Annotated in this window: 54 protein-coding genes (2 of these 54 cut by a window edge); 17 read left to right on the forward strand and 37 right to left on the reverse strand. The window is 41.2% G+C overall.

What is annotated here, in order from left to right; translation table 11 throughout:
• Both AB8M93_RS13385 and AB8M93_RS13390 read left to right on the forward strand, forming a co-directional pair.
• On the forward strand, positions 1–545 hold the final stretch of the coding sequence (locus AB8M93_RS13385; protein WP_373058500.1) for a M16 family metallopeptidase. Its footprint begins 778 nt before the window's first position; only the last 545 of its 1,323 coding nucleotides appear in the window; the start codon falls outside the window, past its left edge; its stop codon occupies positions 543–545.
• A gap of 41 nt (positions 546–586) precedes the next feature.
• Positions 587–2,656: a M16 family metallopeptidase gene (locus tag AB8M93_RS13390; RefSeq protein WP_373058502.1), complete on the forward strand. Its 2,070-nt coding sequence runs from the start codon at positions 587–589 to the stop codon at positions 2,654–2,656.
• A 55-nt stretch (positions 2,657–2,711) separates the two neighbouring features.
• Here AB8M93_RS13390 and AB8M93_RS13395 read toward each other — a convergent pair whose 3' ends face one another.
• From AB8M93_RS13395 to mutY, 5 genes are all read right to left on the reverse strand, one after another.
• Positions 2,712–3,617, reverse strand: coding sequence for a DMT family transporter (locus AB8M93_RS13395; protein ID WP_373058504.1), 906 nt, complete (start codon positions 3,615–3,617; stop codon positions 2,712–2,714).
• Between the two features lie 105 nt (positions 3,618–3,722).
• Positions 3,723–4,283 carry a gliding motility lipoprotein GldD gene (gene gldD, locus AB8M93_RS13400; protein WP_373058506.1) on the reverse strand — a complete coding sequence of 187 codons (561 nt, stop codon included), beginning with the start codon at positions 4,281–4,283 and terminating at the stop codon, positions 3,723–3,725.
• On the reverse strand, positions 4,280–5,602 hold the full coding sequence (locus tag AB8M93_RS13405) for a gliding motility-associated protein GldE (protein WP_373058508.1): 1,323 nt from the start codon (positions 5,600–5,602) through the stop codon (positions 4,280–4,282). The genes gldD and AB8M93_RS13405 overlap by 4 nt, the downstream gene beginning before the upstream one ends.
• Positions 5,603–5,624: 22 nt before the next feature.
• Positions 5,625–6,095 carry a single-stranded DNA-binding protein gene (locus AB8M93_RS13410; protein ID WP_373058510.1) on the reverse strand — a complete coding sequence of 157 codons (471 nt, stop codon included), beginning with the start codon at positions 6,093–6,095 and terminating at the stop codon, positions 5,625–5,627.
• Positions 6,096–6,261: 166 nt separating this feature from the next.
• The gene (gene mutY, locus AB8M93_RS13415) at positions 6,262–7,308 is read right to left on the reverse strand and encodes an A/G-specific adenine glycosylase (protein ID WP_373058512.1); all 1,047 of its coding nucleotides are present in this window, start codon (positions 7,306–7,308) and stop codon (positions 6,262–6,264) included.
• A 138-nt stretch (positions 7,309–7,446) separates the two neighbouring features.
• Between mutY and AB8M93_RS13420 the strand changes: the two genes are divergently transcribed.
• From AB8M93_RS13420 to AB8M93_RS13430, 3 genes are all read left to right on the forward strand, one after another.
• Positions 7,447–7,740, forward strand: coding sequence for an HU family DNA-binding protein (locus tag AB8M93_RS13420; RefSeq protein WP_311483323.1), 294 nt, complete (start codon positions 7,447–7,449; stop codon positions 7,738–7,740).
• Between the two features lie 303 nt (positions 7,741–8,043).
• Positions 8,044–9,582 (forward strand): Rne/Rng family ribonuclease, encoded by a 1,539-nt coding sequence (locus tag AB8M93_RS13425; protein ID WP_373058514.1) that lies wholly within the window; start codon positions 8,044–8,046, stop codon positions 9,580–9,582.
• A 159-nt stretch (positions 9,583–9,741) separates the two neighbouring features.
• On the forward strand, positions 9,742–10,218 hold the full coding sequence (locus tag AB8M93_RS13430; RefSeq protein ID WP_373058516.1) for a regulatory protein RecX: 477 nt from the start codon (positions 9,742–9,744) through the stop codon (positions 10,216–10,218).
• Positions 10,219–10,225: 7 nt separating this feature from the next.
• Here the strand turns inward: AB8M93_RS13430 and AB8M93_RS13435 are convergent, their stop codons facing one another.
• The 15 genes from AB8M93_RS13435 to AB8M93_RS13505 all read right to left on the reverse strand — a co-directional run bounded on the left by AB8M93_RS13435 (position 10,226) and on the right by AB8M93_RS13505 (position 23,976).
• Entirely contained in the window at positions 10,226–10,639 is a 414-nt protein-coding gene (locus AB8M93_RS13435) for an ester cyclase (protein WP_373058518.1), read from the reverse strand.
• A gap of 146 nt (positions 10,640–10,785) precedes the next feature.
• Entirely contained in the window at positions 10,786–11,667 is an 882-nt protein-coding gene (locus AB8M93_RS13440; protein WP_373058636.1) for a cupin-like domain-containing protein, read from the reverse strand.
• Positions 11,668–11,822: 155 nt separating this feature from the next.
• Positions 11,823–12,914, reverse strand: coding sequence for a biotin synthase BioB (gene bioB / locus AB8M93_RS13445; RefSeq protein ID WP_373058520.1), 1,092 nt, complete (start codon positions 12,912–12,914; stop codon positions 11,823–11,825).
• 65 nt (positions 12,915–12,979) lie between these two features.
• On the reverse strand, positions 12,980–14,137 hold the full coding sequence (locus AB8M93_RS13450) for a beta-ketoacyl synthase N-terminal-like domain-containing protein (protein ID WP_373058522.1): 1,158 nt from the start codon (positions 14,135–14,137) through the stop codon (positions 12,980–12,982).
• A gap of 88 nt (positions 14,138–14,225) precedes the next feature.
• Positions 14,226–14,813 (reverse strand): SET domain-containing protein, encoded by a 588-nt coding sequence (locus AB8M93_RS13455; RefSeq protein ID WP_373058524.1) that lies wholly within the window; start codon positions 14,811–14,813, stop codon positions 14,226–14,228.
• Positions 14,814–14,896: 83 nt separating this feature from the next.
• Positions 14,897–16,192 carry an adenosylmethionine--8-amino-7-oxononanoate transaminase gene (bioA, locus tag AB8M93_RS13460; RefSeq protein WP_373058526.1) on the reverse strand — a complete coding sequence of 432 codons (1,296 nt, stop codon included), beginning with the start codon at positions 16,190–16,192 and terminating at the stop codon, positions 14,897–14,899.
• A 74-nt stretch (positions 16,193–16,266) separates the two neighbouring features.
• Complete coding sequence (bioD, locus tag AB8M93_RS13465; RefSeq protein WP_373058528.1) at positions 16,267–16,890, reverse strand: dethiobiotin synthase; 624 nt, start codon at positions 16,888–16,890, stop codon at positions 16,267–16,269.
• A 2-nt stretch (positions 16,891–16,892) separates the two neighbouring features.
• Entirely contained in the window at positions 16,893–18,035 is a 1,143-nt protein-coding gene (locus AB8M93_RS13470) for an aminotransferase class I/II-fold pyridoxal phosphate-dependent enzyme (RefSeq protein WP_373058530.1), read from the reverse strand.
• Between the two features lie 175 nt (positions 18,036–18,210).
• Positions 18,211–18,615: a monovalent cation/H(+) antiporter subunit G gene (gene mnhG, locus AB8M93_RS13475; protein WP_373058532.1), complete on the reverse strand. Its 405-nt coding sequence runs from the start codon at positions 18,613–18,615 to the stop codon at positions 18,211–18,213.
• Positions 18,612–18,884 (reverse strand): cation:proton antiporter, encoded by a 273-nt coding sequence (locus tag AB8M93_RS13480; RefSeq protein ID WP_311534749.1) that lies wholly within the window; start codon positions 18,882–18,884, stop codon positions 18,612–18,614. Before AB8M93_RS13480 ends, mnhG begins: the two co-directional genes overlap by 4 nt.
• The gene (locus tag AB8M93_RS13485; protein ID WP_373058534.1) at positions 18,881–19,357 is read right to left on the reverse strand and encodes a Na+/H+ antiporter subunit E; all 477 of its coding nucleotides are present in this window, start codon (positions 19,355–19,357) and stop codon (positions 18,881–18,883) included. The genes AB8M93_RS13480 and AB8M93_RS13485 overlap by 4 nt, the downstream gene beginning before the upstream one ends.
• An 11-nt stretch (positions 19,358–19,368) precedes the next feature.
• Positions 19,369–20,883, reverse strand: coding sequence for a proton-conducting transporter transmembrane domain-containing protein (locus AB8M93_RS13490; RefSeq protein WP_373058536.1), 1,515 nt, complete (start codon positions 20,881–20,883; stop codon positions 19,369–19,371).
• Positions 20,880–21,233, reverse strand: a complete 354-nt coding sequence (locus AB8M93_RS13495) for a Na+/H+ antiporter subunit C (RefSeq protein WP_373058538.1) — start codon at positions 21,231–21,233, stop codon at positions 20,880–20,882. The genes AB8M93_RS13490 and AB8M93_RS13495 overlap by 4 nt, the downstream gene beginning before the upstream one ends.
• A gap of 3 nt (positions 21,234–21,236) precedes the next feature.
• Entirely contained in the window at positions 21,237–21,650 is a 414-nt protein-coding gene (locus AB8M93_RS13500; protein WP_373058540.1) for a Na+/H+ antiporter subunit B, read from the reverse strand.
• 16 nt (positions 21,651–21,666) lie between these two features.
• Positions 21,667–23,976, reverse strand: a complete 2,310-nt coding sequence (locus tag AB8M93_RS13505; RefSeq protein ID WP_373058542.1) for a putative monovalent cation/H+ antiporter subunit A — start codon at positions 23,974–23,976, stop codon at positions 21,667–21,669.
• A 274-nt stretch (positions 23,977–24,250) separates the two neighbouring features.
• Here AB8M93_RS13505 and AB8M93_RS13510 point away from each other — a divergent pair, with 274 nt between their 5' ends.
• Genes AB8M93_RS13510 through AB8M93_RS13520 form a run of 3 tightly spaced genes read left to right on the forward strand, consistent with a single transcriptional unit; the run spans position 24,251 to position 26,798 of the window.
• Positions 24,251–24,766, forward strand: a complete 516-nt coding sequence (locus tag AB8M93_RS13510) for a DUF2975 domain-containing protein (protein WP_373058544.1) — start codon at positions 24,251–24,253, stop codon at positions 24,764–24,766.
• Between the two features lie 3 nt (positions 24,767–24,769).
• Complete coding sequence (locus AB8M93_RS13515) at positions 24,770–24,979, forward strand: helix-turn-helix domain-containing protein (RefSeq protein WP_373058546.1); 210 nt, start codon at positions 24,770–24,772, stop codon at positions 24,977–24,979.
• Between the two features lie 46 nt (positions 24,980–25,025).
• Positions 25,026–26,798 (forward strand): M61 family metallopeptidase, encoded by a 1,773-nt coding sequence (locus tag AB8M93_RS13520; protein WP_373058548.1) that lies wholly within the window; start codon positions 25,026–25,028, stop codon positions 26,796–26,798.
• A gap of 269 nt (positions 26,799–27,067) precedes the next feature.
• Here the strand turns inward: AB8M93_RS13520 and AB8M93_RS13525 are convergent, their stop codons facing one another.
• From AB8M93_RS13525 to AB8M93_RS13545, 5 genes are all read right to left on the reverse strand, one after another.
• Positions 27,068–27,355, reverse strand: coding sequence for a hypothetical protein (locus AB8M93_RS13525; protein WP_373058550.1), 288 nt, complete (start codon positions 27,353–27,355; stop codon positions 27,068–27,070).
• A gap of 81 nt (positions 27,356–27,436) precedes the next feature.
• Positions 27,437–28,948, reverse strand: coding sequence for a F0F1 ATP synthase subunit beta (gene atpD / locus AB8M93_RS13530; protein WP_373058552.1), 1,512 nt, complete (start codon positions 28,946–28,948; stop codon positions 27,437–27,439).
• A 267-nt stretch (positions 28,949–29,215) separates the two neighbouring features.
• Positions 29,216–31,063 (reverse strand): glutamine--fructose-6-phosphate transaminase (isomerizing), encoded by a 1,848-nt coding sequence (gene glmS, locus AB8M93_RS13535; RefSeq protein ID WP_373058554.1) that lies wholly within the window; start codon positions 31,061–31,063, stop codon positions 29,216–29,218.
• Between the two features lie 5 nt (positions 31,064–31,068).
• Positions 31,069–32,649, reverse strand: a complete 1,581-nt coding sequence (gene bamH / locus AB8M93_RS13540) for a BamH family beta-barrel-assembly machinery protein (RefSeq protein ID WP_373058556.1) — start codon at positions 32,647–32,649, stop codon at positions 31,069–31,071.
• A 10-nt stretch (positions 32,650–32,659) separates the two neighbouring features.
• Positions 32,660–33,472 (reverse strand): glycogen/starch synthase, encoded by an 813-nt coding sequence (locus AB8M93_RS13545; protein ID WP_373058558.1) that lies wholly within the window; start codon positions 33,470–33,472, stop codon positions 32,660–32,662.
• 110 nt (positions 33,473–33,582) lie between these two features.
• Here AB8M93_RS13545 and panC point away from each other — a divergent pair, with 110 nt between their 5' ends.
• From panC to AB8M93_RS13575, 6 genes are all read left to right on the forward strand, one after another.
• Entirely contained in the window at positions 33,583–34,434 is an 852-nt protein-coding gene (gene panC / locus AB8M93_RS13550) for a pantoate--beta-alanine ligase (protein ID WP_373058560.1), read from the forward strand.
• A 9-nt stretch (positions 34,435–34,443) separates the two neighbouring features.
• Positions 34,444–34,794: an aspartate 1-decarboxylase gene (gene panD, locus AB8M93_RS13555; protein WP_373058562.1), complete on the forward strand. Its 351-nt coding sequence runs from the start codon at positions 34,444–34,446 to the stop codon at positions 34,792–34,794.
• Positions 34,795–34,824: 30 nt separating this feature from the next.
• Positions 34,825–35,766 (forward strand): lysylphosphatidylglycerol synthase transmembrane domain-containing protein, encoded by a 942-nt coding sequence (locus AB8M93_RS13560; protein WP_373058564.1) that lies wholly within the window; start codon positions 34,825–34,827, stop codon positions 35,764–35,766.
• Between the two features lie 39 nt (positions 35,767–35,805).
• Positions 35,806–36,954, forward strand: a complete 1,149-nt coding sequence (locus AB8M93_RS13565; RefSeq protein ID WP_373058566.1) for an alpha/beta hydrolase — start codon at positions 35,806–35,808, stop codon at positions 36,952–36,954.
• 111 nt (positions 36,955–37,065) lie between these two features.
• On the forward strand, positions 37,066–38,430 hold the full coding sequence (radA, locus tag AB8M93_RS13570; RefSeq protein ID WP_373058568.1) for a DNA repair protein RadA: 1,365 nt from the start codon (positions 37,066–37,068) through the stop codon (positions 38,428–38,430).
• 44 nt (positions 38,431–38,474) lie between these two features.
• Positions 38,475–39,608, forward strand: a complete 1,134-nt coding sequence (locus AB8M93_RS13575) for a peptidoglycan DD-metalloendopeptidase family protein (protein WP_373058570.1) — start codon at positions 38,475–38,477, stop codon at positions 39,606–39,608.
• A gap of 1 nt (position 39,609) precedes the next feature.
• On the opposite strand, the gene AB8M93_RS13580 is transcribed toward AB8M93_RS13575, so the two are convergent.
• The 6 genes from AB8M93_RS13580 to AB8M93_RS13605 form a co-directional block, all read right to left on the reverse strand.
• Positions 39,610–40,644 carry an NADP(H)-dependent aldo-keto reductase gene (locus AB8M93_RS13580; protein WP_373058572.1) on the reverse strand — a complete coding sequence of 345 codons (1,035 nt, stop codon included), beginning with the start codon at positions 40,642–40,644 and terminating at the stop codon, positions 39,610–39,612.
• Between the two features lie 147 nt (positions 40,645–40,791).
• Complete coding sequence (locus AB8M93_RS13585; RefSeq protein WP_373058638.1) at positions 40,792–41,745, reverse strand: OmpA/MotB family protein; 954 nt, start codon at positions 41,743–41,745, stop codon at positions 40,792–40,794.
• A 13-nt stretch (positions 41,746–41,758) separates the two neighbouring features.
• Complete coding sequence (locus AB8M93_RS13590) at positions 41,759–42,520, reverse strand: exodeoxyribonuclease III (RefSeq protein ID WP_373058574.1); 762 nt, start codon at positions 42,518–42,520, stop codon at positions 41,759–41,761.
• An 87-nt stretch (positions 42,521–42,607) separates the two neighbouring features.
• Positions 42,608–45,589, reverse strand: a complete 2,982-nt coding sequence (locus tag AB8M93_RS13595; RefSeq protein WP_373058576.1) for a GEVED domain-containing protein — start codon at positions 45,587–45,589, stop codon at positions 42,608–42,610.
• Positions 45,590–45,707: 118 nt separating this feature from the next.
• Positions 45,708–47,246: a glycine--tRNA ligase gene (locus tag AB8M93_RS13600; RefSeq protein ID WP_373058578.1), complete on the reverse strand. Its 1,539-nt coding sequence runs from the start codon at positions 47,244–47,246 to the stop codon at positions 45,708–45,710.
• A gap of 63 nt (positions 47,247–47,309) precedes the next feature.
• Entirely contained in the window at positions 47,310–48,194 is an 885-nt protein-coding gene (locus tag AB8M93_RS13605) for a hypothetical protein (protein WP_373058580.1), read from the reverse strand.
• A 60-nt stretch (positions 48,195–48,254) separates the two neighbouring features.
• Between AB8M93_RS13605 and AB8M93_RS13610 the strand changes: the two genes are divergently transcribed.
• Positions 48,255–48,935, forward strand: a complete 681-nt coding sequence (locus AB8M93_RS13610) for a ComF family protein (RefSeq protein ID WP_373058582.1) — start codon at positions 48,255–48,257, stop codon at positions 48,933–48,935.
• Positions 48,936–48,988: 53 nt separating this feature from the next.
• Positions 48,989–50,602, forward strand: coding sequence for an Ig-like domain-containing domain (locus AB8M93_RS13615; RefSeq protein ID WP_373058584.1), 1,614 nt, complete (start codon positions 48,989–48,991; stop codon positions 50,600–50,602).
• Here the strand turns inward: AB8M93_RS13615 and AB8M93_RS13620 are convergent.
• Positions 50,589–51,368 (reverse strand): amidohydrolase, encoded by a 780-nt coding sequence (locus tag AB8M93_RS13620; protein WP_373058640.1) that lies wholly within the window; start codon positions 51,366–51,368, stop codon positions 50,589–50,591. The two genes, AB8M93_RS13615 and AB8M93_RS13620, sit on opposite strands and share 14 nt — an antisense overlap.
• Before the next feature lie 99 nt (positions 51,369–51,467).
• Here AB8M93_RS13620 and AB8M93_RS13625 point away from each other — a divergent pair, with 99 nt between their 5' ends.
• Entirely contained in the window at positions 51,468–51,971 is a 504-nt protein-coding gene (locus AB8M93_RS13625) for a DUF1440 domain-containing protein (protein WP_373058586.1), read from the forward strand.
• Here AB8M93_RS13625 and AB8M93_RS13630 read toward each other — a convergent pair whose 3' ends face one another.
• From AB8M93_RS13630 to AB8M93_RS13650, 5 genes are all read right to left on the reverse strand, one after another.
• Entirely contained in the window at positions 51,972–54,440 is a 2,469-nt protein-coding gene (locus AB8M93_RS13630) for a ligase-associated DNA damage response DEXH box helicase (RefSeq protein ID WP_373058588.1), read from the reverse strand.
• Positions 54,441–54,708: 268 nt separating this feature from the next.
• Entirely contained in the window at positions 54,709–55,110 is a 402-nt protein-coding gene (locus AB8M93_RS13635) for an endonuclease domain-containing protein (protein ID WP_373058590.1), read from the reverse strand.
• Between the two features lie 264 nt (positions 55,111–55,374).
• Positions 55,375–55,776: an endonuclease domain-containing protein gene (locus AB8M93_RS13640; RefSeq protein WP_373058592.1), complete on the reverse strand. Its 402-nt coding sequence runs from the start codon at positions 55,774–55,776 to the stop codon at positions 55,375–55,377.
• 170 nt (positions 55,777–55,946) lie between these two features.
• Positions 55,947–56,465: a hypothetical protein gene (locus tag AB8M93_RS13645; protein ID WP_373058594.1), complete on the reverse strand. Its 519-nt coding sequence runs from the start codon at positions 56,463–56,465 to the stop codon at positions 55,947–55,949.
• Between the two features lie 118 nt (positions 56,466–56,583).
• On the reverse strand, positions 56,584–57,671 hold the 3' portion of the coding sequence (locus AB8M93_RS13650; RefSeq protein WP_373058642.1) for an ATP-dependent DNA ligase. Its footprint extends 505 nt past the window's final position; the window shows 1,088 of its 1,593 coding nt (coding positions 506–1,593); the start codon falls outside the window, past its right edge — the gene reads right to left on this strand; the stop codon is at positions 56,584–56,586.

Consider the following 57,671-nt stretch of genomic DNA (forward strand, 5'->3'; position numbering starts at 1 on the left):
ACATCCAGATTCCCGCAACTGTTCTTGCTTACAGAACTCCGGAATTTACCGATAAGGATTCTTATGTCCTGAATATGATTTCTGACTACCTAAGCGGCGGTAACAGTTCAAAACTTTACAAAAAGCTGGTAGACGATCAAAAACAGGCACTGCAGGTAGCCGCCTTTAATCTTGAACAGGAAGATTACGGTATGTATCTTATTTTTGCCCTTCCATTGGGAGACACTTCTTTAGACACGCTTAACCAGGAAATGGAAGAAGAGATCGCCAAGCTTAGAAACGAACTCATTTCAGAAAAAGACTTTCAGAAACTACAGAACAAAGCCGAAAGCAACTATGTTAATTCCAATTCCAGCGTTGCCGGAATAGCTAACTCTCTGGCCCGAGATTACCTGTTATACGGAGATACTGATCTTATAAATGATGAAATTGAAATTTACAGATCCATTACCAGAGAAGATATAAAAAGAGTAGCTAACGAATATCTTAAGCCAAACCAGAGAGTGGTTCTTGAGTATTTACCAGAAAGCAGCAACGTAGAATAAATCTATAAAAATGTAGAATAAATCTATAAAAATAAAGAATAATGAAAAACAATATATTAGCTTTTGCACTCCTCCTTTTTATTTCTGTTGGAGCCAGTGCACAAATAGATCGCAGCACACAACCAGAACCCGGGCCCGCCCCTAAGGTTAATGTGGAAAAACCTAAAACCTTCACCCTGGACAACGGCTTGAAAGTAATGGTTGTAGAAAATCATAAGCTTCCAAGAGTTTCCATGGCCCTAAGGCTGGACAATCCTCCTTTTACCGAAGGGGATAAAGCAGGTGTTTCCGGACTGGCCGGAGATTTGCTGGGAACAGGAACTCAAAATATTTCCAAAGATAAGTTTAATGAAGAAGTAGATTTTCTTGGCGCCAGGCTTAATTTTTATGCCAGCGGCGCCAATGCCAACGCGCTTTCAAAATATTTCCCAAGAATCCTGGAGCTTATGGCAGACGGGGCTTTGAATCCAAAATTCACTCAGGAAGAATTTGAAAAAGCCAAGGACAGGCTAATTGAGAGTTTAAAGGCAAACCAAAAAGATGTAAGCTTTAACGCCTCAAGGGTAAGAGCTGCGCTTGCTTACGGCAAAGATCATCCTTACGGGGAATTTGCCACTCAAAAAACCGTGGAAGGAATTACTCTGGCCGACACTAAAGAGTTTTACAACAATTACTTTGTTCCGCAAAATGCTTACCTGGTGATTGTGGGGGATGTAGATTACAACAACGTAAAAAAGCTGGTAAAGAAAAACTTCAGTAGCTGGAAAAAAAGCAACCTTCCTCAAAACAATATTCCTGCAGTATCTAACGTAGATAATACTCAAATTGATTTTGTGGATATGCCCAACGCGGTACAAAGCGAAATTGCCGTGGTAAACACCATAGACCTAAAAATGAAGGACGAGGATTATTTCCCTGTACTTTTGGCCAATAAAATTCTTGGAGGTGGCGGGGAAGCACGCCTGTTTTTAAACCTGCGCGAAGATAAGGGCTATACTTACGGCGCCTATTCCAGGACGGGAAATGACAAATATGGAGCCGCTACTTTTGTTGCCAGTGCCAGTGTAAGAAATGCCGTAACAGATAGCGCTGTTGTTGCATTCCTTGATGAAATCTACAGGATGAGAAATGAGCCTGTTAGCAAAACTGAACTGGAAAATGCCAAGGCCAAATATACCGGGGACTTTGTATTGTCTCTTGAGCAGCCTTCTACCCTGGCAAGCCTTGCCTTAGATGTGGAGACAGAAGATCTTCCGGAAGATTTTTATGAAAATTACCTGGAAAGGATAAATGATGTTACAGTGGAAGATGTACAGCGAGTTGCCAAAAAATATTTTATGGCAGATAATGCACGGATTGTGGTAGTTGGAAAAGGAAGCGATGTTTTGGAAAATCTTGAAAAAGTCGCTTATAACGGAAAAGAAATCCCGGTGAAGTATTATGATAAATATGCTGAACCAGCAGATAAGCCAGATTATAATAAAAACATGGATCCTTCCATGACTGCTGAAAAGGTATATGAAAAATATATTGATGCCATTGGGGGCCGCGATGCTGTAGATGATGTGGAAAGTGTTGTAATGTTAGCTGAAGCAGAAGTACAGGGGATGAAGCTGAACCTTGAAATGAAGAGGACCAAAGAAGGAAAACTTGCCCAGGAAATTTCTATGGGAGGAAATACCATGAATAAGCAGGTATTTAATGGTGAAACAGGCTTTGTTCTGGCCCAGGGGCAAAAAATCCCTTATTCTGATGAACAGATAGCAGCTGCCAAGGCCGATGCTTCTCCCTTCCCGGAGCTTGATGCCACTGGGGCAGAGTTAAAAGGAATGGAACAGGTAGATGGAAAAGACGCTTATGCGGTGGCTGCCAGTGAAAACCAGGTTGATTATTATGATGCCGAAACCGGACTTAAAGTACAATCTGTAAAAACGGTAAGCCAGGGAGGCCAAACCATGACTATTCCTACCGGCTACAGCAACTATAAGGAAGTAAGCGGGGTAAAATTCCCTTACACCATCACCCAGTCTGCAGGGCCACAAACCTTTAAATTTAACGTTACCAATATTATGGTAAACGAAGGAGTAGATGCTTCAGATTTCCAGGAGTAGAAATTTTTTATTAATGTTAGAAAAGCCGGTTTTCAATAAAGATGCCGGCTTTTTTTTATACCGCCTGTTTCTTCTTTTTCGTATAAAGATTCCTTGAGCGGTTCACAATAAACACTCCTAAAAATATTACTGCTGCAGAAACCAGTTGCCAGAGACTAAAAATCTCGCCATCGAGGATGCCCCATCCCAGAGCTACCACAGGAATGGTGTAAGTAACTGAAGTGGTAAAAACAGGATCTGAAATTTGCACCAGCCTGTTAAAGATAATCATGGCTACCCCGGTGCCAATTATTCCCAATATCGCTACAAAACCTATTGAAGATATTACTTCAGGGCGTGTGAATTCTGAAGAGAAAAACCCGGAGAACCAGAGCATGCCGAGAGCAGGAAAGAGCAAAATGAAAAAATTCCCTGCGGCTATTCCTAATGCAGAGATATCACCCATATAAGTTTTCAGGATGTTTACATTAATGGCATAAAAGCCTGCCGCCAAAACCACCAATCCGGAATAAAAATAATTCTGATCGGGATTTACGCTTGCGCCGCTAAGGATTAATCCCGCTGTTCCCAAAAGGCCAATTACCACCCCAGTTAATTTATTTTGGGTGAAAACAGCTTTAAAGAATAACCCGCCAAAAACAAGGGTAAGCAAAGGCGTGGTGGCATTCAGGATAGAAGCCACGGCGCTGTCTATTTCAGTTTCAGCAAAAGAAAAGAGGTAAACGGGAAAGAAGGAACCCAGAAAGCCTGATATAATGATCCACTTCCATTGCCGCTTGGTCAACTTCAGTATAGCCCTAAAACCAACGAGCATAAGGAACAGCGCGGCAAAAATAATTCTGAAAGAACCCACCTGCAGTGCCGATAAGCCTACAAGACCTTTTTTTATAAGAATAAAAGAACTTCCCCATACCAGGGAAAGCAAGATCAGGTAAATCCATTTTAAGTTTTTCGCAGGCATTGCAAATATTTAGAGCGCAAAAATCGCAATTCCTGCAAAGCTTTAAAGAATTAATTGGAATTTATATCTCCAGAACGATTTTTCTTCCGCAGAAATATTTATGGCTTATTCCCATTTTAGGCTTTCCATGAGATGGCGCATATCCTTTTTTAAATAGTCCGCCGCGGGAATTATAGAGTCATAATTTGGCAGACTATTGAAATAAACCGAACCGGTAAGAAAATGCTCCGTACTATCGGTGAGATAGAACTGCGCCTGGGAAGCGGCATCTCCAGAGATTTCATAGAACATCCCGTAGGTGTTGCGCACATCATTGGTATAAATATCCCCCTCAATCGCATCGGCCTTAATGGTGTGCTGCAATGGCAATTTTTGGGCGTCCCGCAGCAAAGAATCCAGATTATTATGCACCTGCTGATAGGTTAAATAAATAGACCCGTTCAATAAATCGTAATCCAGGTTTATCCAGCAGGGCGTTTTGGTTAAAGAAGGGGAAATAGTGGCGAGCTCATTTTTATCAAAAGAATAAGGGCAGCCAATATCTACACGGGAATAATCTGCTTCAGGATATTTTAAAGCCAGAAAAGCTTTAGGTTTTGGCTGGGGATTATCTGCACAGGCAAAAAATAAAAAGGAAAGGACAAAAAATACAATTTTCAGCTTCATACCGGCGCGATGCTCAATTTAATTTGTTTAATACGGCGATCATCAATCACCTCCACTTTAAAACTATAGTTTAGAAAATTGATGATGTCATTTCTTTTCGGAAATCCGCCTGAAATCTCCAGCAGGAATCCTGCCAGGGTTTCGGCTTCTCCTTTTTGCTCTTCAAAAGAAGAAGGATCTTCCAGTTTTATGATTTTATAGAAATCTTTCAGCGGAGTTTTGCCTTCAAAAATAAAGTTGTTTTCATCCAGTTTTGAGAAAATAAGGTCTTCATCATCAAACTCATCACTAATATCCCCTACTATTTCTTCAATGATATCCTCGAGTGAAATAAGCCCGCTGGTCCCTCCGTATTCATCTACCACAATGGCCAGGTGATTTCTTTTGCTCTGGAAATCGTTAAGCAAATCGTCCAGTTTTTTATTTTCTGGAACAAAATACGGCTCGCGTAAAAGGCTGGTCCACTCAAATGTTTTTTCTTCCAGGTAAGGCAGCAAATCTTTTACATACAGGATGCCCGAAACATTGTCTATGTTCTCTTTATAAACAGGAATTCTTGAATATCCGTTTTCTATGATGGCAGGAATAATTTCCTGATAGGCATCGGCTTCATTGAGGGCAAAAATATCCATTCTAGGGCGCATTACCTGCTTGGTATCGGTATTGCCAAAGGAGACAATGCCCTGGAGGATCTTCTGTTCTTCTTTAGAAGTATCTTCTTCGCTGGTTAGTTCCAGTGCCTGGGACAAATGATCTATACTAATATAGGATTTCTTTTTTCCAAATTTCTCCTGAATGTACAGCGTGGCTTCACGCATGGGAGTGCTTAAGGGCGATAAAACAGTATCCAGCACGTTTAGTGGATAAGCCATAAAATTAGAAAACCGGACGTTGTTCCTGCTTGCATAAACTTTAGGAAGAATTTCACCAAATAGCAGGATAAGAAAAGTAGCCACCCCAACTTCCAGTACGAAGCGAAAATCGATGCCCCAAATTACGGTATCCATCCCACCAAAAAGCGCATCGGCCAGGGAATCGAAAAGCAGGACAATGGCAATATTGATGAAGTTATTGGCCACAAGTATCGTGGCCAGCAGCTTTTTGGGTTTGTCCAAAAGCCTGATGACTATTTCCTGGGTTTTTGTTCTTTTCCCGTCCTCGGTTATAAAATTTGCAGGGGTAAGAGAAAAGAAAGCAACCTCAGCTCCCGAGATGAGTGCAGAGCAAAACAGGAGGAGCAACAAGATAATAAGACTTATTACCTGGGTGAAATTGAAAGCGGCCCAAAATAAAAACAAACTGGGAGGTTCCGGATCCAAAGGCGAAAATTTTAGTTAAACTCTAGAATGGCAAATCGTCTTCTTCTTCGTTTTGTCCAATCGGTTGATTTTGATTTGCAAAGGTATCATTTTTTGACTGGCTTCCCGCACCATAAGCCTGTGTATTCTGAGAAGAAGAATCAGAACCACTTTCTCCTTTAGGGGTAAGAAAAGTAAATTCGGTACATTGCACTTCAGTCGAGTACCTTTCATTTCCCTGGTCGTCCTGCCATTTGCGGGTTTTAATGCGGCCTTCAATGTAAACTTTATCCCCTTTTTTGAGGTACTTCTCACAAACTTCAGCAGCTTTATTTCTCACTACTATATTGTGCCATTCGGTATTATTTACCCTTTCCCCGGTGGTACGGTTGGTATAGCTCTCATTGGTAGCCAGTGGAAAACGGCCAATTACGCCGCCACCTTCAAAATAATGCAGTTTTACATCATCTCCCGTGTGCCCAATGAGCATTACTTTGTTAAGTGTTCCTGTCATCTTTCTATGTGTTTTCTTTGCCTGTTTTACTGAATTTATTTCGCAAAGCTAAAAATTATTCACTTCAGGAAAATTACATTCTTGTAAAACCTAAACATTATCATGTAAAATACTGAAAATTTAGTCGCCTTAATAATCTTATCAACATAAATTTCAATAGTAATAGCTAATAATCTGAAGGTTCGTATTCATTTAAAAAATTCTGGATAAGCACCGGCACGGGATAATCTTCAATTTTTTCCATGGGAACCGCTTCCTGCGGCAGTTCCTGCGTTTCTACCAACCAAAAGCGGGCGTAGATGTGTTGATGGGATAATTTATGCACTACAGGTTTTTCATTATAGAGCTGAACTTTACTGTTCTTTCCCACAATTTCATCTACTTCCTTTGAGGATAAAAATTCTGCTGCAGATAATTGCTTTTGAGTTTCAATAAGCGGAAATTCATACAAGCCATTCCATATTCCGCTGCCCGTTCGCTGGTTGAGCAGCGTTGAGTTATCTTCAGCCTGAAAAACAAGATAGTTGAAAAAGCGCTTCTTTATTTTCCCCTTTTTCAGCTTAACCGGCAATTCTGAAACCTTTTTTTGCTGAAGTGCAAGGCATCCATCATTCAATGGGCAACTTTCACATAGCGGATTTTTTGGTTTACATTGGAGGGCACCAAATTCCATTAACGCCTGATTATAGGTAGAAGGATCCTGATGATCTAACAATTTTGCAGCCAGATTTTTAAATTCTTTAATTCCCTCAGGAGTATTAATGGGAGTATCTATATCAAAATAACGCGACAGTACTCTGTAAACATTTCCATCTACAACCGCTACCGGTTCATTAAAACAAATAGAAGAAATTGCACTGGCCGTGTAATCGCCAATTCCCTTAAGCTTTAATAAAGCTTTATAATTTTCAGGAAAAACACCCTTTAACTCTCCTGCCACGTACCTTGCCGTTTCATGCAGGTTCCGGGCGCGGGAATAGTATCCTAATCCCTGCCATAGCTTAAGAACCTGCTGCTGCGAAGCTTCCGCAAGATGAAAAACAGTGGGAAATGTTTCAACAAAACGGTAATAATAAGGCATGCCCTGTGCTACCCGGGTTTGCTGCAACATGATCTCGCTTAGCCATATTTTATAAGGATCACTGGTTTGCCTCCAGGGCAATTCTCTCCTGTTATTAATATACCAGTTCACCAGCTTTTTCGAGAAATTCATAGGCTTAATTATGGAATTGCAATTATAAATGTTTATTCCTTTATTATTTAATGAATTAGGCTTGAAATATTGAAGATATAATTCTTATATTTGCACCCTTGAAAATTTAAACCCCATTTATAATTAAATAGATCGAAAATGACGAAAGCAGATATCGTAGCAAACATTTCAGAAAAACTAGGAATGGAAAAAGGTGATGTTCAGGCTACTATTGAATCCTTTATGGAAGAAGTTAAAACTTCATTGGAAAGTGGAGACAATGTATATTTGAGAGGTTTTGGAAGCTTTGTAGTAAAAACCAGGGCTGAGAAAACCGGAAGAAATATTTCCAAAAACACTACTATTAAGATCCCGGCTCATAATATTCCTGCCTTTAAGCCTGCAAAAATCTTTGTAGAAGGGGTTAAGAGTAATGTTGAAGTAAAAGAATAACAGCGCTGTTTTTAAACAGTTCCTTATAAGAAAAAGTACTAATTAAAAAAACAACACTATGCCAAGTGGTAAAAAAAGAAAAAGACATAAGGTAGCCACGCACAAGCGTAAAAAAAGAAGAAGAGCTAACCGTCACAAGAAAAAGTAGTCTCGCACTACTTTTTTTAGTTAAAAACGTTCATTGAAATCGAAACTTAAACCTTTTAAAGGTTAGAGTTTCTTCAGGATTGAAAACCCTGTGAGAAAATAATGTTTAATCCATCTGTGTCTGCCATAGGCAGATATAGATTAAAATCTAAAAGAGTGGACAAAGAATTAATTATTAGGTCCGAATCCTCTGCTGTAGATTTTGCCTTAACAAAAGATGGAAAACTTATTGAGCTCAACAAGGAAGAAGATGACAACAAATTTAATGTTGGCGATATATTTATCGCTAAAATTAGAAAGTCTGTCCCCGGGTTAAATGCCGCATTTGTAAATGTAGGTTATGAAAAAGATGGTTTTTTACATTATCATGACCTGGGTCCTCAAATTTCTTCTTTGCTGAAGTTCATAAAACGTGTAAGCACAGGTAAATTAAAAGATTATTCTCTAAAGAATTTTACTTTTGAAAAAGATATAGACAAAAACGGCAGTATTGCCGATGTTTTAAAATCTAATCAATCGATACTGGTTCAGGTTGTAAAAGAACCAATCTCTACAAAAGGACCCCGGATAAGCTCTGAGCTGTCCCTCCCCGGCCGGTACATTGTACTGGTCCCATTTTCCAACCGCATTTCGGTCTCTCAGAAGATTGAGAGCAAGGAAGAAAAGGAACGTCTTAAGAGATTAGTAAAAAGCATAAAACCCAAAGGTTTTGGGATTATTGTAAGAACCGTAGCCGAAGGCAAAAAAGTAGCAGAACTGGACAGAGACCTCCAAAATTTAATGGGTCGCTGGACGGCAATGTGTAAAAAATTGTATAAGCCCCATCACCCTTCCAAGGTATTGGGTGAGCTTAACAGGGCATCTTCCCTGTTAAGAGATATTTTTAACGACACCTTTACTTCTATAGTGGTAGATGAAGAGGCATTATACACACAAATTAAAGACTATGTGGGCGAGATCGCCCCAGAAAAAGAATCAATAGTAAAATTGTACCAATCCAATGTACCAATCTTTGAAAAATACGGTATCGAAAGACAAATAAAAACTTCTTTTGGGCGCACCGTCTCCATGAGTAAAGGCGCCTATCTGGTAATAGAACATACCGAAGCCATGCATGTTATAGACGTAAACAGTGGCAACCGGTCCAACAAATCCAAAAACCAGGAAGATACCGCACTCGAGGTGAATATGATTAGTGCCACTGAAATAGCCCGCCAGTTAAGACTTCGCGATATGGGTGGCATTATTGTTATTGACTTTATCGATATGGGTAAAGCCGAGAACAGAAAAAAACTCTTTGACCACCTGCGAAAAGAAATGAGTGATGACAGGGCAAAACATAAAATATTGCCACCAAGTAAATTTGGATTGATACAAATTACAAGACAGCGCGTAAGGCCTGAAATGAATATTAAAACCCGTGAGATTAACCCGAACGGAAGCGGTGAAATTGAGGCACCAATTATTTTAATAAACAAGATCAAGGCCGACTTTGAGAAGTTACTTAAGAAAAATCATAAAAAAATTACTCTTAGTGCGCACCCCTTTATTGCAGCCTTTTTAACTAAAGGTTTTCCATCTCCCCGATCGCAATGGTTTATGGACCATAAACGTTGGGTGAAAATATTACCTAGAGACGCTTACACGTATTTAGAATACCACTTTCACGATAAAGACGGGAAAGTAATTATATAAAATTGAAAAACGCCTTTCGTTAATTCGGGAGGCGTTTTTTTGTTTTATATCATTTGCCACACCAGTTTATTTCCTTCTGAAATTTTTTGCTGAAAGACATAAAGGTAAAAAACACAATTCTTTTACCTTTAAACTTTCAAACTTTGCAACCTTAAAACTTTGAACAACAACACCCATAAATCCTACACCGTAAAGGAAGCTACCATGAAGCTGATGCAGTTTTGCGCCTACCGCGACCGTTCCCATAAAGAAGTGGAAGAAAAGCTAAAAGAAATGAATATGATTCCCGCGGCGCAGGAGCAGATTATCTTTAAGCTAATGCAGGAGGACTTTTTAAATGAAGAACGCTTTGCCAGGGCTTATGTGCGCGGGAAATTCAGAATAAAAAAATGGGGCAGGATTAAAATTAAGCAGGAACTTAAGCTAAGGGAAATTTCTTCCCCTATAATAAAAATCGCCCTCACCGAAATTGATGAGGACGAATATTATCAAACTCTGCAGGAAATCGCAGAGAAAAAATTAAACCTTATTCATGAAGCTGATGTTTACAAAAAGAAGAAAAAATTAGCAGATTATCTTCTCCGCCGGGGCTATGAAGCTCAGCTGGTATACGAGGTCTCCAACAGTTTTTTTTAAAAGGCTACTAGACGGGCTTTACTCCTATTTGTTTCAGAATTCCCAACTCATCACTGCTGCCCCATCTTTCCACCATTTTTCCATCCTCAAAACGGCTAATTTGCATTCCCCTGGCCTTTATAGGTTTTCCTGTTGCGGCCACTCCCATGAAATCGCCTTTATGTGTTCCCGTAAGTGTATAAGCAAAAGCCACATTATCTTCATCGGCCACCAGTTGTTCCACTTCTACTTTCATATCTGGAAAAGCATTTCTCATCATGCTAAAAAAATCTATGTACCCCTGTGGTCCCGGACCCTGGTTAGGAGCCGGATCATGTTCTTTTACATCATCAGCCACTAAATCCCTTATTTTTTCAAGATTTCCGGTATTTATGGCCTCACCAAATTTTTGTTGAACTTCTTTATTCTTCTCTTTGCTCATAACTTTTATTTTTTAAGTTTATCTATTCCTTAAGTTCTTAAAAGATTAAGCGCAAAAAAAATTCTTTTGGAAGAATTGGCAATGATTAACAATGCTTAACAGGCGTTTAGGAGGTAAATAGCATATAACCCTGCATGAAATCCTATTTAGCCTTCTATGTTATTTTTACGGTGAGTTCTTTTTACCGCCTGCTCATTTTTATAATCTATCCATTTTTGCCCCCTCCATTTTCTCATATAATTGTCAAAATTCCTCATAAAAATAAGATTATAGACAGCTTTGGAAAAATTAGTCACCGTTCTGGGGGTGGCGCGTAGACTCATGGAGAAACCGGCTGTTAGGTAAGTCATTTGATGCCAGTAACCTTCAGGCATATATAGTGTTTCTCCATGATTTAATTCGGTTACGTAACCCTGTGCCTTTTTAAGGGCCGGGAATTTATCAAGATCTGGGTTTGTATAATCTATATCTTCTCTTGAAATTAAAGCGTGAGGCACCTTGTAGAGGTACCGGCTTTCTGAAGGTGGATATAAAATGCACTGTTTTTTTCCGTGGAAATGAAAATGAAGGATATTGGCAAAATCAATATCATAGTGCATAAAAACCTTTGAATTTTCGCCTCCAAAAAAAAGGGTGGGCAACTGCTTTAAAAACCGCAGCCCTAGATCTGGAAAATCAAAATCCTGCTGAAGTTTTGGCACCTCTTTAAGCATATGGTATAAAAAAATACGATAATTGGTGGGACGGGTTATTAAAAGCGCTATATACTCAGACATCTTCATCTTAGTATGGGGCTCGTTAAATTTAAATTTTGAAGAAATGGGGCGGTCATCATATAAAGGTACCACCTTTTCTCCTGCAACTTCTTCAATGTAATCGAGGTTCCACCTCTTATATGCCGGCCAGTCTTCTATAAGATGTTCTATAACCACAGGCTTTTGCGGCCTCACGTATTTTTCCAAAAAATCTGATTTGGAAATTCGTTCCTCCCTGGGTATTTGCTTTAATTTAAGACCTTCATCCTTCATCCTCATTCAGTTTCTCCACTTCTTTATGTTATACAGCTTGCTCAATTATAAATTTGATCCCCTTGCACGCCCCGGATTTTTTGCTTTTCCAGAAAAGCTAATGCCTATTTTTGCCCATCTTAAGCGGGATATGGTATACATCCTGCAACAAAAAATTACGCTTTACTTTTTAGTTTTTGCTGGGCCTGAAGGTTTCTATCGATTACGTGCCCCGGCCTGGACCATTTTGGTTTTTCACCCATTGGGCGAAATTGGGAATTTTCTGCATCTATACTTTGTGGCTGCTCCTTTTTCTCAAAAGCTTTCTGCGGATTTAAACCAAGCGCCCTGAACATTTCCATATCCTCGTTTACATCGGGATTTGGCGTGGTTAATAGTTTATCCCCGGCAAAAATTGAATTTGCCCCGGCAAAAAAGCACATGGCCTGCCCTTCCCTGCTCATTTGAGTCCTACCGGCAGATAGCCTTACCTGCGTTTCTGGCATCACAATCCTTGCCGTAGCCACCATCCTTACCATTTCCCAGATAGAAACAGGCTCCTGCTCCTCCATTGGTGTTCCTTCTACCGGCACCAGCGCATTTATTGGCACAGATTCCGGCTGCGGATTGAGTGTTGAGAGGGCCACCAGCATGCCCGCACGGTCGTTGGCACTTTCCCCCATTCCTATAATCCCTCCGCTACAAACGGTAACATTGGTTTTACGCACATTATCTATGGTTTTTAACCTGTCTTCGTAACCCCTGGTGGAAATCACTTCCTTATAATATTCTTCTGATGTGTCCAGGTTATGATTATAAGCGTATAAACCGGCTTCAGCTAATCGCTGGGCCTGGTTTTCTGTAAGCATTCCCAGGGTACAACAAACTTCCATCTCCAGTTTGTTTATGGTACGTACCATTTCAAGAACATTGTCAAACTCTTCCCCGTCTTTAACATTTCTCCAGGCGGCTCCCATACAAACACGGGAACTGCCCGCCGCTTTTGCTCTTAAGGCCTGTGCTTTTACCTGGTTTACACTCATAAGGTCATTCCCTTCAAGATTGGTGTGATACCTGGCGGCCTGTGGGCAGTAGCCGCAATCTTCGGGACAACCTCCCGTTTTAATTGATAAAAGTGTGGAAACCTGTACGGTATTTGGATCGTGATGCTGCCTGTGAATGGTGGCTGCTTCATAAAGCAGTTCCATTAAAGGTTTGTTATAAATATCTAGAATTTCTTCCTTGGTCCAGTTGTGTTTTGTAGCCATGAAATTTAATTTGTATTCAAAAATAACTAAAACTGAAGTTTAATAAGCCTTCCCCGGCAAAGATTTTAAGCTTTACTAAGTAAAACAGAAACAGCATTGCCTCCAAATCCCACCGCATTTACCAGAATATGTTCCAGTTTTTGCGGATTTTTACTGAAATTTGAAAAAGGCACAGGAATAAACTGCTGGTTCTGAAGCATTAAAACAGCAAGCTCCATACTCAAGACTCCAGAAGCGCCAAAGGTATGGCCAAGCTTCCATTTATTCGAAGTAATCGCGGGAATTTTATCACCAAATACTGCCTTTACAGCATTAACTTCAGCTAAATCTCCCTTTATAGTTCCCGGAGCATGAGTAACCACAACATCAATTTGTTCCGGATCTCTATTTTCAAGGGCCATTTTCATTGACTTCTGAAGACATTCCCCTTCCACAGAAATAGATACGCTATGCTTCAGCTTTTCAGTCGCGTAACCTATTCCTGCAATTTTAGCAATAGCATTTTCAGCTCCCCCGGATTCCATACATATAATGCCGGCTCCTTCCCCAAGAACCATGGAATTTCTGGATTTCTCCATATTAAGGGCCTGGCAGGGATAATCCAGATCTTCTGAAGCATAAATCTTCATGGCCTGCATTTGTGAGATCGTGAAAGGAGTAAGAGGGGCTTCGCTACCGCCCACCAAAAATTTTTCCGTAAACCCGGCATGCATCCACGCAATCCCGTTTAATACAGCGTGGAGCCCGGTAGAACAGGTGACACTGTGGGAAAATTGCGGGCCGCTAGCCTCCAGGTCCTGCCCCACCCAGGAAGAAATATTTCCTAAAGTGGTGGTTGGGGAAGCAAGGGTTTCAGCTTTGCCATTTTCAAGAAAAGATGCATGGTATTTTTCAAACAACCCGGTGGCACCACGGGAACTGCCAATATTAATCCCTATATTTTTATCGTTTTGCCAGCCGGCTTTCTTCACCGCCTGCCTTGCAGCGAAAATTGCGAATAATACCGAGTCATCCACATACCTAAAATTAGCATTTTCAGTCCTTAACCTCTCAACTTCATCTTTTGATTTCTGCGGAAGGAAACCCGCGTAGGCTTCATTTCTTTCAAAATTTCCTTTTTTTAGGCAGTGTTCAGGGCGTAGGTAATTTTGCCATATTTCTTCTGAAGTTTCCCCCAATGCAGAAACCGAACCGATGGAAGTAATGGAAACAGGATTTTTCAAAGCGGTAATTTTTCAGCAAAAATAAGCCCTGCTGAAGCTTCTGCTAAATTTTAGCCAATAAATTTTAATAAGAAATAATTACAGGCGGCTAATCTTCATTATAGTAACAATGTAGAATAGATTTCATTTCTTTCCGGCCTTCCAGTACCATTTCTATCTCCTGCTGCACTTCCGCAGAAATCAAAGATTGCAGAGGCTGGCTTACGTTCTTAATATGCTCAAAAGCTTCCTGCAGCTGCTCATCCCACTGCGGATGAAATTTTTCCAGGTCGTTGGGATAAACCACTTTTCTTTCGGTATGCTCATCCTTAGCCTCAAAAGCTTCGGTTACATTTAAATATCCGTAATCATCGGTAAGCTCTTCTCCTTCCTGTATATCGCGCACGGCAATTTCAAAATCATAAGCCGTGGAAAGGCAGTTGGAGCGAAAACTGTGATTGACATATTTTGAAGTATCCCAACACAGGACAAAATTTCCCTTATTGTTCCTAAAGGTGTATTTGTCTATCATCTGTTTGGCAAATTCACTCATTTTCTCCACCTCTGCCGGGGTATAAATCTGGTCCAGCTCATCCTGTACCCAGGTAATGGTGCCTTTTGGAAGGCGTTTTAAAGCCACTACTCCATAACCAATTTCTTCACTTATAAAACGGATTTCCGTGTCCGGGTGCATCATAATTTCAGGATTTTTCTTTTAAAAGTCGCAAATAAATAAATGCGAACGCAAAGAATTTTCAATCCCGAACGTTAAATTTTCAGCTAAAACTTTTCAAGTGCAGCTTCTATACTGCTATATATTTTCTCCAGCTCTTTATCTGTAGTTATAAAAGGCGGCAGGATGTAGATGGTATTTCCCAGCGGGCGAAGAAAAATTCCACTATCCATAAAATGCTTAAACAGCTTATTTCTTATGTTGCCGTAACGTTCCATTTCAACATTAAGATCAAAAGCATAGATTACTCCCAGCTGTCTCGTATTGGTGACCTTTGGATGATTTTTTATCTTATCGTGAAAATCCCGGTGAGAGTTGGTAATTCTCTTTATATCTGCCTGTATTTCTTCGGAAAGCAATAAGTGCACTCCAGCCAAAGCCGCTGCACATGCCAAAGGGTTGGCCGAATAAGTGTGCCCATGAAAAAGGCCTTTCCCAATATCGTCTGAATAAAAAGCATCGTAAATTTTTTGAGTACAGGAAGTTAAGCCCATTGGCAGCAAACCGGCAGTAAGGGCTTTGGACATGCAAATAATATCAGGCTTGGTTTCCAGGTAATCTGAAGCGAAATATTTACCGGTTTTGCCAAAGCCGGTCATTACCTCATCTGCCACGCAAATAATTTCATTTTCCTTACAGATTTCGAGAATACGCTCCAGGCCTTCGGCATCATGCATTTTCATGGCCGCCGCTCCCTGCACCAAAGGTTCGTAGATAAAACCGGCAATTTTGTAATCTGATATCAGCTTTTTTAATTTCCGGATAACTTCCGCGTTATTTTCTCCCGTAGGCACGGGAATACGCACCACGGCAATAAAATGATCTTCGAACGCGCCATTATACACCGAAAGGCCCGAGACAGACATGGCGCCAAATGTGTCGCCGTGGAAGCCTTCTTCAAAAGCCAGCATCACCTTGCGATCATTTCCCAGGTTGTGGTGGTATTGCAAGGCCATTTTTATCCCAATTTCGGTTGCCGTGGAACCGTTATCATTAAAAAACAACTTCTGCTGGTTCTTAGGCAAAATCTGCATTAAAGCTTCTGAAAGTTCCACCGCAGGCCCATGGGTAAATCCGCTAAACACCACCTGGTCCAGCGTTTTCATTTGTTCCGCAACCTTTGTGGTGATATATTCATTACAATGCCCGTAAATACAGGTGTACCAGGAGGCAATCCCGTCTATATATTCCCTGCCGTCCTCACCATACAAAACCGCTCCTTTGGCTTTAGTAATCGCCAGCATCTCCGGAGAAATTTTGTGCTGGGTAAGCGGGTGCCAAAGGTGTTTTTTATCCCTTTCTGAAAGGGTTTGCTGCTGGGTACTTTGTTTAAAATCTGACATTTATTTTCTTTTACCTGTTAGGCCACACATCATATAGAAAGCTTTGAGGCCTTTTTTAATTAAGAATAAGCCTTCTAGGAAATTTGAAGTTTGCTCCTGAAAATTTCAGCATATTCTGAAACCACGTTCTTATCAAAATAAGGTTCCTGCTCAATTCTTCCCAAAATTGGCTCTTTACCCATTTTCTTTATAATTTCTTCAGAAGAAGGATGTTCTTCCCCGCTAAAAATTATCCCAAAGCATTCCAATCCCCGGCTCTTCAGGGTTTCCAGGCTCAAAAGTGTATGATTAATGCTCCCAAGATAATGCCGGGAAACCAGGATTACTTTATATTCGGGTTTGATTAAATCTAAAATGGTTTCTTCATCATTAATGGGCACCAGCAGCCCTCCCGCGCCTTCAACCACCAGGTGGTTTTCCGTCTCAGGTTCCTTAATTTTTGCTACGGAAACTTCAACATTATCAATTTTGGCCGCGGCATGCGGGCTCATGGGCGTATGAAGCGCAAAAGCATTAGGATGAAAAACGGTTTTTTTATTGCTGATAAGCTTTTCGATTTTATGAGTATCGGAATTTGCCAAATCTCCCGCCTGTATTGGCTTCCAGTAATCGGCTTCCAGGGCTTCGGTCACAATGGCTGAAATTGTGGTTTTCCCTACCTCAGTTCCTATTCCGGTAATAAAATATTTATTTTTCATGTTTAAATAGTATTCGATAAAATTTCCAGGACCTTTTCTATTTCTTCTTCTGAATTAAATGAATGCAGGCAAATACGCAGCCGTTCCTTTCCTTCAGGCACCGTTGGGAACATTATTGGTTTTATGAAAAATCCTTCCTGCTGAAGTTTTTCTGAAGCTGCTTTCACTTCAGCATTGCCCGGGATAACACAAGACTGGATTGCGGAGTCACTTGCTATAAATGATGTTTCCAAATTGTGCTTTTTTACCTGTTCTTTAAAAAATTTAATATTCCCTTTTAATTGCTTCAGTTGAAGCTTGGCTTCGTCCAGATATTGATAAGCAGCCAGAATAGTGGCAACCGTATGTGGCGGCAGGGCAGTGGTAAAAATAAAGCTGCGGGCAAAATTTACGAGATAGTCCTTTAACTTCCTGCTGCCTAAAATTGCTGCACCGTGGCAGCCCATGGCCTTTCCAAAAGTATGTATTCTTGCAAAAATTTGTTCTTCCAGTGCCATCTGCTGCAACAGTCCTTCTCCATTTTCACCAAAAACACCGGTAGAATGTGCTTCATCCACGATAAGGAAAAGATTATTTTCCGAAGAAAATTCAGCCAGGGCGGCAAGATTGGGTGCATCGCCATCCATAGAAAAAATGGATTCCGTAACTATATAAATTTCACCATTATCGGGCTTTACCTTTTTCAGCCTGGCTTTTAAACTTTCCAGGTCATTATGCCTAAAATTGAAAGACCGGGCGTTGCTCATTTTTATCCCGTCCCTTATGGATGCATGTACCAGCTCATCATAAAATATCACATCCCCTCGTTGCGGCACTGCCGAAAAAAAGCCAATATTGGCATCATAACCGGAGTTGAAAATCAGTGCGGCTTCAGCATGATGAAATTTTTTCAAAAAATCTTCAGCTAGCTCATACAGCAGATGATTTCCGGAAAGCAGCCGGGAACCGGTGGCCCCGTTTTGAACAAGGTTATTTTGTTTTAAAATTTCTGCCGCCTTCCTAAAAATTTCTTCAGAATAAGAAAATCCCAGATAGTCATTGGAAGAAAAATCTATAAGATCCTGCTTTTTTATAAGGGCTCTAAAAGACGAATGCTCTTTTCTGCTCTCAAGCCTATGTGCTAATTTTGAAGGAAACCGGGACATACCGCAAAATTACAACTTTTGAATATGCTGAAGATATGGATTGGCAGGAATTTAAAGAAGGTGTTGGCTTTTGAGAAGCGCCGGACAAAAGTGACATGAAACGGGCCTGAAGGGAGTTTTAAAAATTGGGAATAGCCTGAAAATAATAAGACTCTCCGGAAAAAGAAAAGATATACTACTTGTCCTCCATTTTGGTATGATCAATATTATCTTCAGGAGTATCATCGATCTCGCTTTTTAATACATGTGAATTTTTTTGATATTTCCCCCTAAGATCATCCATTACCGAGTTTTTCCACAGTTTTATTCCTATAAAATATGAGGCCCTGCCAATTAAGTGTGCACTAACAGGCGCGGTTAGAAAAATGAAGATCACAATCACCTGTGACCTGGAAGTGGTAGAGAGGTCGTTAAAATGAAGGGCTACGGCTATTAAAAGCAGTCCCACCCCAAGCGTGGCTGCTTTGGTGGTTACAGAAATACGCAGGTAAGTATCTGGCATTCTTACCAGCCCCACGGCGGCAAGCAACACGAACAGTGCTCCAAAAGTTACAATTATGGCAATTATAGTAGAACTCATTTTCTATTTCTTTTTTCTAAATAATAAGATAAGGCCACTGTGCTTAAAAAGGCAATTAATGCCAGGATCATGGCTACATCTAAAAGTGCTGATTTCCCAGAGAGGATGCTGTAAACACTTATGATCCCTATACCGGTGGTAATTAAAAGATCCAGCGCAATAACCTTGTCTGCAATATTGGGCCCTTTTAAAAAGCGATAAACAATGAGAATTATCGCCACCATTAAAACAGGTAAAATGATGTAATATAAATATTCGTTTAGCGTCATCTTAAAATTTCCAAAATCCGTTTTTCAAAACCATTTTTTATGCTGTCAATAAACTCCTGCCGGTCATTTATATACATGGCATGCACGTAAAGTACCTTCCTGTCATTCGAAACATCAAGGCTTAGCGTCCCCGGTGTTAGAGAGATTAAGTTTGCCAGCAAAGTTATCCCAATATTGGATTTTACGTCCAGCGGAATTTTAACAATCCCTGGTTTCATTCTATAATGAGGGGTAATTACCTCGTATGCCACCTGCAGGTTTGCCTTTATTAATTCATAAAAGAAGTATAAAATAAAAACAATAATCCGTGGAACAATGGTAAAATATTTCGCGGTACCTGAGCCTCTCGTAATTACCCTAAGTATAATAAAACTAAGCACAAAGCCAAACAGGTAATTGGCGAAATTAAAATTTCCCGTTAACGCCACCCAAACCAGGGTGAGCAGTAAATTTGATACAAACCTGTTCTTCATTCTTCAATTATTTACATCCCGCCATGCAGGACGGCATCTATATATTGATTGCTGTTTATTAACTCATCTGCAATCCTGGAAGACAGCAGCTGGATGTGTTCTGCTCCAAAACCAATATATAAGGAGACAAGGCTTAAAAAAATGACAGGGGCAATAAACTGCACTTTTCTAAGGGTACTTATATCGCTAAAATATTCAAAGCTGGAATGCCTTGGGCGCTCTACAGCTGTTTTCCAGAACACCTCGGCCCACAATTTCGCGATAATCACCAAGGTAATAAAACTGGCAAAAATGATTGCAGCTATTGTCCAGTAGTTTTCTCCCGTAAATCCTGCCTGGATTAAAGAAATCTTGGGCCAAAATCCTGAAAGTGGGGGAATTCCAACCAGGGAAAATAATGGAATAAACAGCAGTAAACTTAATTTTGGATACTGTGCATAAAACCCTCCTAAAACTTTCATACTATTAGAAGCTTTAATTTTATAAAGGATTCCGCTAAGCATAAATAAATTTGTCTTTACCACAATATCGTGTATAAGATAAAAAACCGCCCCGGCCACGGCTACCTCGGTAAACATTCCAAGCCCCGCAATCATATATCCAATATGGCAGATAATTAGATAGGAGAAAAGCTTTCTTACATTATTTTGTACCAGCGCCCCTAAACCTCCACTAATTAAGGTGAAAATTGCCACGGCAATAAGGATCTGGTCCAGGAAAACATCGCCCACAAAAATCAGTGTAAAAACGCGTATTAGCGCGTACACCCCAACTTTAGTAAGCAACCCTCCAAAAATAGAGGACACGGCAGAGGGCGGGGTATGGTAGGATGCGGGCAGCCAGAAATAAAGTGGAAAAACCGCGGCTTTAATCCCAAATCCTATCAGGAACAAAATTGCGGTTACCTCAACCAGGCCACGGTTTTGCACTGCGGCTACCTTCCCTGCAAGATCGGCCATGTTCAGGCTTCCGGTTAATCCGTACAGCACGGCTATGGCCGTAAGAAATATGATGGATGCAAGAATATTAAGCGTAAAATATTTTACAGCACCTTCCAGCTGAGCTTTTTCGCCGCCAATGGTGATTAGCACAAAAGAACTAATGATGATAATTTCAAACCAAACATAAAGGTTAAAAATATCCCCTGTTAAAAATGCCCCGTTAAGCCCGAGCAATAAAAAATGAAATATGGGAAAATAGCCAAACCGCAACCTGTCCGGGATTACAGAGCCCGAGGAGAAAACAGAAACCGCAAGGCCGGAGATTGCAGTGAGCAATACCAGGGTTGCTGAAAAGGTATCTGCAGCAAAGGTGATCCCAAAGGGTGCATCCCAGTTTCCTGCCTGTACCGAATAAATTCCGTTCTGCCAGATTTCAGAAAAAATATAAATGGTAAGCGCCAGATTTACGCTACTCCCAAGGATACTGATAATGCGTTGCGCATTAATCCTGTTCCAAAAAAACATCAGGATAATGGCAAGCAGAATTTGCAAAAAAAGAGGATATATAATTATTTGCTGTGTCATGAATCTTCGTCGGTTGCGTTCATTTCATCTAAATCATCGGTCTTCACCACTTTGTGCGCCCTTCTTACCAGGATAATGGCAAAAGACTGAAGGCCGAAGCTTATAACAATCGCCGTTAAAATTAATGCCTGTGGAACAGGATCTGCATAGGCATCCAGAAAAACTTCAGAAGTTTCCGGGATAATTGGCGGTGCCCCTTTGGTGATCCTTCCAAGGAGGAAGATGAGCAAATTCGCCCCGTTTCCTATAAGTATAATTCCAATGATTAGCTTCACCAGGCTGCGGCGCAAAATCATATAAATGCCCGCGGCGTATAGAATACCTATCATTAAAGCTAAAAGTATTTCCATTGATTAAGCCGATTCTGTAATTGTGAAAATTATCGTTAAGGTTACGCCAACTACCACCAGGTAAACACCAATATCAAAAAACATGGCAGAACCCACAGAGCCGAGCACCGGGATATGCCCATGCATCCAAAGGCCCGTCATAAAAGGCATGTCTGCAAAAAGCACGGGTGCCATTCCGCTTAAAAAGGAAACGGCCAGGCCGGTGGGCATTAGAAATCCGGGATGGATTTTAAGCAAATCTTTGGTATTCTTAAGGCCGTTGGCAAAAGAATGCAAAACAAAAGCTATGGCTGCAATAAGGCCGCCAACAAAACCACCGCCCGGTAAATAGTGGCCCCTTAGCAAAATAAAAATAGAGAACAGCAAAAGCACCGGCAAAAGGTAATTAGATGCTGTTCTTAATATTAAAGTTTTCATGCGCTATCTCCCCAATTTATTTTATTCTATCTGAACTTTTAAGCCTGAGCTTCAACAATCCAAATACCCCAATTGCCGATATGGCCAGTACAGAAATTTCTATCATTGTATCTGCTCCCCTAAAATCTACTAATATCACATTCACCACGTTTTTACCATGCGCCATGATATAGGCATTTTTGGCGTAAAAATCCCCAATTTCATTATGTACCGGTTCAGAAAGTACTTCCAAAGCCAAAATTCCCACAATAAGTCCGAAGGCACAGGAAATGATCCCGTCTTTAATCCGCATCTTATAATCAGAAAGTGTGAGATATCTGGGCAGTTTATACAATACCAGCACAAATAAAATTACCGTAAGGGTATCAATAGAAAACTGCGTCATGGCCAGGTCTGGCGCGCTGTAAAAGACAAATATCAGGCAAATGGCCAGACCTATCACTCCCATTGCCGCTACTGCCGCCAGCCTTGAACCGGTAAAAACGGTATAAAAAACCCCGACAATTAAAATTACGGTAGCTACAATTTCATATATAGAAAGTTTGCTGAGAGAGGAGTAATCCAGCTCCAGTTTTGTATTTCCAATCATGGTATATCCCACCAGCACTACCAGAAAGACAATAATCGTGGAAACATAATTTCTTAAATACCCATTCTGAAATAATCTTGTCCAGTAAGTTGAAAAACTTACAAAACCTCTGTTCCCGGCTTCCAGGATCGTTTTGGGAGCTGCAGGATTAAATTTAGAAATAAAGCCCACCAGTTTCTCTGAAGGTTTTACAACAAAATACAGGATCGTACCCACTACAATAGTAATAAGGCTAAGGATAAATGCAGTGTTAAACCCATGCCAAAGGGCAAGGTGAATTTCTTCGGGATTCTGTCCCAATGCGGTAACCACAGGCTTTATAATGTTATCCTGAATGAGCGCGGGAAAAATCCCAAAAGCCATTCCCAATATTGCCAGCAATAAAGGTGGTAACCACATTAGCAAAGGAGGCATATGGATTTTCTGAAAACGTTCCGGCAGCTTTCCTTTAAACGGACTTATTCCCGCCACAAAACCTGCCCACAGTAATAGTATTTTGGTAGTAACTATAGAAACAACAAGAATAATATTGAAAACTTCGGGATGCAGCGTACCTTCATAGGTAAGCTCCTTTCCTAAAAACCCTATACTCGGTGGGATTCCCGCACTCGATATCGCTGCGAAAAATCCCGCAATGGCCACTGGCATTAAAACTTTACGAAGGCCCGCCAGCGCGGTAACATCTCTTGTGCCTGTTTCGTGATCTATAACGCCCGTTACCAGGAACAAAGTTGCTTTATACAGCGCATGTACTATAATAAATACGGCAGCCGCCAGAAAGGTATCGCGTGTTCCCATTCCTATTAAAAACACCAGAATCCCCAGCGCAGAAATTGTTGAATACGCAAGTATTCCTTTTAGATCTGTCCTGAACAGGCTATGTACGGCAGAATACACCATGGTCACCGCGCCTACGATTATTAAAGTGGTATTCCAGATCTCTTCTCCTCCTAAAACAGGAGTAAGCCTCATCAATAAGTAAATACCTGCCTTTACCATAGTGGCAGAATGCAGGTAGGTAGAAACCGGCGTAGGAGCCTTCATCGCCCCGGGCAGCCAGAAGTGGAATGGAAACTGGGCAGATTTGGTAAATGCCGCTATAAAAATGAATATAACAGCAAGAATATAATATTCGTGGCCGGCGATGGCTTCTTTCATGCTCAGCATTTCTGTAATGCTGTAAGTACCGGTAATATTTCCCAAAACAAGGCCGGCAAGCAGGAGGAACAAACCTCCAATTCCCGTTATTCCCAATGCTGTTAAAGCCGATTTTCTTGAGGCTTCGCTGGTGTTATTAAAGCCAATCAGGAAAAAGGAGCTAATGCTGGTAAGTTCCCAGAAGGTGAACAGCGAAATCATATTATCTGAAAGTACCAATCCCAGCATTGCGGCCATAAAGGCTGCGAGATAGCCGTAGAACCTGTCCAGGTATTCATGCCCCTTAAGATAAGACGAGGTATAGGCAAACACCAGGAAACCAATCCCGGTAATCATCAGGGAAAATAGCAGGGAAAGACCATCTAAGGTAAATCCTAGGTTTACCCCAAAGGAAGGTACCCACTCGTAAGATTGCCGAATTACTTCCCCATTGCCAACTTCAGGAATAAATCTGCAGAAATAAATAAAAAGTCCCAGCGGGATAAGAGAGGCCAGAACTGAGAATTTTCCTTTGAAGAACCTCCCGGCAAAGAGCAGGAAGACCGCAAATAAAAACCCTAAAAGTATTGCTATAAGCATATTTTCGAAAAAATTCCGTGTCTAGGCAAATATAACAGGAATATTTAAGTTTTTGGAAATTGAAGCTGCACATATCTGCTGCTGTAGATGCAAGAAAAACAGAATAGCCTATAATGCAATTACTAAACGATTAATTAACCGCCAAATTCTTAAAAACCTAAGTTCCTTAAATCCCGATATAAGGAGCAAAATCCTAAGCTATTATTTAACGCAAGAAATTATCGATTATCAATAATTTTAAATAAGTTTGTTATTGTAAAACAATAATAATTACATGAAACCTCCTTTTTTATTAAAGACCATCCTGGATATTGCTTTTATACTTTTAATCCTGAGCTTTTTTGGAACAAGTGTAGTGGTATTTTTCTATATTTTTACCAATGAGCCTGTTATCCCTATTTTTATCAATGAAACAGAGATCCCCCGGGCAACTTCTGCTGTTAAATTACTTCTTGTGGCAGAGATACTAGGTTCCGCGCTATTCCTTTATACGGTATTCCTCATCAAAAAACTGATAAGAGAATTCTTCAGAAATAAATTATTCACCAGGATTCAGATCTCCCTCTTAAATTTAGTTGGACAGCTTATCATATTCACTACTATTGTTCAGGGAACCATACAATTTTTTGAAAAAATAGTAATGCAACAGCGGCTATCCTTTAGCATCATAACAGAATTCAGCTTTGGATCGCTCTGGTTCATTATAGCCGTTGGCCTGTTTTTTATGTATCTGGCAAGGCTTTTTCAACAGGCGAAATTCATAAAAGAGGAACACGACTTAACGGTTTAAACCATGCCAATAAACATTAATTTAGATGTGATGCTGGAACAGCGAGGTATGAAGAGTAATGAACTTGCTGAAAAAATAGGTATTACCACGGCCAATCTTTCCATCTTAAAAACAGGAAAGGCCAAAGCAGTACGTTTCTCTACTCTGGAAGCCATTTGCCGAGAGCTGGATTGCCAGCCGGGCGATATTCTGGAATATACTGCAGAAGAATAACAGCCATCTCTGATATTATTTTTAATTTACAGCCAAAACTTAACACATGCGCTTATTAATTGCTATTTTATTCTGCTCTACCATTTGTTTCAGCCAAACCAACACCTATAACATCTCTTTTAAAAACGCCGTACATCACGAGGCAAATATCAAGGCTAGTTTTCCAGATTTGGATTCTAAAGTCCTTGTTTTAAGAATGAGCCGCACTTCCCCCGGCAGGTATGCCCTGCATGAATTTATTAAGAATGTTTATGGAGTTAAAGCTACCAACAGCAAAGGCAAGGAGCTGGAAATCAACAGGCCCGATGCCTATTCCTGGGAAATTTCAGGCCATGACGGCACGGTGAATATAGAATACACACTATTTGCCAACCGGGCAGATGGCACTTACACACAGGTGGATCTAACCCATGCGCATTTAAACATTCCTGCCACTTTTATTTATTCTGAAGAATTAAAGCAACGCCCCATAGAGGTTACATTTAATACTGAAGGTCATCCGGACTGGAAAATTGCCACCCAGCTGAAGCATTTAAGCGGCAACAAATATTTTGCGCCAGATTTGTATTATTTTATGGACAGCCCTACAGAAATTAGTGATTTTGACCTGAGGGAATATACGGTGGATGGTAAAAACATCAGGTTTGTGCTGCATCACCCGGGAACAGCGCAGGAATTTGACCAATATTGGGAACAGGTAAAAAAGATCGTGGCCCAGGAAAAAGCGGTATATGAGGAACTCCCGGATTATGATTTTGGGGAATATACCTTCCTGGCCTGTTATATGCCAAACGTTTCGGGCGACGGAATGGAGCACCGCAACAGCACCGTTTTAACCGATGTGGAAAGTTTAGGCGAAGGCGGAATGCAGGGCAATATCGGTACGGTTTCCCATGAATATTTTCACTCCTGGAATGTAGAACGTATACGGCCTAAATCTCTTGAACCCTTTAATTTTACTGAAGCCAACATGAGCGGCGCCCTCTGGTTTGCCGAAGGTTTTACCAGTTATTACACCGGCCTTATCCTTTGCCGTGCGGGAATCACCACTCCCGAAGAATATGTAAACAGCCTCAACGGCACGTTTAATTATGTATGGAATTCCCCGGCAAGACAGTATTTTAGCCCTATAGAAATGAGTTTCCAGGCACCGTTTGTAGACGCGGCGACCTCAGTAGATCCTGTAAACCGGCAAAACACCTTTATTTCCTATTATTCCTACGGAAGTATCCTGGGGCTTGCACTGGACCTTAAACTACGGGAAAAAGGCCTTAACCTGGATGATTTTATGAAGCTGGCGTGGGAGACGTATGGCGAACCGGAAATTCCATACACTATTGACGACCTGGAAATAAGTTTAAGCAAATATGCCGGAAAGGAATTTGCTTCAGATTTCTTCAGCAATTATATCTATTACAGCAATATGCCTGATTATAAGGAACTTTTTAAAACGGTTGGACTGGAACTTTCCCAAAACAAAGAGCAGGCATATTCCGGGATATCTGTTCGTGAAACAGAAAGGGAACTTCTGATTAGCAGAGGCCCGCAAAAAGGGACACCTGCATATATAGCAGGACTGGAAGAAGGCAATAAAATTATCGCTGTTAATTCTGCAGAAATTAGCAGTAAAGAAGCCTGGGATAATGAAATGGAAAGTTTTAAACCAGGAGATACCTTTAAAATCACCATTTCCAGTTATGGAGAAGAACGCACGGAAGAAGTAAAACTTCAGCCTGATCCTGCTTATACCATCAGAATAGCTCAAAATGCTCCTGCTTCAGCTAAAGCTGCCAGGGAAAAATGGCTTTCAGCTAAATAAAAATTAGGGAAAGAGGCAATGAAGTAAAAAGCAAAGGGTTTGGTTTTAAAAAATAAAAATAATTCGCGGCTACGCGGAAAAAGAAAGAGAGCGGAGCTGTTTCAAAAGCAAAACGAAACCTATAGAGGAAAGCAAGAACAGATTGCTTCGATTATCGTCTCGTATTTCCGGTACTAATCCGTTTATCCTGTTTAATTTTTTTTAATTAAAAAAAGCCTGTCGCGAGTAAATCACAACAGGCTTTTTTTATGATGAACAACTACTCCGGATTAATCTGCCAGAATAATTGCTTTATTATCTTTCATTTCAAGAACCCCGCCTTCAATTGCATAGTACAAAACATTGGCTTCTGAAGAAGATTTCCTGATATTTTTGTTCAATTTTTCAGTTTCAGCACCTGCCGCAAGATTAATTTTTACTTCTCCTTTGGTTAAAGTAGAAACTATAGGCGCGTGATTATTAAGCATTTGAAATTCACCATTGTGCCCGGGAACCTTTACCGCATCTACTTCGGCTTCAAAAATCACTGCTTCAGGAGTTACTATTTCTAAATACATTGTTTTTAGTATTGAGTATTGAGTATTGAGTAAGTGGTTTTGATAATTCTCAAAATTACCTACCCAGTACTTCTTACTATTTTAAGATTCCGCCAGCATTTTTTCACCGGCCTCAATCGCGTCTTCTATAGTCCCCTTAAGGTTAAAAGCGGCTTCCGGAAGGTGATCCAGCTCCCCATCCATAATCATATTAAATCCTTTAATGGTATCTTTAATATCTACCAACACTCCTTTAAGGCCTGTAAACTGCTCGGCTACGTGGAATGGCTGAGACAGGAAACGCTGTACACGCCTTGCCCGCGAAACCGCAAGTTTATCCTCTTCAGAAAGTTCTTCCATCCCAAGAATAGCGATAATATCCTGCAATTCTTTGTACCGCTGAAGTAGCTCTTTTACCCTTTGAGCACAATTGTAATGATCTTTTCCTAAAATTTCAGGAGTAAGAATCCTTGAAGTTGAATCTAATGGATCTACCGCAGGATAAATACCAAGCTCGGCGATTTTACGTGAAAGTACAGTGGTTGCATCCAGGTGGGCAAATGTTGTTGCCGGCGCCGGGTCTGTCAAGTCATCTGCAGGCACATAAACCGCCTGTACAGAGGTAATAGATCCATTTTTAGTGGAAGTAATCCTTTCCTGCATGGCACCCATTTCGGTGGCAAGCGTTGGCTGATAACCCACCGCAGAAGGCATACGCCCAAGAAGTGCGGACACCTCTGAACCTGCCTGGGTAAATCTAAAAATGTTATCTACAAAGAAAAGTACATCTTTCCCCTGCCCTTCTCCGGCTCCATCCCTAAAATATTCTGCAATAGTCAAACCTGAAAGCGCCACACGTGCACGTGCCCCGGGTGGTTCGTTCATTTGCCCGAATACGAAAGTTGCCTTGGAATCTTTCATGGCCTTTTTATCTACTTTCTGAAGGTCCCAGCCGCCTTCTTCCATAGAATGCATAAAATCTTCGCCATATTTTATAATTCCGGATTCCAGCATCTCTCTTAAAAGGTCGTTACCTTCCCTTGTTCTTTCACCAACCCCGGCAAAAACAGAAAGACCACCGTGGCCTTTGGCGATATTGTTAATAAGCTCCTGGATAAGTACGGTTTTACCCACACCGGCACCTCCAAAAAGGCCAATTTTACCACCTTTAGAGTAAGGCTCAATAAGGTCTATTACCTTAATCCCGGTAAAAAGCACTTCAGTAGAAACAGATAAATCCTCAAATTTTGGCGCTTCACGGTGGATTGGAAGACCGTCTTTTCCTGATTTTGGAAGATTTCCAAGACCATCAATCGCGTCTCCAATTACATTGAACAAACGGCCGTACACATCTGCACCAACGGGCATTTGTATGGGAGAACCTGTGGCAAGCACTTCAACTCCCCTGCTCAAACCATCTGTAGAATCCATTGAGATAGTACGTACAGTATCTTCTCCCACGTGGGACTGTACTTCTAATACTAAAATGGAACCGTCTTTTCTTGTAATCTCCAGAGAATCGTAAATTCTCGGTAATTCACTGTTTTCTGAGTCGAACACAACATCAACTACAGGGCCAATAATCTGGGCAACTTTACCTGTGACTTTAGACATTATCTAATTCTTTATTGTTTACTATTTAAAATCTGAAAAAATCTATAAGGCTGACTTATAATTACGTAAGCCCTGAAAGAGCCTTTTTCAGGCTGCAAAGATAGTTTTTTCTTTATAAAATCATAGAGCGCAAGAAATAACTTTTTTACCTCATATCCAAGCCAGCATTTTCCCGCTTTCTCCAAAGAATTTTGACTACGGAAGGGCATAAAAAAACCCCTTATTAAAGAACAAGAGGTTTTTTTTAAAATAAATTGTCGCTCTACTTTATTCTACTGTAACTGATTTTGCCAGGTTCCTGGGCTGATCTACGTTTTTACCAAGCATTACTGCAATGTGATAAGAGAGTAATTGTAACGGAATAGTGGTGAGCAACGGGCTCATAGATTCCATAGTTTCCGGTACTTCAATTACATGGTCTGCAAGTTCTCTAACTTCTACATCCCCATCTGTAACAATGGCGATTATTTTTCCTTTTCTGGATTTTATCTCCTGGATATTGCTAACCACTTTTTCATAATATCCTTTTCTTGTAGCGATTACCACCACCGGCATTTGCTCATCTATTAAAGCAATAGGGCCATGCTTCATCTCGGCCGCGGGATATCCCTCTGCATGAATATAAGAGATTTCCTTTAGCTTTAGCGCTCCTTCCAGGGCGACAGGGAAATTAAATCCCCGCCCCAGGTATAAGCAATTGGTAGCATTTTTATAAATACTGGCGATCTCCTTTATCTTATCGTCTGCTTTTAAAGCTTTTTCCACTTTAGCAGGAATTCTTTCAAGCTCCTGTAAATGAAATTGAAAGTCGGAATTTGAAATCGTACCCTTATGTTTGGCAAGTTTAAGCGCCATTAAAGTAAGTACGGTAATTTGAGTGGTAAAAGCCTTGGTTGAGGCCACCCCAATCTCCGGACCTGCATGAGTGTAAGCGCCGGCATGGGTTTCCCTTGAAATGGAAGATCCCACGACATTGCAAACCCCAAAAACAAAAGCCCCTTTTTCTTTGGCAAGTTTTATAGCCGCCATAGTATCTGCCGTTTCTCCACTTTGGGAAATGGCAATAACCACATCTTTTTCAGAAATAATAGGATTGCGATACCTGAACTCGGAAGCATATTCCACTTCTACAGGAATTCTTGCCAGTTCTTCAAAGATATATTCCGCAACCAGCCCTGCGTGCCAGGAAGTACCACAGGCTACAATAATTATCCTCTTGGCATTTGATATTCTTTCAATATGATCATCTACCCCGGCCATTCTTACCATACCTTTTTCAGGAAGCATTCTGCCACGATAGGTATCGCTTATGGCATCTGGCTGCTCAAAAATTTCCTTCAGCATAAAATGCTCAAAACCGCCTTTTTCAATCTGTTCAAGATTCATCTGAAGTTCATGAACATAAGGGTCTACCAGGGAATCGTCTTTGATCTTCCTGATCTTTACTTCTTTATTACGTCTTACCACAGCCATTTCCCCATCTTCAAGATAAATGGCATTGTTCGTAAATTCAATAAAAGGAGAAGCATCTGAAGCCACAAAAAATTCGTCCTCACCAATCCCTATAGCCAAAGGACTTCCCAGCCTGGCCACCACGATTTCATCTGGCTTTCTTTTATCAAAAACTGCGATAGCATAGGCTCCTACGGTTTGGTTTAGAGCAATTTGCACAGCCTTCCCCAGTTTAACACCTTCTTTTTGGATTACATCTTCAATAAGGTTCACTAAAACTTCAGTATCTGTCTCACTTTTAAAAGTATAGCCTCGTTTTTTAAGCTCTTTTTTAAGGGAATCGTAATTTTCAATAATCCCGTTGTGAATAATAACCAGGTCTCCTGAATTGGAATAATGGGGATGGGAATTTACATCATTAGGTTCACCATGAGTGGCCCAGCGGGTATGGCCAAGACCAACACTTCCACTGGTATCCACTGTACTTTCCATCTTTTCCTTAAGATCTGAAACTTTCCCCTTTGTTTTGCATAATTTCAATTCTCCTTCGTCATACAATACAATACCCGCACTGTCATAACCACGGTATTCTAACCTTTGAAGGCCTTTTAAAACAACAGGATAGGCATCTCTATGTCCAATATATCCTACAATTCCACACATAATTTCTATTGGTTTGTTTCTGTATAATAAATTCTAAGCTTTAGCCTTTTGGCATCATCACCGGCCAGATTCCCGTATAGTACAGTTCCCTTTGGAGACAGTAATGAGACCGCAGGAATGCTTTCTACTTCTTCCCCGCCTTTTACCATAGCATTGTAAGCTGCGGTGGTACCGGTTTGTACCACGCTGTTTATATTGGGCACTATAACCAGCCCCAAACGCACATTCTCAGCTTCTTCATTAAGAATATTATTAACATGCTGTGTAATTCTAAGGGTATATTTTACACCTGTGCCATCTTCTTCCCTTACCAGCCTGGAAGCAAAAGAGGTGCGCGAGTTAACGGGATCCGCCGTGGTTGTTCCGGTATCGTAGGTATAATCTACTAAAATACGGTTATTATCAAGATCATATAAGTAAACTCTTTCCGGCTCCTGTGCGCCTTCCACTGCATCCTGGTTTACGTAAAAACTCAGGTTTGCTTCATTAATAAGCCAGTTATTAGTCCGCAGCTCCTCCAGTTCAGCGTCATCCGGGAAAAGTTTAATTACCGCCATACTACCTTCACCGCCTTTAAGATAAAGGTTTTCAGCTCCCTGAATAGAATCAGAGGCGTTTATCTCCTGAAAAATATCTGCAGGATAACCTTCCTGGAAAGTGTTGAATGCATTGCTGCCTAGATTGAGTTTATAACTACTCCTTACTAAAGTATCCTCTTCATTTTCAACTTCAACCTGGTGTTTATAATATAAGGTGACCCCGGCATCGGCACTTCCTAAATTGAGCAAAGCCATGCTGCCATTTTCATTTATTGCTTCGGCCTTTATAAATAGCCCTCTGAAATAATTTCTGAAATTGGAATTATTGGTCAATACTGCATCTCCCTGCATATCCAATATCTTTTGCTGAAAATATTCCACAGATTCGTCCGGCAACTTCAGCCTTAAAGCAGGAGCCGAAATCACGGTATCATTTATAGCATCTGCCGCCGGTTCATAAGATACTATTTTCTGGTTTGAAGGCACAAAATGATCATTCTCATAGAGCACCGCTCCTCTCAGGTTCTGTTCAATAAGATTCTGCTGAGTTGAAAAATACCTTTGGCGGTCTTCAAATCCGGAATCAGGATCATAATCGTTAAGATAATAACCCGATTCGGAAACCGATAATTTTATTGGAGCTCTGGAATCTCCGTAAATAGAATCCAGAGCGTACTCAACCTCTGTATTGCCCGTTCCCTCTACAGTAGTACTAAAATACGGAATTCTTAACACCACGCTGTCCAGAACAGGTTCAGTACCAAAATTGGGAGTGGTAGATAGGGACAATTGGGTCACAATACTCGCTTCAGTTTGCCCGTAAATTTCATTATTATAAACTCCCAGAAGATAGGCCGGTAAATTGTTGGTTTGTACCGTATCTATTTTGCGGGACCATGCGGTGACCTCTACTTCCCTAAGATCCACATCTGTAGGGTTATCTATTACTTCCCCTCCAATGGTACTGTAATCTTTGTCACATGCATAAAAAGAAAAAACAACAACAGAAAGGGTTGTTATTTTTACCATCAATCTCTTAAAATTCATTAGCTGTTTTTTACTGTTTTAGGACTTTGGTAGCATAAAAATCCTGATAAGCCTGGGCAAATTCTTCCCTGTTTTTGTAAGGAAGAACGGGTTTATTGAGCCTGTTCACATATTCTTTTAGCTCGTCTGGCACATTGTCCCCACTAATAATTACTGCGTCAGAATTATCTACGGCAGTCTTTATAAGATTTACATATCCCGGCTTTTCCAAATGTTTTACATTTTTGTTTTCCATTCCGTCAAACAGGACTTTTTCCTGCATCTCTGTACTTAACGTCTCATCAAAGCTTTGATTGTAAATAGAGGTCACTATTTTTGCATCGCTAAACAACGGTTCATTACCATAGTAATTTCGCAGATACAACGGTAAAAGCGAAGCCAGCCATCCATGCACATGAATAATGTCCGGCGACCAGTTTAATTTCTTAACGGTTTCAATTACCCCTTTAGCAAAAAAGATGGCCCTTTCATCATTATCATCAAAAAGTTTTCCATCTTCATCGGTTAGAGTTGCTTTTCTTTTAAAATAATCTTCATTATCTATAAAATAAACCTGCATTCTTTCCTTTGGGATAGATGCCACCTTGATGATCAAAGGCATATCCAGATCATTTATCACCAGATTTATTCCTGAAAGTCTTATTACTTCATGTAATTGATGCCTCCTTTCATTGATATTTCCAAACCTTGGCATAAAAATACGTATCTGGCCTCCGGCATTGTTAACCATTTTAGCGGCTTCAAAGGAGGTTGATGAAATTTCGGTTTCAGGCAGGTAGGGTATAACTTCAGAGGAGACGTACAATACTCTCTTATCTTTCATAAAATCTTTGCTTTAAATGCGATTGCGAATAAAAAACACGCAAAATTACAAAAATTTATGCAGATTGCTAGTAATATATTAAGTTTGCACGCTGTTAATTTTATAATAAAATGCAGATTTTTAAAGAAAAAGAAGCTCTGAAAAGTACTCTGGAAGGTCTGCGATCTGACGGAAAAATTATTGGATTGGTTCCTACTATGGGCGCTTTACATGAAGGGCATTTCTCTCTTGTAAAAAGGGCCGCACTGGAGTGTGACCGGGTGGTGGTAAGCATCTTTGTTAACCCCACGCAATTTGACAATCCTGAAGATTTAGAAAAATATCCGCGTACTCTGGAAAAAGACCTTGAGCTCCTGCAACAGGCAGAGGAAAATCTTATCGTTTTTGTCCCCACTGCAAATGAATTGTATGGCCAGGCTGTAGTTTCAGAACATTTTAATTTTGGCGGGCTTGAGAAGGTAATGGAAGGCAGGTACAGAAACGGACATTTTGACGGAGTGGGAACCGTTATTAAATTACTTTTTGAAACCATCAGGCCTCATAAAGCATTTTTTGGCGAAAAAGATTTTCAGCAATTACAAATCATCAGGAAACTTTCTGAAAATTTGCAACTTCCCGTTGAAATTGTGGGCTGCCCCATTTTAAGAGAAGATTCCGGCCTTGCAAGGAGTTCCAGGAATGAGCGACTAAGTGAGCAGCATCGGGAAAAAGCAGCATTTATTTACCAGACTCTCCTAAAATCCAGGGAATTGTTTGGCACAAAAAGTGCAGAATACATCACCCAATGGGTAAAAGAGCAATTTAAAAACCATCCATTTTTGAAACTGGAATATTTTGAAATTGCCAATACAAAAACATTACAAACAATTAACCACAAAACCAAAGGAAATCAATACAGAGCTTTTATCGCCGCTTATGCCGGTGATGTAAGACTTATTGATAATATGCCTTTAAATAATTGATTCTGCAACATGCAAGTTCACGTAGTAAAGTCTAAAATTCACAGGGTTAAAGTTACCGGCGCCGATTTAAATTATATAGGCAGCATTACCATTGATGAAGATCTTATGGAAGCTGCAAATATTATTGAGGGGGAAAAGGTACAAATTGTTAACAACAACAACGGGGAGAGACTGGAAACTTATGTTATTCCCGGCCCTCGCAATTCGGGAGAAATAACCTTAAACGGGGCTGCCGCAAGAAAAGTTGCTAAAGGCGATGTTTTAATTTTAATCGCTTACGCTATTATGGATTTTGAAGAAGCAAAAAAATTTAAACCTTCCCTGGTCTTCCCTAATGAAGAAACCAATCTTCTCAATTAATAGCTTTTGAAGAAGAGAGCCACTAAAATTTTGAAGATCATTCTCCCGCTTGCTCTTGGGATTTTTTTTATTTGGTTTTCTATTCAAAATGCCACCCCGCAGGAAAGGCAGGAATTGCTTCATAATATCCTGAAGGCAAACCCAATGTGGATCCTTATTTCCTTAGCCTTTGGCACCCTTTCCCATTTGTCTCGTGCCTACCGCTGGAAATTCCTGTTAGACCCCCTGGGCTATCGCCCAGAATTACGTAATAGCTTTATGGCTGTAATGGTGGGTTATCTGGCCAACCTTGGTATTCCCCGTTCCGGAGAAATGCTGCGCGCCGCCACCCTTTCTTCTTACGAAAAAGTGCCTTTTGAGAAAGGCTTTGGCACCATTATCTCAGAAAGAATTGCAGACCTTATTGTCCTGCTTGCTATCGTATTGTGCTCCCTTGCTTTTCAAACAAAAATTTTGGTATCGTTTTTTGAAGCCAATAATATAAATCCGGTATTGAGCATTGGAATCTTAATGTTGTTAGTTAGCCTTGGGGTTTTGGTGCTACAGTTTATTAAAAAATCTGAATGGAAGATTGCGCTTAAATTAAGGGAAATGGCAAAGGGATTACTGGATGGAATGCGAAGCATATTAAAAATGAAAAAAAAGTGGGCTTTTATCTTTCATACCATTTTTATCTGGGCAATGTACGTTCTTATGTTTTATGTGATTACCTTTACCGTTCCTGAAACTGCTCATGCAGGAGTTGGAGCCATAATGGCTGCTTTTGTAGTAGGCTCTTTTGCCATCTCTGCCACCAACGGGGGAATTGGCGTATATCCCGTTGCAATTGGTGCCATTCTCACCTTCTACGGAATTTCAAGACAAAGCGGAGAAGCCTTCGGCTGGATAGTGTGGGGAACACAAACCCTGCTGGTATTGGTTTTAGGTGCTTTATCCTTCCTCTTTTTACCACTTTTAAACCAAAAGAAATAAATACCTATATTGTGCGGGTAAATCTATCTACCTACACCTATGATAAAAAAACTACTGTTCGCGGCGGTATTGATGTGCCATGTACTCAGCTCTGCCCAGGTTATTTATGAAAAGATCCCCTCTACAAAACTACAGGAAGAAAGAGAAATAAAAATCCAGCTTCCAAGAAATTACGAGGAAAATACAGAAAAAAGATATCCCGTGGCAATTGTGCTGGACGGCGATTATTTATTTGAACCCGTTGCCGGGATGGTGGATTATTACTCCTATTGGGAGGAGATCCCCGAAATGATTGTGGTGGGCATTAACCAGGATGGCACCCGCCAGGAAGATACCGCTTATGATGAAAACAGGTACCTGCCCGCAAAACAGGGCGCGGCCTTTTTTGAATTCCTGGGGATGGAGCTTCTTAAAAGCATAGATGAAAAATACCGTACCAATACCTTTAGAATTATTATAGGGCATGATTTTACCTCTAATTTTATAAACTATTACCTGCTCAAGCCTGATCCCGTTTTTAAAGCTTACATAAATTTAAGTCCTGACTTTGCTCCTGAAATGGCACAAAGAATCACCAATGCCCTCAATACGGCAGAATCAAAAAAATGGTTCTATCTCGCCACAGGAAGCGAGGATATCACTGATTTACAGGAAAATATCCTTTCCCTGAACAATTCTTTACAAAACCTGGATAATAAAAGGGTTTCCTATAAATTTGATAATTTTGAAGGTGCCACTCATTATTCGCTGGTAGGCAAAGCCATTCCTTCAGCCATAGAAAGTATTTTTACTGTATTCCGACCCATTTCAAAAAAGGATTATAACGAAGTACTCCTGCAAACTTCGGTTTCTCCTACAGCATACCTGGAAGAGAAGTATGAATCTATTAATGATCTCTTCGGAATAGAAAAAAAGATCAGGCTAAATGATTTTATGGCGGTGCACCAGGCGATCGAAAAAACCAGACGCTGGGACGAATATAAGGAGCTTAGCAAACTTGCCGCAGACAGTTTTCCCGGCACTATGCTGGCCACTTATTTTGAAGCCCGGTATGAAGAAGAAACAGGAAATCCAAAAAAAGCGATGCGTACCTATCAAAATGCATACGGGCAGAAAAAAATTGCTTTTTTAACGGTGGATTATATGTTGGAAAAAGCCAACGCAATTAAAAGGGATTTCGGTTATTAGCGGCAAAAACTCTTCGGGGTAAGTCCTGAGGTATTAATAAGCAATACATTTTAAATCAAGACAGCCTTGAGGCCTCTAAATCTCGATTATCGAGTAAAATGAAGTTGAAAAATGGCAAAAGTCAAAACTACTTTTTATTGCCAGAATTGTGGCGCACAATATTCAAAATGGCAGGGAAGATGTACTTCCTGCGGGGAGTGGAACACTATTGTAGAAGAAGTTGTTCAAAAGCCGGATCCAAAAGACTGGAAATCCCCCGCGGCCAAAGAAGCCAAAAGGATCGCCAAACCTTTAAAAATTGCCGAAATTGAGAATGCCCCTCAAAACAGGTGGAAAACCGGAAATAATGAGCTGGACCGGGTTTTGGGCGGCGGACTGGTTCCCGGCTCCCTCACCCTGCTTGGTGGCGAACCGGGAATTGGCAAAAGTACCTTGTTGCTTCAGATTTCCCTTCAGTTTAAATTTAAAGTGCTTTACGTTTCGGGGGAAGAAAGCCAGCAGCAAATTAAAATGCGGGCAGAGCGTATAGACCCAAATCCGGCAAACTGCTATATCCTTACAGAAACAAAAACGCAGAACATTTTTCGGCAGATCGAAGCCATTTCCCCGGAAATGGTCATTATTGACTCTATTCAGACTTTACATAGTGATTATATTGAAAGTTCCCCGGGGAGTATTTCCCAAATACGGGAATGTACTGCGGAACTTATAAAATTTGCCAAGGAAAGTGCTGTACCGGTGATCCTTATTGGCCATATTACCAAAGAAGGAAGCATAGCCGGGCCCAAAGTGCTTGAACATATGGTGGATACCGTCCTGCAGTTTGAAGGAGACCGCAACCACGTTTACCGTATTCTGCGTGCCCATAAAAACCGTTTTGGCTCCACACACGAACTGGGAATTTACGAAATGCAGGGCAGCGGACTGCGGGAGGTAAGCAACCCCTCTGAAATCCTCATTTCCAAAAATGATGAAGATTTAAGCGGTACTGCCATCGCGGCCACCCTGGAAGGCATGCGCCCGCTCATGATAGAAATCCAGGCCCTGGTAAGCACTGCCGTTTACGGTACTCCGCAACGATCTACCACGGGATACAATGCAAAAAGGCTGAATATGATCCTGGCGGTGCTGGAAAAAAGAGCAGGGTTTAAACTTGGAGCAAAAGATGTTTTCCTGAACATCACCGGTGGAATTTCGGTAGATGATCCCGCGATAGACCTTGCCGTAGTCGCGGCCATTCTAAGCTCCAATGAAGATATTCCCGTACCAAAAGATGTGTGTTTTGCTGCTGAAGTTGGGTTGGCAGGAGAAATACGTCCCGTCACCCGTGTTGAGCAAAGGATTATTGAAGCCGAAAAACTAGGTTTTGCCACCATTTTAATTTCGAAACAAAGTAAAGTCCCAAATAAAAATTATAAGATAAATATTATTAAATTAGCTAAAATTGAAGACGTTGTGAGCCATCTTTTTGGGTAATCTGGCACAGTTCGTGCTTATAATGTACTGAAAAAGAAAAACATATGCAATATTGGAGAGTTCTGGGAGTTTTAGTGGTATTTCTAGTTACAGGCTGCTCCCAGCTGAATAAAGCTTCAGATTATATTACCAATCCATCGGCCAAAGCCATTTACAAAAGGGATCTAAATGTTTCAGATACCCTGTTCAGCCTTTGGGAAAATCAGGTAGAGCTCGCACTTAACGATAGTGTACAGGTAGAGGTTCCTTACGCGGAAAAAGGGGTTTTTCTGCCCCGTACTTTCCCGGTTTATTCCTATGAAATTGGTCTTTCCCCTGGAGAACTTTTTACCTTCGAGGTAAAAACAGATTCTATTAAAGACCTGGTTTTTATTGATATTTATAGAAAAGCCGGGGATAGCCTTTCCCGCTATATCAAGGTGGAAAGTGCAGACTTTGGAAAAAAAGCAATACATTTTGAAGCTCCATCAAAAGGAGAATATAAAGTAGTTCTGCAACCAGCCATCGAAGCAAACTCTGCATTTTTGCTAAAAATGATTAAAACCCCGGTTTATCTTTTCCCTGTTGCCTCTGGCAGCAATTCTTCCATACAGAGTTTCTGGGGAGATCAAAGGGATGGCGGTGCACGCAGCCATGAAGGAATAGATATTTTTGCAAAACGGGGGACACCCGTGCTGGCAGCTACTTCAGGAAGGGTTACCTATACCGGTGAAAAAGGGCTTGGCGGCAAACAGGTCTGGCTAAGGGACAGCCGCAGACGCCAATCGCTTTATTACGCCCATTTAGACAGTATAAAACCTTTAGCGGCAACTGTAAATGCAGGGGACACGCTGGGGTTTGTTGGCAATACAGGAAATGCGCGAACTACTCCCCCACATCTTCATTTTGGGATTTACCGAAATTTTGAGGGTGCTATCAATCCTATGAACTATGTATTTCAGCCAAAAAAATTAGAGGAAGACGAATTCCTTACTTCTGCCATTCCGCATAAAACACTTACCAAAGCAGTGCAGGCAAATTTGCGCAATAAGCCTACCACCTCAAATTCTAGGATTATTGGCTCCTCCAAAGCCAGCGATACGCTCCAGATTTTGGGTAAATCAGAGGACTGGTACCACGTAAGGACATCGCAAAAAAAGGCTTCTTTTATACATCAAAGCCTGGTAACACCAATTTAATTTATGGCGCAGGATTGGGAATTGCCTCCTGCACTTCATCAATTTCCCTTAGAATTTCTTCGGAAAGTTCTATGTTGATGCTTTCGATATTTTCAGAGAGCTGCTCCATAGTGGTTGCTCCAATAATATTACTGGTTACAAATGGCTGCTGATTTACAAAAGCCAATGCAAGGTGCGTAAGGCTAATGTCGTACTTTACTGCAATTTCCTTATAAGCCCTGGTCGCTTGAACTGCCTGTTCTCCTGAATATCTTCTATACTGCGGAAAAAGACCCAGCCTTGAATTCTCCTTAATTCCGTTGAGATGTTTACCCGTTAAAGTTCCCATTCCCAACGGCGAATAAGGCAAGAGCCCCACATTTTCCCGATGAAGAATTTCTGTAAGCCCAATTTCATCCTTACGATTTAAAAGGTTGTAAGGATTTTGCACAGTCACCACTCGTGGAAGATCATTTTTCCCACTTTCTTCGAGAAATCGCATAAGACCATAGGCAGTTTCATTAGAAAGCCCGATATGGCGAATTTTTCCTGCTTTTACCATTTCTTCCAGGTGTTGCAGTACTTCTTTAAAATTATCTTCCCATTCCTCTTCCTCGTGTTGGTAACCTCTTTTCCCAAAAAAGTTGGTTTGCCGCTCCGGCCAATGTAGCTGATAAAGATCCAAATAATCGGTTTGCAGGCGCTTTAAACTTTTATCAAGCGCATCCTGGATCGCTTCCTTATGATAGCCAAGATTTGGCCTAATATGCGATACCATTTCTGCAGGTCCGGCTACTTTTGAAGCCAATACAATCTCTTCCCTCTTCCCGGTTTTCTTCAACCAGGTCCCTATTATTTCCTCTGTTCTTCCCTGGGTTTTAGCATTGGCGGGAACAGGATACATCTCTGCGGCATCAAGGAAGTTTATTCCCCTTTCCAGCGCATATTCTATTTGTGCATGCCCTTCAGCCTCGGTGTTCTGCTCTCCCCAGGTCATGGTGCCCAGGCAGATTTTACTCACTTTTATATCTGTAGTTGGTATTTTTGTATATTTCATGTGGTGCTTTTTTTTCTGAAAACTTTCCGGGTCATTTATTACACTTCATAAAGTTTCTCAACTTTAAATTAATCCGGCTCCGCTATTTTCAAAATGAAACCTACAAGGTTTTGAAAACCTTGCAGGATAGCCTCTTTAAATTTATTACTATTCAGTTTCGTTCAAAAGCTTGGTAATCTCATCCAGTTTAGGAGTGAGAATCACTTCAATTCTTCTGTTTTTTGCCCTGCCTTCGGCAGTTTCGTTTGTAGCGACGGGGGCATATTCTCCTCTTCCCGCAGCAGTGAGGTTTTGAGGGTCTATACTATTATTTTCTTTTAAAATCTGCACAATTGCTGTTGCCCTTTTGGTTGATAAATCCCAGTTATCTTTTAAAGGGCCGCTGCCACCGTAAGGCACATTATCGGTATGTCCTTCAATTAGCACGGCAATATCTGGGTTTTGGGCCAGTACCTGCCCCAGCTGCTGCACGGCTTTCCTACCTTCGGCATTCACCGCCCAGCTACCGGAATCGAAAAGCAGTTTGTTTTCCATAGAAACATAAACCTTCCCATTACGCTGCTCTACGGTAAGGCCTTTCCCTTCAAAATTAGTAAGCGCTTTCGAAATTGCATCTTTCAGCGCGTTCATCTTAGCATCTTTTGCCGCGATAAGAGCTTCCAGCTCATCCACCCGCCTGGAGCGGGCCTGTAAATCCTTCTGAAGTTTTTCAAGACGAATTTGCTCAGCCGCCAGTGCACTTTCCTTCTCCTCCAGCTGCGCGAGCAGCTCCCGGTTTTGGCGGGAATTTTCTGCAATGGCCGCAGAACTGTTTTGCTCCAGGGCATCATAAGAATTTTTCAAATTTTCATATTTGGAAGTAAGGCCGGAAAGTTTTTCGGCTAAATTTTCACGCTCAGCAGAAAGTTGTTCATATTCTTTCTGAAGACTTTCATACTCTGCCTGCATTTTTTCATAATCTCTTATCTGCGCTGCCATTTCCCTATTTTCACGGGTAAGTTCAGCATGCTTGCTTTCCAGTTCGTCATAAACTTTGGAAGATACACAAGACTGTAACGTTAAAGTTAGCGTTGCTAATAGAAAGAAGGATTTTTTAACCATCATTTTAAATATTTTATTCAAGTTCTAGTAACACCGGGCAATGATCACTATGATACGCCTCGGGTAAGATAACGGCCCGTTTCATTTTTTCCTGCAATGGTTTGGAGACCAAGTTATAATCTATGCGCCATCCTTTATTATTGTTACGTGCGTTTGCCCTATAACTCCACCAGGAATAATGATGTGGTTCCTCATTAAAATGCCTGAAGGAATCCACAAAACCGCTTTCCATAAAATTGCCAATCCATTCCCGCTCTACAGGCAAAAATCCAGAAACATTCTTAAGCCGCACAGGATCATGGATATCTATAGCCTGGTGGCAAATATTATAATCTCCGCAAATAACCAGGTTTGGGATTTCTACTTTAAGATCATCAATATATTGCTGAAAATCGGCCATATATTGCAGTTTATGCTCGAGCCTGTTGATATTGGTTGCTGAAGGAAGGTAAAGGCTCATCACCGAAAAATCCTTAAAATCTGCCCTGATGTTCCTGCCTTCGTGATCCATGTATTCAATCCCGGTGCCGTAAGCTACGTTTTGGGGTTCAATTTTGCTCAAAATCGCCACTCCGCTGTAACCTTTCTTAGTAGCGGGATACCAGTAATGATATGGATAACCTGCTTCTTCAAATTCTTCAAGATTAAGCTGTTCCGGCTGCGCCTTTATTTCCTGCAGGCATACCACATCTGGATTTGCCTGTTGCAGCCATTCTAAAAAACCTTTTCTTACCGCGGCACGAATGCCATTTACGTTATAAGAAATTATCTTCATTTAGTAATTTTTGTGCAAAATTAAAGCTCTCCCGAAGAAATACCAATTTCAGGAGAAAAGCTTATTTTTTTGATTTTACCAGAAGTTTTAGCGCACTATAAAGCGTTTTACTTTACCTGCTTCCCGGGTGCCTACACGAAGAAGATAAACCCCTCTTGCGGCGTAAGACATATCAAAGGTATAGGTATATGCCTCCCCATTATATTCCATCTTGTTTTCCAGCAATTTCTGGCCAAGCATATCGTGAACAGTAATACGCAGCGGCGCTTCAAAATTGGCTTCCAGGCGGGCCCGGTAAATCCTGCTGCCGCCTTCTTCAGGTGTTGAGCTTATAATTTTTAATTCAGCTTCATCAAGAATAAAATCTTCAATATCCAGAGAGCTGTCGCGAATGTTTACTGAATAGTCGTGAGTGGTGCCATACTCCATTACCTCACAAGGGGAATTAAGATCGCCTTCGTAAGAAGTATCTCCGGCCCTTATACGCAATAAATGCTGGCCTAAAGCTGCATCTCCCGGTATAGAAAATTCTTCGGAAACGGGAGCATCTGCCTGAGGTATCACTTTAGAAGTGATCACCCGCTCGTCATCTTCAAAAAATGCATCATCATTAAAATCTATCCACATAGAGAACTGCTCGTTCTCCCCTTCAGCAAAAAGAGATTTTACGGTTACGCTGAAGTTGCCCTGTGCGCGATCCAAATCTGCGGTAAGGCTTATAAAATCTATATAACCATCATCACAGGGAATCCTTTCATTTAAAACATTTTCCAGTTCAAAAGAAAAAATACCATCTCCAAAAGAACAGTCTGAACCCTCGGGAATACAATTTAAATTGGCGACAGATTTCACCTCCGGATCGTTGGTGGGATCAAAATCATCTTCAAGATGGGTGCTGGCCATCACAAGATATCTCCCTGGGGAACCAAGATTTGCTTTCCTGCTAAAGGTATATACTTCATTTTCCCCAACCTCAACAGTTCCCGGAAAAACCTCGGTCACGCTAAAATTATCACCAACCTGGTAGGAAACAGGGAAATTTGATTGTGGCTCTCCACCAAAATTCTCGATAGTAATTACCACCTCCTCACTTTCGGTCAGGTCCTGATCTGTAATGGGCACATCTATAGAAGTGACCCCAACATCTTTTGGCGGCAGGTTCCTTATTTCGGCCACCAGGGTATCATTATCGGGATTTTCATCATTGGAAAGACCGGTGGTAAAAGTAACCTGGTAAGACTGCCCTACCACAGAAAAATCTGCTGTTTGAGAAAAAGTAAATTCTGCGGAAGAAGTTGCAGGAAGGCTTCCGGTAAAAATCTCGGTTACCGTTTCCCCGCCTTCCACGGTGTAACTCACCGTAAACCCGGATTGCGCATTTTCACCAAAATTGCGTATTCTTACCCGGATGATTTCAGAATCCCCTAAAGTAGCATCCCGGGGACTAACCAGGGAAATTACCCCAACATCATTTGCGTCATCTGGAGCGATGCGAAATACACCCACCCGGTTTTTTCGTTGTACGCCTTCAAAATATTCGGCATTATGCCAGAAGGTTACGCCATCTTCAGGATCTACGCTAAGATGGGCATAATCTCCGTAGCGGCTGTTAGGATCTGGAGAGTCTCCCTCCACAATACTTTGTTCTTCCAGGGTCATCACCCCAAGTTCGTCTTCAGCATATCTCCCGGTATATCGAATAGAAGGATAAATAGGGGTTTCAGGACTATCATCAAGGACCGTAAATCCAAGGCCAATATTTCCTTCCTCATCTATACCAATACTCCCACTAAACCTGTCGCTTTTATCGGGGGCATAAGTTCCTTCCTGGTAAACGCTCCAGGGGCCGTTTTCATTTTGCTGCCTGAGTTCATACCAGCGAATCCCGGCATGTTCTGCCGCGGTGGGATCTATATCTACCACAAAATTCATCACTACGGAGTTATGATCCTGAAACCGCCTGTACTGCGTCATATACATCATTGTGGCCTGAAGCGCATCCACATCTGGCGCGTCTCCCGGCTGGGAAAGGTTGCTAAAGGCGCCTCCGTCGAAAGTAGCTGAAAACGGCGACACCCCTTCTGCCGTACCTATTTCCTGGGATTCTGAAATTGTTGAAGACGCAGGATTGTTCCAATCCATATTTATAAGCCAGATCTTAAGGTGATCCTGCGCCACTCCTGCCCAGGCATCATCCTGCATAAAGATAATAGGAGAATTGCCCCGTGGCGGAGGAATATCTCCAATTGCCTGAAACCCGGCCGGACTGTAAAATCCATTAGTCTCAATACCCGGCAGAGGGAATGAAACTATGGCCGCAGTTTCCCCCTGCAGCATTTTATCCCTTTCCACCACATAAAGCACCTGACTTTCTGAGGCGGTATTGGTATTTTTGTTGGTGGTAATGTAATAGCCATCACCCCAAACCGAAATTTTAGGATAATCTGGCAGTACCTCGTTTGTTGTAAAACGATAGGTGTACCAGCCGTCATTTAACGGGTCCGGCCCCTGTGAAACCGCAATTAAAAAGCTTTCAGGCGTATCGCTAAACTGGCTTATAAGGTAACGGTCTGCAAATTCATCATAAACCACAATGGGGTCTCCCAAAACTTCATTGGCAAACTCCCCTCCTATACTCGCCAGGGAAGCCGGTTCCATTAACTGGTTTCCGTCTTTATCCCATATAGAAAATGCCGAATTCCAGGCATTCACATAATGGTTTGGGCCTATAACTCCCGTAGGGTCAGACGGGGTAGACCTTGTAGTAACCGCTTCATAAGATAAAATTGGCTCCTTAGACGGAATATCTCCCATCTTACTTTGTACTTTTGGATCCCGGGCTTTTGGCAACCCCTTCCCGGGAACTACCTTATTTATCCCCCTGTTTCGCGGATTATAAATTTTAAATTCTGAAGAAGGCGGGACTAATTTTCCTTTAGAAAGAGACGAAGATGGAACTGCTTTGGCAGAATCTATATATACCGGGCCTGAAATCTCTTTTTTTTGCGCCCGGGCTTCAGGACTAAAAATAAGAATAAGAGCAAAAAGAATAAAAATATATCTAATCATAACGGCAGTGTCTTCAAATGCGCCTTAAAAGTAGGTAATCCTGTTTTATTTTAAACCAAAGAGGCAATTAAAAAATAATTGCCTCTTATAGGAATATTGCTATAACTATTTGATTTCTCTATAGTTTCAGCCAATTTTTAAAATCGGTTTCTTCCTTTACTATAGTCGCCAATTCAGCAATTTTTACCCTTTTTTGCTCCATAGAATCCCTAAACCTTACGGTCACGGTACGATCCTCCATAGAATCGTGATCTACGGTTATACATAGTGGTGTCCCCGCAGCATCCTGCCTGCGATACCTTCTACCAATGGCGTCTTTTTCGTCATACTGCACTTTAAAATCCCATTGCAGCTCCTCTACAATTTCCTGGGCCAGCTCCGGTAGGCCGTCTTTTTTCACCAACGGCAAAATTGCGGCTTTTGTTGGCGCAAGTACGGCCGGCAATTTAAGCACGGTCCTGCTGCTCCCGTCTTCCAGCTCTTCTTCTTTTAATGCTGCGGAAAGTACCGAAAGAAACATACGGTCCAGGCCTATAGAAGTTTCGATAACATAAGGCACATAATTTTCTTTTAATTCAGGGTCATAAAACCGAAGTTTTTTCCCGGAATGCTCCTCGTGCGCTTTCAAATCAAAATCTGTACGGGAATGGATCCCTTCCAACTCTTTAAAGCCAAATGGAAAATCAAATTCTATATCTGCGGCGGCATTGGCATAATGCGCTAATTTATCGTGGTCGTGAAAACGGTAATTTTCTTCACCAAGGCCAAGAGAATAGTGCCATTTAAGGCGCACTTCCTTCCAGTGCTCATACCATTTTAACTCTTCGCCGGGGCGCACAAAAAACTGCATTTCCATTTGTTCAAACTCTCTCATCCTGAAGATAAACTGCCGGGCTACAATTTCATTTCTAAAAGCTTTACCAATTTGGGCAATTCCAAACGGGATCTTCATACGCCCGGTTTTTTGCACATTCAGGAAATTTACAAATATCCCCTGGGCGGTTTCGGGACGAAGGTATAACTGGGTAGCCGATTCGGCCGAAGCTCCAAGTTTGGTCCCAAACATCAGGTTAAACTGTCGCACCTCCGTCCAGTTCCTGGACCCGGTATCGGGATCGGCAATTTCCAGTTCTTCTATTAAAGCTTTTACATCGGCTAAATCTTCATTGGTAAGCGAGCGGCCAAGGCGTTCCAATATCTCCTTCCGCTGGCCTAAATACCGCATCACCCGCGGATTTGTGGTTGTAAACTGCTCTTCATCAAAATCTTCCCCAAAATGCTTCTGGGCTTTATCGATTTCCTTTTGCGCCTTCTGAAGCAGCTTTTCAGCATAATCTTCTACTAAAACATCTGCCCGGTAGCGCCTTTTTGAATCTTTATTGTCTATTAAAGGATCGTTGAAGGCATCCACATGTCCGGAAGCTTTCCAGGTGGTGGGGTGCATTAAAATAGCCGCATCTATGCCCACTATATTCTGGTGCAGCTGCACCATGCTTTTCCACCAGTAATCCTTGATATTTTTCTTTAATTCGGCGCCGTTTTGCCCATAATCATAGACCGCGCTCAATCCGTCGTAAATTTCGCTGGACGCAAAAATGTAACCATACTCTTTGGCATGTGAAATTACATTTTTGAATAAATCTTCGTTTTTTGCCATAGGAGCAAAAATAAAAAATCCGCCCTGATATTCATCAAGACGGACTCTATTTTTGAAATTAAATTATCTCAGGCTAAACGTGGAAGTACCTATTAAATAAGGACCGGAATATACGTAAACCTTATAATCCCCCTCAAGAAGTTTATCTTCATCTGTATTGGCAAGAATACAAACATCCAGCTCTTCATTCTCATAAAAAACTTTTGATGAGGCACTGTAAACCATCACCCCACCTTCATGTTGCACGGCAATTTTATCTCCTACCAGTTCATTTTCAGGATTATAAACCTGGACGTATACGTCTTTCTCCCCAGGCTCGGCAAGATCGTTGGCAGATATCGTGAAACAGGTCCTTATCTGGTCTACCCTTCTCGTACGGTCATTTTCAACAATTTTCCCGCTATTCCTAACTATTACCCCCTCACCCTTAAGGCCGGTAATTTGTAACCTGGATGCACGGTTAACTTTATTCGCCAGGCTCTGGTTGGTATTTTGCAGCGAATCGGACAACCTGGTGCGTGCCTGCAGCTCTGTACTGGTGCTATCCAACGAAGTGGTTAATTGCTGATTTTGAGCACTTAAACTATCCACCACTCTAAATAACCTGTCCTTCTCTGCTCTAAGGTTGCCAATTTCCCTTCTAAAACGCGCTATAAGAGCGATATTAGCTTCATTATCCTTTACAGAATCCAGAAGCCTGGTAATGCGTTCCCTGGCTTCAACCATATTCTGGTCCATAACCTCGTTTTCTTCTATAGCTTCATCATATTTAATAATAAGATCATTCAGTTCATTTTCTATGGCAGTTTTTTCCGTTTGAAGTATCTCCCGGTTTTCTTTTTGTTCATTATAAAAAGATATGGTATAGATGGCTAATGCAATGAGTGCAACAGCCAATACCGCGGCAAGAATTTTTAAAGCTTTGTTGTTTTTGGTTTCAGTAGCCATACAGTTGGATTTAGTTTGTAAATTTAGGTTTTAACAAATTAATAAACAATGCATTAACATATGTTTGACGATTTGGCCAATTTATTTTATCCCCAAACCTGTAGTTGTTGTATTGGAGAACTTGCTAAGCACGAAAATATTGTCTGCACTTCCTGCCTAAATGATCTGCCCCTTACAAACTTTCACCAGGATCCCGATAATCCTGTTAAAAATATCTTTTACGGGCGGGCAGTTGTGGAACAGGCTTCATCTCTCCTCTTTTTTAGAAAAAAAGGCAAGGTGCAACAGCTTATTCATAACCTTAAATATCGCGGCCATGAAGAAATTGGAAAATTCCTGGGGGAATGGATGGGAAACCTGCTTCTGCAAAGCGGTAATTACAATGGTATAGATGTAGTGATTCCGGTGCCGCTGCACAAGAGAAAACTAAAGTCCCGCGGATTCAACCAGGTGGAAAAATTTGGCCGCGAGATCGCAGTCATTCTAGGTGCCAGTTACAGAGACGATGTACTGGTAAAACAAAATGCCACAGAAACTCAAACTTTTAAAAGCCGTCTTTCCCGTTGGGGAAATATGGAAGAAATTTTTACTTTGGAAAAACCTACCCGTTTGGAAAACACTCATGTGCTTTTGGTTGATGACATTATTACCACAGGTGCTACACTGGAGGTTTGTATTCATAAATTATCAGGCATCAATGGAGTGAAGGTGAGCGTGGCCACTATGGCTTTTACAAACTGATAACATCAAAAAATTTAAAATAATCGTTTCTTTGCTAAAAATTATTTTTCCTAATGAAATACAGGATTCCCAGCTTTATCATTGTTATTCTTCTGCTTTTAACACTCATACAGTGCGCCAAAAAAGGAATGCCTGAAGGAGGGCCTGAAGACATGGAGCCACCAAGATTTCTAAGGGCTAGTCCTGAAAATTTTACCACCCATTTTGATGCTGAAGAAATTCGCATATTCTTTAATGAATATGTAAAACTGAAGAATGCACAGCAACAAATTATTATTTCGCCACCAATGGACCCAAGGCCTTCCATTTTACCTTTAGGAAGCGCCAGGAAAGATGTAAGAATTCAAATTTTTGACACCCTTCAGGAAAATACTACTTATCTGGTTAACTTCGGAAAAAGTATTACTGATAACAATGAAGGAAACCCGCTCAATTATTTTAAATACGTTTTTTCTACCGGAAATTATATAGATTCCCTTGAAGTTGAAGGAACTGTTGAAGATGCTTATCTTAAAAAACCGGCAGATTTTATTTCCATTTTCCTGTACGAAGTAGATTCTACTTTTTCCGATTCTGCAGTGTACAAAAAAACGCCGCGCTATGTGACCTATACCCTGGACAGCACAAACATTTTCAGGCTTGAAAACCTGAAAGCAGGCACTTACCAGATGCTCGCGCTTCTGGATAAAAACGACAATTATAAGTTCAACCCTAAAAATGAGAAGATTGGTTTTATAGATCATTATATTACCATTCCAACAGATTCAACCTATAAAATCACCATTTTTGAGGAAAATCTTAATTTTGAAGTACAACGACCCAGGCAATTTAAAGGGCAGCAAATTGTATTTGGATATGAAGGCGTAACAGCGCTGGACAGTGTTCAAATTGAGCTTCTCACTCCAAAACCGGCAGGCTTTACCTCCAGGATAATAAAAGATTCACAAACCGATTCCCTTTATTACTGGTATCAGCCAAAAATTGAAACCGACAGCCTGTCTTTTGAAGTTACAAGTCCGCAGAGCCGCGACACTCTTTATACAAAAATTACTGAAATGCCCACAGATTCCCTCAAGGTAAGTGCAGAGCCTTCAGGAAGTATAGATTTTGAACAGGATGTGGTACTAAAAGCCAATACCCCTCTTGTAAGCAGTGACGAATCTAAGATAAAGGTCCTTGATAAAGATTCCTTACCGGTCCCTTTTTCTACTGAATTAAATTTGCTTGCAAATGAGTTTCATATTTCTTTTAAAAAGACTGAAAGTAATACCTATACGCTGCAGGCCCTGCCCGGCACAGTAACCGACCTTTTTGAAGACACCAATGACACCATTATCAAGCAGGTAAAAACCCGTGCACTTTCTGAACTTGGAACACTTACCTTTAGATTGCAAAATGTAAAACAATTTCCAATTATCGCACAGCTTACAGATTTGAATGGAAAAGTGCAGGCAGAAAAATATTCTGAAGGAGAAACGGTCTTAGATTTCCAAAACCTGAAACCTGGTGAGTTTTTTATGCGCCTGGTTTTTGACCGAAATAAAAACGGAAAATGGGATACCGGCGATTATCTTAAAAAGCGCCAGCCAGAACATATTGAATATTTTCCTGACACTCTTGAAGTGCGTGCTAACTGGGACCAGAATGAACAGTTTATTTTAGAATAAATTCGTCCCGGTCCAGTAAAAACTTTAACTGATCCCGGGTTTCCTGTAGATGGTTGTAATCCAGGACTATCTCTTTGGCAAAGGATTCTTCCACATCTGCATGGGTAAGCAGTTTCCCAAGACAATCATAAGCAGCGCTGTGGCCGTTATATACGTAGCCATCGCCATCTGTCCCCGTACGATTCACGCCTATGCAAAAACTCATATTTTCAATAGCCCGGGCTTTTAGCAGGGCATCCCAGGCGGCCACTCTTTTTTCCGGCCAGTTGGCTACGTAGATGAGCAGGTCATAATCTACCGTGTTTCTCGCAAAAACAGGGAAACGCAGGTCATAACACACCAATGGACAAATTTTCCAGCCTTTGTACTCCACAATTAATCGTTCTTTCCCCGCCGTGTAAGTTTTGTCTTCTTTCGCAAGGGTAAAAGTATGGCGCTTATCATAAGTTTTATAGGAACCGTCTGGATAGACAAAGAAGAGCCGATTGTAATAATTGCCATTTTCAGTAATGATCACACTTCCGGTAATGGCAAACTCCCTTCTTTTTGCCCATTCCTGCATCCATAATAAGGTGGGACCCTCAGTTTCTTCTGCCAGCTTTTCAGCATTCATACTAAATCCTGTAGTAAACATTTCCGGCAGGATTACCAGGTCTACCTCTTCTGAAAGCGCATTGATTTCTTTGCTGAATAAACTCCTGTTATTTTCAGGATGCTCCCATTTGAGATTCACCTGAAGCATCGCGATTTTTAGATTTTTGGCCATACGTAAAGTTATCAAAATTTAAGATTTTGCTGCCAAATCATTGTTAAATGATTGCAGGTAAAACTTCAAATAAATAGCTTTAATTATAAAATTTGCAACATGAGTTTAGCTACCTTTTTTCAAAAAGACACCAATATTTCAAGGACCGGCAGGGGAGTAATTTCGGGTGTGATAGGAGGCCTGGCGGGAACAGCTGTAAAAAGCCTCGTAGAAAAGTTTATTAAAGTGCGTAAAATAGAACATCGTTCTGCCCAGATAAAAATCCTGGATGACTTGTCTACAAAAATTACAGGAAGCCCTATAAGTGTTCATAATGAAGCATTGGCAGAACAATTACTGAATGTACCCGTAGGCGCAAGTTTAGGCGCTGCTTACGGCTACAAGCACCGTGACAAAGATGAATTCAACATTAAAAACGGAATTATTTTAGGAAGTTCCACCTGGATTTCCACCCACCCAACGTCGCTTCCCATACTCGGGCTGGAAGCAAAGCCGGTGGATGTACCCTTGAAAATGCAGGCGAATGAATTGTTTGCGCATGTTTTATTTGGAGTAACCACAGAACTGGTTAGGAACTATGTAAACAAAAAGCTGAAGGAATAGCTATTTTTCCAGTTGTTTAAGCATTTTTTTAATACGGTCTTCCACTTTTTCTGAAGATAACGTTTCCCGCAGGCGGTCTGTGATAATAGGAAAAGAAAACGGGGTTGGTTTTTCGCAATTCTTCCAAACAATCTTTTGTTCTGCGATACGCTCCAGAGCCAACCTAAGCCGTCCCTCTTCCAACTGGTGTTCAAAAGTTTCCCGGAAGGCCTGCTGGTAGAGCAGGTTATCCTCTTCATAATCCCTGAAAACACTAAAAAGCAATTGCGAACTGGATTGCAGGTGCTTGCTCTTTATCATTTTATTGGGATAACCTGTAAAGACCATTCCTGCAATCACTGCAATATCCCGAAATTTCCGGCGGGCCATTTCTGTGGCATTTAAGCTTTTATAAAGATCGTCCATAAGATATTCCGAAGAAAAAAGATTATTATCCAGCACCTGCTGCATATCGATTTCCTGATCGGAAAGCAGTTCGAAGCCATAATCGTTAAAAGCAAGCGAAAAACTTATAGGCGATAACAAACTTATGCGGTAAGCCAGCAAACTCGCCAGGGCTTCATGCACAAACCGGCCTTCAAACGGATAAAATATCGCGTGGTGCCCCTCCCGGGTTTCAAAAGTCTCAATTAAAAACTGGTGATTATCGGGAATAATAGATTCTTTCTGCTGCCTTTCCAGGATAGGGCGCAGCGCCAGAAGTTCTTTGGAGGCAGTGCCTTTCTTGACCGAAGCTGCCGCAGCATACATTTCATTCCGCAGCAACTCGCTCATTTGCGCAGAAAAGGTCATACGGCCACCCATCCAGCTGGGCACTTTGGCTGTTTTTTTATTGGAGCGCTTCACCAGCACCTGCATATTTTTAATGCGCACCAGCTCTAAAGTGCGGCCGGCAAAGGTAAACACGTCTCCGGGATTTAGTTTGGAGATAAAAAATTCTTCAATCGTGCCAATATAACCGCCTTTCATATACTTCACGCTCAGCATGGCATCGCTCACAATGGTGCCAATCTGCAGCCGGTGGCGCATGGCGATTCCACGGTTGTTCACTTTAAACCTGCCATCTTCTTCAATTTCAACCTTTTTATATTCGTCATAGGCCTGCAGGCTCTGGCTGCCTTTGGTAATGAAATTGAGAATCCAGCGCCACTCGTCTTCAGTAATGGATTGAAAACAAAAAGTAGATTTTACTTCGGGAAATATTTCCTTCGGAAAAAATCCATCTGAAACCGCCAGTGTGGTAAGGTACTGTACCAAAACATCAAAACTCAGCAGATAGGGAATGCGGTCTTCAACGGCGGTTTTACTGGCCGCTTTTTGTAAAGCCGAAGCTTCTATAAGTTCAATAGCGTGAGTGGGCAAAAAATAGATCACGCTTTCCTTCCCCGGCTGATGCCCGCTACGGCCTGCACGTTGCAGGAACCGCGCCACTCCTTTTGGGCCGCCAATTTGCACTATGGTTTCCACAGGGGCAAAATCCACTCCCAAATCCAGGCTGGACGTGCAAACCACCGCTTTCAAAGTTTCATTTCGTATGGCCTGCTCCACCCACAACCGCGTTTCTTTATTGATACTGCCGTGGTGCATGGCAACCTCCCCGGCAAATTCGGGATACTTATTAATCAGCTTCTGAAACCAGATTTCGCACTGCGAACGGGTATTGGTAAAAAGCAGCGTGGTGCGGGAATTATTAATTATAGGCACCACCTCCTCTATAAGATGCAGGCCCAGGTGGCCGCGCCAGGGAAATTTTTCCATTTTCTCCGGAATAATGGATCTTACTGAAATTTTCTTATTCAGATTTGCCCTGATGAGCACCGAATTTTCAAATGCTTCAGAACCTGGCCCCAGCAAAACTTCCCTTGCCTGTTGAAGGTTTCCAATGGTGGCTGAAATCCCCCAGATTTTAAGTTTTTTGGCAACAGTTTTTAAACGTGACAGCGCCAGTTCTACCTGTACGCCTCTTTTAGTGCCCAATAATTCATGCCACTCATCTATAACTATGGCATCTAGATTTTTAAAAGTTTTGGCGTAGTTTTTAGAAGACAGCAGTAGCTGAAGGCTTTCCGGTGTAGTAATAAGAAGATCTGGCATAGATTTTTTTTGCGACGCCCTTACTTTTTGCGGCGTATCGCCGGTGCGGATTCCCACGGTAAAACCCGTTCCTGTTTCTTCTGCAAAGCGCTGTGCAGCCTGTTCAATTTCTACGGAAAGTGCTCTTAGCGGCGTGATCCAGATCGCCTTTAAACCTTTTTTATGCTTTTCTTTATAATCGGGATTTTTACGGATATATTCCAGCACGATGGGAATCCAAAGGGCGTAAGTTTTTCCACTTCCGGTAGGGGCGTTTAAAAGTCCGTTTAGTCCTTTAAGATAGGCGTCCCAGGTTTTCTTTTGGAATGCAAAAGGTTTCCATTTTTGTGCTGCAAACCAATTTTCGGCTAAGCCAAGAAGTTCTTTTTTGTTCATGTTTACCCTTCCGTCTTAATCAGCTACCGCTGATTAATCCACCTTCCCTTGAAAAAAGGGAAGGAGCTTTATTATTTGTCATTACCACTTTAAGCTTCCCTCCTTTTCAAGGAGGGGTGGCCAAAGGCCGGGGTGGTTCGATTTGTTTCTAGCTCCACGCAGGAGTAATTTTAATTTTCATCCTTTCAACTTTACTTCTAAAAAAGATTTTTCTTCATTTCTTTTTAAAAGGAAGGTTTTTGTTTTGTCCAATCTGCTTCCCTCCTTTTCAAGGAGGGGTGGCCAAAGGCCGGGGTGGTTTACTTTTTTTCTTTCTAAAATTATCCTTTATCTCCTGCAGAACTGAAGGTAAGAAATCAAACACCATTTTATTTTCAAAACGGATAATTGTAAAACCTAAATCATTTAAAACTTTTGTTCGCTTTAAATCATTCTCTTCTGAAGTAGCATTCAGATGAACCTGCCCGTCTAACTCAATGATTAATTTTTCTTGGGCACAATAAAAATCAACAATAAAGTTTTCTATACTATGCTGCCTTCTGAATTTCCTGCCTTCCAGTTTCCTTCCCTGTAGCTGCTTCCACAAAAAAGCTTCAGCAGGAGTAAGATTTTTTCTTAACTTTTTCCTGAATGGTTCCAGGTTCTTTTTATTGTGTACAGGTTTCTTCATTGATTCCAGTTTACCCTTCCGTCATTCCTGCGGAATGCCACCTTCCCTTGAAAGGGAAGGAGCTTTATTATTTGTCATTACCACTTTAAGCTTCCCTCCTTTTCAAGGAGGGGTGGCCAAAGGCCGGGGTGGTTCGATTTGTTTCTAGCTCCACGCAGGAGTAATTTTAATTTTCATCCTTTCAACTTTACTTCTAAAAAAGATTTTTCTTCATTTCTTTTTAAAAGGAAGGTTTTTGTTTTGTCCAATCTGCTTCCCTCCTTTTCAAGGAGGGGTGGCCAAAGGCCGGGGTGGTTTACTTTTTTTCTTTCTAAAATTATCCTTTATCTCCTGCAGAACTGAAGGTAAGAAATCAAACACCATTTTATTTTCAAAACGGATAATTGTAAAACCTAAATCATTTAAAACTTTTGTTCGCTTTAAATCATTCTCTTCTGAAGTAGCATTCAGATGAACCTGCCCGTCTAACTCAATGATTAATTTTTCTTGGGCACAATAAAAATCAACAATAAAGTATTCTATACTATGCTGCCTTCTGAATTTCCTACCTTCCAGTTTCCTTGCCTGTAGCTGCTTCCACAAAAAAGCTTCAGCAGGAGTAAGGTTTTTTCTTAACTTTCTCCTGAATGGTTCCAGTTTCTTTTTATTTTGTACAGGTTTCTTCATTGATTCCGGTTTACCCTTCCGTCATTCCTGCGGAATGCCACCTTCCCTTAAAAGGGAAGGAGCCTTATCAGTTTTTAATTGTTTCTGAAGATAGCACAATATAAAAGAGGCCAGAAGCCTCTTTTATATATTTCAAAAATCTTCCGTTAATTTTTAAACAGCATGGTGGTTTAAATTGTTCCTGTTCCTGATTCCCGTGGGATTACTTTCTGCCGGTTATCATAAAACAACTGAGGATAATGCTCTTTCAGGAATTGTTGGTGCAGGGAATCCATTTGTTTTACCTGTTGCTGGAAATTTCGTGACATCTCATCACTAAAGAAATCATTATTAAAAAAATCCTGAGTTCTATTTAAAGAGTCATTCATAAAAGATTCAAAAAGAGCGGAATGCTCATCCATTCCCCTGCTACCAAACATCTGCTGGAAATGCTGGAGCATTGGATCCATATTCCCATTAGCAATAGTATCGCCATCTACCGTGCTGTAAGAATAAACATAAGTGGAATCATAACTGATAAGGTTTCCATTCTCATCAAATTCTTTATTTACCTTCCAGTTTCCCTGCGGCACAGCTTTCGGCTCTTCTTTTTTAGTGATTAATCCATTTTCCTTTTCTTTCTTTTCCTGAGCGTTACAACTGCTAAGGCTTAGAAAAAGCAACGATAGCATGAACAATTTTGTTTTCATTTTACTACGGAATTTAATTCGACAAATAGTTAAAAAAGAACACAAAATGTGCAGCAACTTAAATACCAAATTACAAGGCTTCAGCTTAAAAAAATTTTAAAATCGCAGCTGATTAGAACTACGGAATTAGGGCTTTTAAATCTTCGAGGGTATTGGCCTCTTCAATTTTCTTGTCTGTACGCCAGCGCAGTATCCTTGGGAATCTTGTGGCCACCCCGCTTTTATGTCTTTTTGATTCTGCAATTCCTTCAAAGGCCACTTCAAAAACATGATGCGGCACCACGCTTCTCACAGGCCCAAAACGCTCAAGGGTGTTTCTCTTAATCCATGCATCCAGTTTTCTGAATTCAGCATCTGTCAACCCCGAATAAGCTTTGGCAAAGGTCACCAGCTCTTCCTTATTTTCATCCCAAAGGCCAAAGGTGTAATCTGTAAACAGGTTGCTCCTGCGGCCATGGCCGCGCATGGCATACGTAAGCACCGCGTCTATGGTTAGAGGATCTACTTTCCACTTCCACCAGTCTCCTTTTTTCCTGCCCACCAGGTAAGGCGAATCCAGCCGTTTGAGCATAAGGCCTTCAGATTTTTCTTCCCTGGCCCGCTCCCGTTCAGCCGCGGCTTCCTCCCAGGTATTAAATGTGATCGCTTTAGAGAGATGAAGCGGAAAATCTTCCGCAGCCACTTTACTATACAAGCGCTCCAGGATTTTTCTCCTTTCCGCAAAAGCGGTGTTTCGTATATCTTTTCCCTGCCACTCTAAAATATCATAAGCTTTAAGGATCACGGGAGTTTTTTTTAGCAGGTTTTTAGAAATATTCTTTCTTCCAATCCTTGTTTGCAGGTCATTAAAAGTGCCAATTTCCCCTTCAGGAAAAGGTAAAATTTCCCCGTCTATTACGGTACCATCGGGAATCACCCCCACAAAATCCTGGAATTCGGGATATTTATCGGTCACCAGTTCCTCTCCCCGGCTCCACACGAACAGCTCTCCATTCCTGATAATTACCTGAGACCTTATCCCGTCCCATTTATGCTCTGCACTCCATTCTGAAGCCTTACCTAAATCTCCCGCCTCACCCTCTATGGCATAAGCCAGGTAAAACGGGTAAGGTTTAGAAAGGTAATCTTCCTCATTTTCTTCAAGAATTAGTTTTTTAAAAGAAATAGTCGCCGGCTCCCAGTTACCCATGAGTTTATAAGCCAAAA

Source organism: Autumnicola aciditolerans, from assembly GCF_041679265.1.
GTDB lineage: Bacteria > Bacteroidota > Bacteroidia > Flavobacteriales > Flavobacteriaceae > Autumnicola.

Coding starts and splice junctions, on each gene's coding strand:
- AB8M93_RS13515 (WP_373058546.1), top strand. CDS start 24,770: ATGCCAATAAACATTAATTTAGATGTGATGCTGGAACAGCGAGGTATG.
- bamH (WP_373058556.1), bottom strand. CDS start 32,649: ATGAATTTTAAGAGATTGATGGTAAAAATAACAACCCTTTCTGTTGTT.
- bioA (WP_373058526.1), bottom strand. CDS start 16,192: ATGTCAGATTTTAAACAAAGTACCCAGCAGCAAACCCTTTCAGAAAGG.
- AB8M93_RS13435 (WP_373058518.1), bottom strand. CDS start 10,639: ATGAGCAAAGAGAAGAATAAAGAAGTTCAACAAAAATTTGGTGAGGCC.
- AB8M93_RS13585 (WP_373058638.1), bottom strand. CDS start 41,745: ATGGTTAAAAAATCCTTCTTTCTATTAGCAACGCTAACTTTAACGTTA.
- AB8M93_RS13610 (WP_373058582.1), top strand. CDS start 48,255: ATGTTTGACGATTTGGCCAATTTATTTTATCCCCAAACCTGTAGTTGT.
- atpD (WP_373058552.1), bottom strand. CDS start 28,948: ATGTCTAAAGTCACAGGTAAAGTTGCCCAGATTATTGGCCCTGTAGTT.
- AB8M93_RS13500 (WP_373058540.1), bottom strand. CDS start 21,650: ATGAAAACTTTAATATTAAGAACAGCATCTAATTACCTTTTGCCGGTG.
- AB8M93_RS13480 (WP_311534749.1), bottom strand. CDS start 18,884: ATGACGCTAAACGAATATTTATATTACATCATTTTACCTGTTTTAATG.
- AB8M93_RS13600 (WP_373058578.1), bottom strand. CDS start 47,246: ATGGCAAAAAACGAAGATTTATTCAAAAATGTAATTTCACATGCCAAA.
- AB8M93_RS13495 (WP_373058538.1), bottom strand. CDS start 21,233: ATGGAAATACTTTTAGCTTTAATGATAGGTATTCTATACGCCGCGGGC.
- AB8M93_RS13440 (WP_373058636.1), bottom strand. CDS start 11,667: ATGAAGGATGAAGGTCTTAAATTAAAGCAAATACCCAGGGAGGAACGA.
- AB8M93_RS13490 (WP_373058536.1), bottom strand. CDS start 20,883: ATGACACAGCAAATAATTATATATCCTCTTTTTTTGCAAATTCTGCTT.
- AB8M93_RS13485 (WP_373058534.1), bottom strand. CDS start 19,357: ATGAAGAACAGGTTTGTATCAAATTTACTGCTCACCCTGGTTTGGGTG.
- AB8M93_RS13605 (WP_373058580.1), bottom strand. CDS start 48,194: ATGGCTACTGAAACCAAAAACAACAAAGCTTTAAAAATTCTTGCCGCG.
- AB8M93_RS13390 (WP_373058502.1), top strand. CDS start 587: ATGAAAAACAATATATTAGCTTTTGCACTCCTCCTTTTTATTTCTGTT.
- AB8M93_RS13545 (WP_373058558.1), bottom strand. CDS start 33,472: ATGAAAGATAAGAGAGTATTGTACGTCTCCTCTGAAGTTATACCCTAC.
- bioB (WP_373058520.1), bottom strand. CDS start 12,914: ATGGCTACAAAACACAACTGGACCAAGGAAGAAATTCTAGATATTTAT.
- AB8M93_RS13580 (WP_373058572.1), bottom strand. CDS start 40,644: ATGAAATATACAAAAATACCAACTACAGATATAAAAGTGAGTAAAATC.
- AB8M93_RS13620 (WP_373058640.1), bottom strand. CDS start 51,368: ATGGCCAAAAATCTAAAAATCGCGATGCTTCAGGTGAATCTCAAATGG.
- panD (WP_373058562.1), top strand. CDS start 34,444: ATGCAAGTTCACGTAGTAAAGTCTAAAATTCACAGGGTTAAAGTTACC.
- AB8M93_RS13420 (WP_311483323.1), top strand. CDS start 7,447: ATGACGAAAGCAGATATCGTAGCAAACATTTCAGAAAAACTAGGAATG.
- AB8M93_RS13615 (WP_373058584.1), top strand. CDS start 48,989: ATGAAATACAGGATTCCCAGCTTTATCATTGTTATTCTTCTGCTTTTA.
- AB8M93_RS13590 (WP_373058574.1), bottom strand. CDS start 42,520: ATGAAGATAATTTCTTATAACGTAAATGGCATTCGTGCCGCGGTAAGA.
- panC (WP_373058560.1), top strand. CDS start 33,583: ATGCAGATTTTTAAAGAAAAAGAAGCTCTGAAAAGTACTCTGGAAGGT.
- AB8M93_RS13470 (WP_373058530.1), bottom strand. CDS start 18,035: ATGTCCCGGTTTCCTTCAAAATTAGCACATAGGCTTGAGAGCAGAAAA.
- AB8M93_RS13630 (WP_373058588.1), bottom strand. CDS start 54,440: ATGAACAAAAAAGAACTTCTTGGCTTAGCCGAAAATTGGTTTGCAGCA.
- AB8M93_RS13595 (WP_373058576.1), bottom strand. CDS start 45,589: ATGATTAGATATATTTTTATTCTTTTTGCTCTTATTCTTATTTTTAGT.
- radA (WP_373058568.1), top strand. CDS start 37,066: ATGGCAAAAGTCAAAACTACTTTTTATTGCCAGAATTGTGGCGCACAA.
- glmS (WP_373058554.1), bottom strand. CDS start 31,063: ATGTGTGGAATTGTAGGATATATTGGACATAGAGATGCCTATCCTGTT.
- AB8M93_RS13455 (WP_373058524.1), bottom strand. CDS start 14,813: ATGATGCACCCGGACACGGAAATCCGTTTTATAAGTGAAGAAATTGGT.
- AB8M93_RS13505 (WP_373058542.1), bottom strand. CDS start 23,976: ATGCTTATAGCAATACTTTTAGGGTTTTTATTTGCGGTCTTCCTGCTC.
- AB8M93_RS13520 (WP_373058548.1), top strand. CDS start 25,026: ATGCGCTTATTAATTGCTATTTTATTCTGCTCTACCATTTGTTTCAGC.
- gldD (WP_373058506.1), bottom strand. CDS start 4,283: ATGAAGCTGAAAATTGTATTTTTTGTCCTTTCCTTTTTATTTTTTGCC.
- AB8M93_RS13510 (WP_373058544.1), top strand. CDS start 24,251: ATGAAACCTCCTTTTTTATTAAAGACCATCCTGGATATTGCTTTTATA.
- mutY (WP_373058512.1), bottom strand. CDS start 7,308: ATGAATTTCTCGAAAAAGCTGGTGAACTGGTATATTAATAACAGGAGA.
- AB8M93_RS13635 (WP_373058590.1), bottom strand. CDS start 55,110: ATGAAGAAACCTGTACACAATAAAAAGAACCTGGAACCATTCAGGAAA.
- mnhG (WP_373058532.1), bottom strand. CDS start 18,615: ATGAGTTCTACTATAATTGCCATAATTGTAACTTTTGGAGCACTGTTC.
- AB8M93_RS13575 (WP_373058570.1), top strand. CDS start 38,475: ATGCAATATTGGAGAGTTCTGGGAGTTTTAGTGGTATTTCTAGTTACA.
- AB8M93_RS13395 (WP_373058504.1), bottom strand. CDS start 3,617: ATGCCTGCGAAAAACTTAAAATGGATTTACCTGATCTTGCTTTCCCTG.
- bioD (WP_373058528.1), bottom strand. CDS start 16,890: ATGAAAAATAAATATTTTATTACCGGAATAGGAACTGAGGTAGGGAAA.
- AB8M93_RS13625 (WP_373058586.1), top strand. CDS start 51,468: ATGAGTTTAGCTACCTTTTTTCAAAAAGACACCAATATTTCAAGGACC.
- AB8M93_RS13645 (WP_373058594.1), bottom strand. CDS start 56,465: ATGAAAACAAAATTGTTCATGCTATCGTTGCTTTTTCTAAGCCTTAGC.
- AB8M93_RS13640 (WP_373058592.1), bottom strand. CDS start 55,776: ATGAAGAAACCTGTACAAAATAAAAAGAAACTGGAACCATTCAGGAGA.
- AB8M93_RS13410 (WP_373058510.1), bottom strand. CDS start 6,095: ATGACAGGAACACTTAACAAAGTAATGCTCATTGGGCACACGGGAGAT.
- AB8M93_RS13565 (WP_373058566.1), top strand. CDS start 35,806: ATGATAAAAAAACTACTGTTCGCGGCGGTATTGATGTGCCATGTACTC.
- AB8M93_RS13525 (WP_373058550.1), bottom strand. CDS start 27,355: ATGTATTTAGAAATAGTAACTCCTGAAGCAGTGATTTTTGAAGCCGAA.